The sequence below is a fragment of the Mesorhizobium delmotii genome, from assembly GCF_900149755.1.
Lineage (GTDB): Bacteria > Pseudomonadota > Alphaproteobacteria > Rhizobiales > Rhizobiaceae > Mesorhizobium > Mesorhizobium delmotii.
Genome location: NZ_FUIG01000049.1, coordinates 1 through 57,671, shown reverse-complemented (window position 1 = coordinate 57,671; position 57,671 = coordinate 1). Strand labels below are relative to the sequence as shown.

Here is a 57,671-nt window from a genome sequence, read left to right as displayed (position 1 = left end):
GCGCTCGTCGCCGGTATTGCCGCTGTGCGAATGATCGGCTCTTTTCCAGAGGAGCCAAGACAGGCATTGGTTATTGTTGCAGGCAAAATCCGACGGAGCGATTGTCCTGGAACGCGCTAGCGTGGCCGTCCTTTGCACGCAGTTCTCCAATTCGCGGACGTTACCAGGGAAGTAGCATTGCGAGATAAACTCGAGCGCCGACGGCGCGAAGGCGAGTTCGAGATGGTTGTCCTTGTTGAATCGTTCGAGGAAGGCGTTCGCAAGGCGAGGAATATCCCCCGGTCGCTCTCTGAGCGGAGGCAGGATGATTGGCACCACATTGATGCGATAATAAAGGTCGGCCCTGAAATCCCCGTTTACGACAGCCGTCTCGAGGTCCCTGTTGGTGGCGCATATAAGTCGCACGTCGACCTGCAGCGTCTTGGTACCGCCAACACGCTCCAGTTCGCCTTCCTGCAAGACGCGTAACAGCTTGGCTTGAAAAGCAGGCGAAATCTCGCCGATTTCGTCGAGTAGCAGCGTTCCCCCGTTTGCCAGTTCAAAACGGCCGGCGCGCTGGGAAATTGCCCCTGTGAAGGCACCTTTTTCATGCCCGAACAGCTCCGACTCCAGAACGCTTTCCGACAGGGCGGCGCAGTTCAATTTGACGAAAGACTTCCTCCTCCGGCGTGAAAGCTTATGGATGAGCTGCGCGAAAAATTCCTTGCCGGTTCCGCTTTCGCCACGCAGAAGCACGGTGGAATTCGTCCTTGCTATTATGGAGACGGTTTCGAGCACCTGCTTAAGAGCGGGACTTTCCCCGATGATCCCGTCCATTTTGACAGGCGGGTGGGGGACGGGGTCGGTCCTGTCCTCATCGCGCGAATTCTCCGGTATCCATTGCTCATCGACGCGCCGCTCACGATCCGTAGTCCGGGCGCGATGGAGGCGAATAGTTCGGCCGACCAGGTTGGCGACCATCGTCAGGAATCCTATGTCCTCATCGTAGCGGGAGCCGGTGGCGCTGTCTCTTACGCGGTCGATCGACAACATGCCAAGGATCTTATGCTCAGCCTTCACCGGGACGCCAATGAAGGCAATTGGGAGGGAATTGCCGCTTGGATAAGTTTCAAGGTCATCCTGAAATAGCTCGGATGTGCCGAGGTCAGGTATAACGAGCCGCGTCCCCGTAGCGACGATCTCGTCCACTACGGCCTGTGGTATGGTGGGGTGAGTGCCTGATCGGGCGGTATCGGGGTTGCCAGCACTCGCAACAATCTCCGGCTCACCTTCAGCGTCCAGTACAACGATTGCTCCGTGACGCATCTGCACAAAAGATGGGAGTATATTCGCGACATTGGCAAGCGTAATGTCCAGCCGGGCGGGAGCGGTCAGGGCCTTCGATATCTCGTAGATTCCCCTGAGCCAGACATCAGCTTGGGACATCGCATCGCTGGACGGCTCGCGGAGGGTGTCTCGAGATCCTACTCCGTTGACCCGATCATCCGGCCGTATGTGAGCCATGGAAACACCTCAGCGGTTGTGGTCCAGGGTGCTCCTCCCAAGCGCCTTTTCCTTTTCAATTCTGGAAGCACAGTGTTCACCCGATCCTCCCTTTTGCGATATGGTGCAAGCAAAGGTTGGCGCTCGGTCGTAACCTCAGGAGTACACTGGTGCACACCCATCAACGGTTCGAACGCCGATCATCCGAACTTGAAGAGGACACCGAAGCCACCGCGCGGATAGTTCCATTCGATCTCGCCACTGGTCTCGCACAAAATGCGGCAGGTGCCGCACTCCATGCAGCCATCGGCGGTGATTTCAACTTGACCTTTGTCGTTCAACTCATAGCATTTCGCTGGACAGACGCGGGTCAGCGCGAGCAGATTCGCGCTTGGCTGCTTGTGCGGTCGCACCTTTATATGCGGACGGCCGGAGTCCACCAGATAGCGGTTCTGGTAAAGCTTGTCCTCGACACGTAATTTTGTCCCTGGGTTCGTCATGTCGTCAGTGCCTCACCGCCACGCCAATGCCAGGCGGATCGCGTCGCTGACCAGCCCCAACCGCGAGCGCGCCTTGATGATGGCTGCCGTGGTCGCCTTTTCCTTTTCGATCTTTGGCGTGCCGTCGACACGCATGAAGTTCTGCGCGGCTTGCGACATCAACCGCGGGTAGGTCGTGAAGAAATTGCGGGCGTTAGTGTGGAGTAAAGCTGGCATGTCTTTGTATTTCCGCAGGTCTTTGACTACGAAGGATTTATCCAGCATCGTCTTGTAAAGGGCGAGGTTCCGTTTGGTCATCGGATCGTTGCGTCTCTTCACCTGGATGATAGCCTCAGCCGCAATGCGACCGGAGGTCATGGCGAGGTTCGAACCCTCACGGTGAACGGCGTTGTTCAATTGCGCGGCATCGCCGACAACGACCCAACCGTCGCCAAAGAGCTGCGGAATAGCCTTGTAGCCACCTTCGGGAATGAGATGCGCCGCGTATTCTTTCACCTCCGAACCGGCGATCAGCGGCCGGATCGAAGGATGGTTTTTCAGCGCATCGAGAAGGGCGTAAGGGCTCTCCATCTTTGCGGCGAAATCCGAGACGAGGCAGCCGATGCCCAGTGAGACCGATTCCTTGTTGGTGTAGAGGAACCCGAGCCCGGCCATGCCGTGGGATATCGTGCCGACTGCCTCGATCACGCAGCCTTCACTCCCTTTGACCCCGAACCGCTGCTCAATGACCTCTTCGGGCAGGAAATGCATCTCCTTGACTGCGAGCGCCACGGCTTCCGGCTTCAGCATCTTGCGCAGGCCGCCCCGCGTGCCAAGCAGCCCGCAGACACCTTCTGCAAGAACAACTACGTCCGCGTAGATCGCTCCGCCGGCCCGATCCGTGCGGACGCCGATCACCTTGCCCTTGGCGTCGCGGACGAGTTCCGTCACCGTCGTCTCGCACAGAACCGTCGCGCCGGCCCCGCGCACCCTGCGTGAAAACCATTTATCGAACTGGGCACGAATGATCGTATAGCGGTTGGGCTTCACCTCGTTGAAGTCGTCCGACCGATAGTGAATCCCGGTGTGGGAGGTCTCGTCCATCACCCAGAGCCGCTGTTCAACCAGATGCCGCTCGAGCGGTGCATCATCCCGGAAATCCGGGACGATCTTCTCCAGCATGTTCGCGTACATGATGGCGCCCTGGACGTTCTTGGAGCCCGGATATTCACCCCGCTCCAACTGGAGTACCTTCAAGCCGTCGCTTGCCATAGTGTAGGCAGCTGCGTTCCCGGACATGCCGGCGCCGATGACAATGGCGTCGAACTCTTCCTTGATCATCTCCAACTCCCTTAGCTCGCAAGCTTGTCGCGACTGTGCGGCGAAAGCCGCCGGGTGAAGGCCTCGATCAGTGCGGGCAGAAAGCGAACCGCATCGGTGACGATACCGAGGTGAGCGAAATCGAAAATCGGCGCGTTCGGGTCGGTGTTGATGGCTACGATAAGATCGGCTCCCTCAACTCCCACGCGGTGCTGGATGGCGCCGGAAATACCGGCCGCTATGTAAAGCTTGGGCCGGATTGTCTTGCCAGTTTGGCCGATCTGTCGATCGGCCGGCATCCAGCCCTTTTGGACCAGCGGCCGCGAACAGCCAAATTCGGCGCCGATCGCTCGCGCGAGACTCTTCACAAGCTGCAGGTTCTCCGCCCCGCCGAGACCGAGTCCTCCCGCAACCACCACATCGGCATAGGCGAGATTGGCGGTCCCCGACTGGCTATCCGGAAGGAACCCAAGCACTTTCGTGACGATTTCATCCTCGGCTAGTGACAGCTCGTGCGCGATGACACGCCCCATCGCTCTGTCTGCCCGCTGCGGCATGGGCATGACCCTCGGTCGCACCGTCGCCATCTGCGGCCTGTAATTGAGCGTGTAGATCGTGCATAGCAAGGAACCCCCAAAAGTCGGACGGGTCGCGGCGAGTGAACCGTCGGCATCCACGTCGAGTTCGGTGCAGTCGGCCGTTAGCCCTGTCAGCAAGGTCGTCGCGACGGAACCGGCGAGATCCCTGCCGAGCGTGGTCGCACCGAGAAGCAGGATCTCGGGTTTGTAAGTATCAACCAGATCCGTCATTGCCTTGGTGAAAGGCTCATTGCGATAGTCGGCGAGCAGCGGCGCCTCAACGAAGTAGACAAGGTCGGCGCCATAGGCGAAGGCCTCGGCGACTGCGTTCTGGGTGGCTTCTCCAGGCGGTCCGAGCACAGCGCCCACGAGCTGGACGCCAAGTTTGTCCGCCAGCTTGCGGCCCTCACCAAGCAGTTCAAAGGATACGGGATGGACCTGGCCGCGTTCGAGCTCAATGAAAACCCAAACGTGCCGATAGTCCCTGAAACGCTCGGGCAGCTCCTTCTTCATCCCGGCACGGCCGGCGGGCGGGCGAGGGGTGTCTGGGTTCGCGCTCGACATATGGTCTGCTCCTTGCCGTCACGCGGCTTCGAAGGCGAGTTCCGGTTCCAGTGCCGGCTGGCGGGTGAAAATTGCACCAATCAGTTCGTCGGCGAGATCGCGTAGCGTCTTCTCGGCGGTGTCAATTTGCACCGCCTTTTCCGACCGCGGGGTAGGGGCGAAAACGCGTTTGACGACGGTCGGCGAGCCACGCAAGCCGCATTTGGTGAGGTCTTCAATGCCGGCCTCGGCCGCACTCCATTTCACAATCCGGCTGCGCGCGGCACACAGGGCGTCTTCGATCGAGCCCCGGCGCATCTCGTTTGTGCCTTCCAGCATCGTGATGAGGCAAGGCAGCCTGCTCTTGAGCTTCTGGGTGCCGCCCTCGCAACGGCGCTCGACCGTGATCTCGCGGGCAGCAAGATCGATGGAGGCGATTTTCGCGACATAGGTGAGTTGAAAGAGATCGAGACGCTTGGCGATGCCGGGCCCGACTTGGGCGGTGTCGCCGTCGATCGTCTGTTTGCCCGTGAAGACCACGTCCGGCGGGCCGAACGTCTCGCCAATCTTCGCGATTGCCTGGGAAAGAGCAAAGGAGGTCGCCAGTGTGTCGGAACCGGCAAAATAGCGGTCGGTCAAAAGCACCGCGCGATCAGCGCCGTAGCCGAGCGCCTTGCGCAGGCAGTCCTCTGCCATGGGTGGACCCATAGTGAGCACTGTGACCTCCCCACCATAAGCGTCGCGTAGCCTGAGTGCTTCTTCCAGGGCAAATAGGTCGTAAGGGTTGATGATGGTCGGCACACCTTGGCGCATGATGGTGTTCGTCACCGGGTGGACCCGTATCTGAGCCGAGTCCGGCACCTGCTTGATGCTGACGACGATGTGCATTGGCGTTCTCTACGCTGTTATCCCGATGCGGGGCTGGCGGTGCGAGTTCTTGGCTGCATCATTTGTGCCAAGTGTTTCGCGGCCTCTTTTCCCTGAAATTCGGCTGGTCATTTCTGAAGGCGCCGTTGCGATGCCCGAATTGTCGGCTTCTTGACATTGTCGCGTCGCAACAATGTCGCGCTTATTCCCTCCCGAACCGCTTCAGGACGGATTCGAACGGAACGAATGTCCGGCCCGGCGTGTGAGGTTTGTCCGGATCGTGGTCTTTGAGCACCTTGAAAATCCGATGCGTGAGCGGCGAGGAAACCGCGAAGTCCTCGTAGGCGCGTTCCAGCATGGCGCAGACGCGCGCGGCGATCACCTGGTCGGGCAGACCGGAGAAATCTTCCTCTGCAAGATATTGGCCCATACGCTTCATGATATGGAGCCGTGAAACATTGAGCACCTTCGGATCATACGAGACGCCAAGGACAGCGAAGAACTCCTCCGCGGACGACAGGCCTTTCAGTCGCGTGAGGATATTGGTGAAATCGATGGGACGTCTGTCAGCGAAACAACTCATTGCATTCTCCCTTGTTGCACTGTGGGATCAGATACGCTCTGTTTTGCAGTCGCGAAATCCGCGGTTGGTAAACGAAATGCGCTGAGCCAGCGAGGCAATCGCTTCGTCGACAGGACTGGGCATCCGGTGCCCAGGCCGGGCGTGGCGCACGGGCGCCAATGCCCGCAGCGCTGGGCGAGCGGGATGGGCTCGACTATCTCTGCATTGGCCCTCGACCTTGCGCTCGGCCCCGACCGAGGTCTTGCCGCCAGCACCAATGAGAAGACGGGCCGGCTGCGGCCGGATTGCGCGCCTTGATCTCCGCAAGGTTTTGGGCGTCATAGCCCATGGGACAGCGGAAGCTGGAGCGTTCTTGCCTGATCGAGGCCGAGCTTGGCGGCAAGTTGGATATCCGATGCGGGCAACGAAAGATTGACGGCGCGGACGCCGTTCTCGACCGCTGCATCGAGATCCTGTGAGATCATCCGGCACCAGGCCGTGAGCCGCACCGGGAGACTCCGCGCGACCACGGCGCGAATTGCGTCGCTCTCGTCGGCGCCCATGACCGGCGTGCCGATCTCGATCTCAGGCACGCCGGCTGCCGCAAGCGACTCGGCGATCGCAAGTTTTTCCGCCACCGTGAAGGCAACGCCGGGTGCCTGCTCGCCGTCGCGCAGGGTCGTATCGTTGAGAAAGACCTGACTGATCATGAATGGTGGCCGGTTCTTCTGCCGCTTAGACCTGGAACGCAATGAAGGTCTTCGGCACCCCGGCTATCCGGCTCAGAAGTCGAAGCGTCGCGCAGCTTCTCCACTATTGAAGGCAAGACCTCGAGCACCCGGTCCACGTCTTCTTGGTCGTTGTCACGCGCGAAAGAGAAGCGGACCGCCCCATATGGCATTTTCATCGCGCTCAGGACATGGCTCGGCTCGGCACAGCCGGAGGTGCAGGCGGAGCCCGAGGAACAGACGATGCCCTTGCGGTCGAGGAGATGCAGGATTCCATGGCCTTCGATACGCTCGAAGCCGATGCTTGCGGTGTTCGGCAAGCGCTCCAGGGGATCGCCGTTGACGAAGGTGTTTGGGACACGCTGGACAAGCCCGTTCTCCAGCCGGTCGCGGAGCCACTTTATCCGTGGGGTCTCCTCATCCATGAATTTCAAGGCGAGTTCGGCTGCCATGCCGAGCCCGACTATGCCGGGCGTGTTTTCGGTGCCCGCACGCCGGTCGCTCTCTTGGTGACCCCCTTTGATCAGGGAGTGGAAGCGCACAGCGCGCTTGACGAAAAGTGCACCGGCCCCTTTTGGTCCATGAAATTTATGGCTGGAGAGCGACAGCATGTCGATAGCGGTCGATTTCAGGTCCATCGGGAGCTTGCCGACTGCCTGCACGGCATCAGTGTGGAAAAGGGCGCCGACTTCCTTGGCCAATTCGGCGAGCTTGGCGACGGGGAAGATCGTACCAGTCTCGTTATTGGCCCACATGATCGAGACGATTGCCACGTTCGGGTTGAGCGCGGCCCGGTAAGCGTCAATGTCAAGCCGGCCCTGGCAATCCACCGGGATCCTGTGCACCTTGACGCGGCGCGTCTCCTCGAGATGCGCGCAGAGCGTCAGAACGGCCGGATGTTCGACGGCGGAAGTCACAATCTCTGTTCGGTCAAGCATCACCTGGAGCGCCGAAAGAATGGCAGCATTGTCGCTTTCCGTTCCACCCGAAGTGAAGGTGATCTCGTCGTCGAACTCCGCGCCGATCAGCGCCTGCAGCTGGCGCCGCGCGTTTCTCAGCGCGGCACCGGCAAGGGCGCCAAAACCGTGCGCCGACGAAGGGTTGCCGAATTGATCCGTAAGCAACGGCAACATCGCTTCAAAGACTTCAGGATCGACCCGTGTCGTTGCGTTGTTGTCGAGATAGACAACTTTCATGGGCTGTGGTCCTCAATGGTGCGGAAGGGAGGCGCAACCCGGTTGCATCGAGCCTTGCGCATGCCGTTGCTGGCGGAGACGATCCAGAAGCGGTGCAGGCGCCCCGCAGATTGGGCCGCCATCGCACCGACAAGCTCACCTCAGGCGCATTCTCTCCTTCTTCGGCAATCAACTACAGGACTTGCCGCAGGAGCACTTCCCGCTCGCATTCGGATTGTCGAAGACAAAGCCGGAGGTTTCGAGACGCGTGACGAAGTCGACGGCCATGCCGGCTACATGCGGCTGGGTGCCGGCGTCTACGAACACCTTGATCCCATCTGTCTCGATGATCGCGTCGCCCTCGCGCGGGACGCTCTCCAGGCCCATCGAGTATTTGAAGCCGGAGCAGCCGCCGGCCTCGACCATGATGCGAAAGCCTTCTGCCGGCTCACTAGCGGCGGAAAGAGCGGTCTTGACGGCGGCAACGGCCTTGTCGGTGAGCGTAATCATCGCTCGCTTCTCCTCGGTGCGTGACACTTCGCGGATCACCGTGCATAGACCGTGCCAATGGGAAAAATCGTTTCCGGACAGTGCGACATCGCCAACGCGGCGACGATTCTGGTTCGGCTGTTGCCGCGAAGGCGTTGGGCAACCGACACGTATTGTCGGATTTGTCGAGACCGCCACAGGGGGGTGGGCTCGAGTTCCCTCTGAACTGGCTCGTAAGCCGGGTTTCCGAGACGCTTTGAGCAATTGGCACGACTTTTGAGCTCGTTATGGCGAGGGCGAAGACGCCCGACCGATAGTATGCGCAAGCAGGGGTGAAGACATGCACCAGCGCGAGAAACCGTCGCCGGAGAGAATCCGGCGGGCACGCGAAGACAGCCCCAAAATCCGCGAACGCGATCTCGCCGCCCAAATGGGCATTTCGGAAGCGGAGCTTTTCGCGGCACATTGCGGTTTTGGCACGGTGCGCATCGAGCCCCGCGTTAATGATGTGCTAACCGGTCTCGAGGCGGTTGGCGAGGTGATGGCGCTGACCCGCAATGCCAGTGCCGTGCATGAGAAGATAGGCATCTACGATAAGGTGTTCACCGGCAAGCATCACGCCATGGTGCTCGGCAATGACATTGATTTGCGCATCTTCCCGAACCTGTGGGCACATGGCTTTGCCGTCGAGACCCGCGATGGCGGGGAGATCCACCGCAGCCTGCAATTCTTCGACGCCGCAGGCGAGGCAGTGCACAAGGTGCATCTGAGACCGTTCTCCAACCTCTATGCCTATCAAAAACTGACAGACGAGCTCCAATCCTCGAACCAGGAGCCGATCGTGTCGGTTAAGGGGAGGTCAGCCGAAAATGACGCAAGGATTCCGGACCAAGCCGCTACGGTCGATGACCTACGGGAGCACTGGAGTCGGCTGACCGACGTGCACCAGTTCTTCGGCATGCTGAAGGCCCTGAACCTCAGCCGCCGCCAGGCGGTGCGCATGGTCGGCCAGGATTACGCCTGGCTGCTCGACAATGCTGCCGTTGGCGCCATGTTCCATCGTGCGGCCGAGGACGAGATGCCGATCATGTGCTTCGTCGGCAATCGTGGCTGCATCCAGATTCATTCCGGCCCTATCAAGTCGGTCAAGCAGATCGGGCCTTGCATCAATGTGCTCGACGAGACTTTCCACCTGCATCTCAGGGCCCACCACATCCGTGAGGTTTGGGCCGTGCGCAAGCCGACCAGGGACGGTCACGTCACGTCACTCGAAGCCTATGGCGCCAACGGCAAGATGATCATCCAGTTCTTCGGGACGCGCAAGGAAGGCGAACCCGAGCGCCACGACTGGCGGCTACTGGCCGAGAACCTGCCGCGCATTCCCCGTTCAACCGCCGCTTGAGGCGAGGCGGATGCATATTGATTTCCGTTTCGGTCGGCGTCCGCGCCGCTACTCTAGATTCTGCTGACCACCAGCCTGCCTGCCGAGGCGGCCATTGAGGGCACAGCTGTCTTTTGCGGCCCGCCGCGGATCGCCTCGATCGGAGGCGCCATTCCCGAGGGCGCCATCGCGCCTGGCGAGGATCGCCATCATTGCTCCCGTTGCGATGAGCCACAACCGGAACTCCGCGGTAAAGCAGCCCAATGTAGGCAAATGCATCAGCTGCCCGCGGAAGGGCATATTGTCGGTCAATTGTCCAACATCCCAGCCCTGTACGGCAGCGGGCGGGAGGAATTGGTCGAAATGAAGTCGATTGGTCCCTCCGTCAAGTTTCCAGAGGACGGCCTCCACAAATGCATCCTCGAATTATCCTTCGCCGGCAAGGCCCTTCGCGTCTAATGCCAAGCCCGAAAAGCTAGCGTCCCAGACGGATGCAAAGCTGAACACGGCAGCCCGCATCATCAAAGAACGCTTAGCGCATCCTGTTCGCGCTACCGGCGAAGCGCGGCTAAGATTCTTGCCAAGAGCACCAACACAGCAGTCAACCGCTGGGTTGCCGGTGCGACCAGGGCGATCGAGGATTTCTCCGGCTACCAGGAGATGCCCGACAAGGCGATCGCCATCGGCAGGCCGATGTGATCCTGACGCAGAAGTATGTGGGGCTGCCGATCTCGGCAGTGAGCTATTTGCGGGCGCCCTGATGGCCGCGGCGCCGGCGGACGTGGACCTTCTTCTTGCCATAGGCGCGGCCGATCGCGGCCCGTCTCCGGCTCGCTCAGCCGCTCGACGGCAATCCAATCCATCTCGCGCAAGAGATCGGGATCCGGAGCCTTCTCCACGAGCGCGCCGGTTCACCATGTCGTCGGTCATCGATCGTCCTTCGAATTAGTTGGGTCAGCAACCCGACCTTACCGACGAAGTGTCGATGACGACCGCGAAGCCGCTCGCTCGCTACAGCGCTTGTGGAGGGCGCGCTCGCGAGCGGCTTCGCTACCGCCGAGCTACACCCTCTCTCGCAGGTGACCTCGTTCGATACTTAGCCTCTTTCACTCGGCTCCTCGTTAGCTTTCTATTCCGCAAACCTTGTCGTGTCTGGAACGGTCATGAATGTCGAAATCCCTACCAAGGGTAGCCTCAGAAGGGCCGCTACAACGCAGATATGAGCAGCGCCAATGGTGCGCTTATTCGGCACGCAATTTGCTCGATATTGTCATCGGAGGCGATGTCGGCAGTGCGTTGCGGAGCTCAGCGGTGACGAACAGCCTTGCGATCTCAGTCGAGCGCGTAAACGCCTGAACGCAGGAGAACCAGATGGCGACCAACCCGATTCCAGATCATGTCCCGCCGGAAATGGTGGGCGACTTCAACCTTTTTGCGTCGCCAGGCATGTCACCGACGCCCAACGGCGACCCGCACGCAGCCGTCGCTTGCGTGCATGCCGGACCGCGAATCTTTTATTCGCCCTGGAACACGCGTACCGGGCAGGGTGCTTGGGTCATCACTCGCGCCGCAGATCAGCGCCGGGTGCTGCAGGAGACCGAAAACTTTTCCAGTCATCGCAACATCTTCGCATCTGCGCTGGGCGAAGACTGGCCGACGATCCCGCTCGAACTCGATCCCCCTTCCCATGCAGTCTTTCGCTCATTGCTCAATCCGCTCTTTTCGCCGAAGCGTGTAACGGAACTGGAGCCCGCCATCCGCGAGCGAGCGATAACGCTTATCACGAGGATCGCCTCGTCGGGCACAAGCTGCGACGCGATGAAGGATTTCGCCTACCCTTTCGGAGTCAGCATCTTCCTTCGCTTCATCGGACTGCCGGAGCACCGTCTTGAGACGTTTGTTGCCTGGGCGAAAGATCTGCTCCACGGCGATGATGTGAGACGGCCGGCGGCGGCTCGGACGATTGTGGCGTTCGTGGACGAGCTGGCGGCGATGCGCCGCAAAAAGCCCGCCGACGATTTCATGAGCTTCATTGTGCAGGCGCAGGTCGAGGGCCGCGGGCTGACAGACGAGGAGATCCGTGGCATTGGCGTGCTCGTTTTGGTGGCGGGGCTCGACACGGTCGCTACAGCCATAGGCTTTGACTTGGCCTATCTCGCGCGAAACCTGGAAGATCAGGAATTGCTCCGAAAAGAACCGGACCGGATCGTGCGCGCAGCCGAAGAACTGCTGCGCGCCTTTCCGAGCGTCCATATGATCCGCGTGGCACGGAAAGATATCGACTTCGAAGGCGCGCCGATCCGCAAGGGGGACTTTGTTTCCTGCGCCACGATGATTGCAAATCGTGACCCGGCGGAATTCGAAGCCCCCAACACGGTCGATCTGACGCGAGAAGGCATCCGCCACGCCTCCTTTGGCTATGGTCCCCACCGTTGCCTTGGCTCACATCTCGCCCGGCGGGAAATTGTCATTGGCCTGGAGGAGTGGCTGGCGCGCCTGCCGCCCTTTCGGATCAAGGAGGGAACGGCACCCATCACCCATGGCGGCCAACTGTTCGGGATAGAAAATCTGATCCTGGACTGGGCCTAAACCTAGCCCGGCCTGAGCCGGGCACAGACGTTGGAGGTCGCCTTGCGCATCATCGTTCACCAAGCCAGATGTCAGGGTCATGCGCAATGCGCGGCGCGAGCGCCGGCAGTCTTCAAGCTGGATGAGGCGGGTTACATCCTCGCCGGTGACATTGAGGTTGCGGACGGGGAGCAACTGCTTGCGTCGGATGGAGTGCGATCCTGCCCCGAACTTGCGCTGGAAATCGACGATCCACCCGCTGCGCGAATCGCTTCGGAGGCCACCCCCAAACCGAAGACAGAGGTCCCGGAGCACGTCAGAACCGCCGAATTTGCGACAGACCCGACGGGCCAAGCGAAAATCGTCGAACTGCTCGACCGCGAGGCGATCCGCGACTGCCTCTATCGGTATTGCCGCGGGACAGACCGCGCCGATGAGGCGATGCTGCGAAGCGCGTACTGGCCCGACGCCCATGACAGCCACGGGCCCTATCGCGGCCCGGCCGAGGGCTTCATTCGGTTTGCGCTCGATGTCTTCAAGACCGGACCGCGCAACATCCATCAGATCACGAACATCCTGATCGAATTCATCAGCGCGGCAGAGGCCGCCGTCGAGAGCTATTTCACCGCGCTGCAACGCGGACCGGACCAAGACGGAGAAGTACGCCAGATGCTTCTATGCGGGCGCTACTGCGATCTGTTTCAAAAGAGGCAAGGGGAGTGGCGGATCGCCGAACGGACCGTTGTCTACGATTGGATCGAGGAGCAGATCCCACCGGCGGTGCTTGAGGCAGAACGGTTCGGCCCGCGACAGCCGACTGGAGCACCGTATCCGGACGATCCGGTCTACGCGCTCGGGAAGCGTCGCATTGCTTCTCGCGACAATGCCTTCCCAGCTTCGGAACGGGAGAGCCGCATCAGTGGGACGACGGACCATGACATCTTTGCAGCGGAAGAGCGACCATAGCGACCCCAGCGACACCCTGCAGGGGTGAAGATGCGGCCGGCGGGGTTGCCTTTCTGCCCTGCGACGGAGACGGGACCATGTCCGCCCATAACGATGCATGTGTCCGCGCAGGCCAATACCCCACCATTGAGCCGGAGAAGGGGTTCGACGAACATGTCCTTGCCTGCGTTCTCTCGTGTGCGCTCAAGGAGGTCGAGGATGGCGAAGCGACAGCGACGGAGTCAACAGGCCTTTCCCTTGCCGAGCTGCGCGAGGTCCTGCCCCGCAGTTTGTCCGCCACCGCTATGGCAATCTTCGCCTTGGAAGACGTCAGCGATCCTGAGCCGGGCATGGAGGAAGAACTTCTGCGCGGCCTGCTGCTGGCGCATGCCCGGCCGGGGGACCCGGCGAGCGCCCGCTTCGCTAAGATTGTCGCCCGGCGCGCCCTGCGCGACGACCATCTGTGGCAGGACCTTGGTCTTCTCAATCGGGCCGAGCTCAACCGCCTGCTTGCCATCCATTTTCCGATGCTGGCGGCTGGCAATACCCAAAACATGAAATGGAAGAAGTACTTTTACCGCAAACTCTGTGAGGCCGAGGGGTTTTCGCTATGCACTGCGCCCAATTGCCGGGAATGTAGCGATTTCGACAGTTGCTTCGGACCGGAGGACGGCGAATGTGAAGAACGCGTCACACTAATTCAAGGGCCGCTTTTCGTCACGAGTCCTTGAGGCTTTGATCGCCGTTGCGCCACAAGCGCTTTTCCCGGCGCCGCTGTATGGAGGAGGGGATATTCATCGCCTCGCGATATTTGGTGACGGTGCGGCGAGCGAGATCGATGCCGCATTCCTTGAGCCGGTCAGCGATGTCATCGTCCGAAAGCACGCTATCAAACGATTCTTCGGCGACCATCGCTTTGATCCGATGGCGAACAGCTTCGGCGGAGTGCGCGTCACCGCCTTCGCAGGAGGCGATCGCGACAGTGAAGAAATACTTGAGTTCGAACACCCCGCGTGGGGTAACCATGTACTTGTTCGACGTCACCCGGCTTACAGTCGACTCGTGCATGTTGATCGCGTCAGCGACCGTCCTGAGATTGAGGGGGCGTAGGTAGTCGACGCCATATTGCAGAAAGGCATCCTGCTGGCGCACGATTTCAGTTGCAACCTTCAGGATCGTCTTTGCGCGCTGATCGAGGCTGCGGATTAACCAGTTCGCGTTTTGCAAGCATTCGTTGAGAAATGTCATGTCTTTCGATTTTTTGGCGGCTCGGCATGAAACCTCCGTGACATAGCTCTGGTTGATCAGCACCTTGGGTAGCGTGTTCGGATCAAGTTCGATCTTCCATCCACCTCCGTGCGCAGGCATAACCCAGACGTCCGGTATGACGCATTCCGGCGTCCCCGATTGGAATGCGTTTCCGGGCTTGGGGTCGAGCGCACGGATTTCCTGCAGCATGTCGAGAAGATCTTCTTCATCGACGCCGCAACGCAGCTTCAGTGTCTGAAAATCGCGTCGCGCAAGCATTTCAAGGTTGGCAACCAAAACCGCCATCGCCGGGTCGAACCGGTTTCGTTCGCGCAACTGTATCTCGAGACATTCGCTGAGCGATCGTGCGAAAATTCCGGGTGGATCGAAGTGCTGCAAGATACCCAGAACCCGCTCCACATCGGCCTGCCCGACGTTTAGGTTCCCGGCCAGGTCCGAAGGACTTACCTGAACATAGCCAGTGTCATCCAGATGACCGGCAAGCTGATTAGCAATCAGCCGCTCGTGCGGTGTGAAGGCAGTGAGGGAGATCTGACGAGCGACATGGTCGTGCAACGTTTCGGCTAAGGCGACAAACTCCTCGAAGGCAGGACGATCACCCGGCGCGGTGTTGGTCGCGTTCGACTGGGATTTCCCTTGCCTGGGCAGGTCCGGGGACCCAGCCCAGCTAGGTCCTTCAACCTCGCCAGGCCCCTCGTCGTTTGGCGCAGGCTCCAGAAGCGGATTCTTCTCGAGCTCCTGGTCCACGAATTGATGCAGTTCGGCATGCGTCAGTTGCAGCAAGCGAATCGACTCGATGAGTTGAGGCGATGCTGCAAGAGACTGTTTCTGAAGTAAGCCAAACGATGATTTCATGGTCAGTTCATTGTCAACGAAGCTCTCGGCCGTGGCTAATTGGATCTCTCACAGGTCGAGGCTTCCACACGCCCATCACATTTGAACCACTCAAACGATGCGCCTTAGAGTTTCGCCTTTCGTGCACGGTCTCGCCAAAAAACGCCGCTGCACATGGTCGGTCGATCCTGCGCCAAATCATGCAGCGGCCCTCAATGTTTGAAGGACGTTCTGCGGGGATGAGACGCCATAGGGGTCGGTCTCGCAGTTGTCGGAGAAACCTTCCTCCTCAAACCACTGCTCCACCACACCATTATTGACCAGAGCCGCGTAGCGCCACGAACGCATACCGAAGCCCAGATTGTCCTTGGCAACCAGCATGCCCATTTTGCGCGTGAACTCGCCTGACCCATCCGGGATCAGCTCGACTTTCTGCAGCCCCAAGGACTTCCCCCATGCATTCATGACAAAGGCATCGTTGACGGAGAGGCAGTAGATCGCGTCAATCCCCTCCTTCTTAAATTCCTCATAGAGATCTTCGAAATTTGGCAGTTGGTAGGTCGAGCAGGTCGGGGTGAAAGCGCCAGGCAGCGAGAACAGGAGGACGCGCTTGCCGGCAAAGTAGTCGTCGGATGTCCTTTCTTCCCAGCGGAATGGATTTGGCCCCGGGACTGAATCATCGCGAACACGCGTTAGAAACGTGACGAAGGGCACCTTCTTTTGACCGGTCATTCAACTTGCTCCTTTAGAAAAAAACTGCCGCACTGGACTGGGCTGGCGCACTACCGCGCTGGGGTCCTGTGCCGGGCGCGAGATGATGCGGGGACGCGGCTCCCGATTCATGGGAACGGTCCAGCTCCAGATCTTTGTCACCCGAACGGCATCGACGTGAGGGATGATGGGACGCGGCACCCGATCCATGGGTACGGTGCGGCTCCAGATCTTTCTCACCCGAACAGTGTCGATGTGAGGGATGAGGGTACCTTCGAGCGGCTCGATCCGTCTTGCCGCGACTACGGCGCCGGAGCCGGCATGGATCACCCACTGCTCGTGCCCGGGGTGAAACTCTTGGCAACCGGAAATGGCCAGGAGCGGGAAGCGGGATAAGCATATGAGTCGCAAATGTGAGTCTCCACGCCGCAGACCGGCGTGGCTGAACTGGTTCAGCGTATTGGCTGGACTTGCCTATTTCCGGCCGACGTGGGCTCTGGCGAAACGTTGAGGAGCCTCTTGGCCATCGACATGCTGATGCGAACCGGTACACGGCAAATGCGCGAGCATCATCTGGCGTGTCCACATCGGACTCCCTCTGCAAAGCGGCTTCCGAGGACGAATCCTCAATCCGGACGATGTCCCGGTCTTCAGCGAGGACGACCAGCGCCGCATTTGTCGACCGTTTGGAGCTTCGCGTGCCAGCCATGGTGCGGTAGTCGCTTTCTTCGTGGTTCAATGCGCTCTAAGCACGAGTAGCAAGCGGCATGCCATTTCCGATGAAGCTGCTTCTGCACCAACCCTTTCGCTTCGGGGACGACGTCTTCGGCAAGCCGATGCGCGCTAATAGCCGTCACGTCATCACACTGAACAAATGTCCTGTGTAGCGCGGATATTCAGCGCTCCCCATCGCAATGGGAAAGTGCGAAGCAGGCAGGCCAAGCCGATGCACTGTCCGCATACCGGCGGCACGGCATAGCGCCTGCCGCTAGCGAATTGTTGCGTGCCGGGGCACAGCTATCGCGATCATACGACTCGCGCAGCGATCATCAGCGCGCGCGCTTTCAGCAAGCACCCTGATCGGGAATGGGTGAGCATCGAACTCGGCTCCGGTGGGACGATCACAAACTTGAGGCCCCATTTGCTCTTGCCAAGCGTCTCTATCGGGGACCTTCTTGTGTCCGAAATTTAACAAAAATGTCGAGACTCACCGAAAGTCGTCAAAGCGGGGTTCGGTTAACGGCAGGTGGGAAGCGGAACGGAGCGCCCGTCCGGCACGCGAATTGCTACGATCGTCTCGTCGTTGAGTGTCGGCAGGGCGTCGGCCAGGACCCGGAGAACCCAACGAGCCCGCGCTCGATGCTCGCCACCGCGAGAACCCAGCCATACCTGCGATCCAGGCCACTGCCCGCCCTGCCAGGGCGCCTCCCAGATCGCGCCTCTGTCTGCCAAGCTGGTTGGAGACCACAACATGCGGCGAGCAGGCCGGCCCATTTCGACCTCTAGGCCCGGTCGGTCAACAAGGACTTGCAGAACGCGGGAGTGAGCTTGCCCCGGTGGATTACGACGTTCTCGTGGCCGATCGCAGCGCGGGCGTCTTGCCACTGCCGATTATGCCCGCGCTGTTCATTGGACTTGACGTGGCAAGCAGCGAAGGCTGCGTCATCCAGCATTGCCAACTGCGTGGCATGTACCGGCCGGTTCGTATGGATGTGCACCCACATCGGACTCGGCATTGCACGATTACGCAGCACCTTGGGCTGCAGCCTGATCTCGAACAGCGAGCCTGGCTCCCCCTTCAACGCGCGTGGTCGATCCGCAGGCTCCAACTCCTCGGCTGCCCGCAAGTGTTCAAGGTAGTTCTGCGAGGGAAAGGGGTAGGTCTTCATGCAATCGATGGAACTAGCGGCCTTTCCGCTGTCCAAAGCCTTCGCCAGTCCCTGCGCCCCGGATAACATCAACTTGAGCTGGCCTATTTTGTCGTGCGCTTCTCGAATTTGCTCAGGCGTGAGTAGGACGCGCTGACGAGGCTCCCCCAACGCGGCAAGGCAGGCCTGCATCTCGGTGGCCTGCGTTTGCAGGCGCTTGATCACGGTGGTGACCGCGTGTTCGGCGTCCTCGGGCTTCATCTGGCGCGCTTGCGAGACGGTTCTTTGCTGACCAGGCAGATCGAACTGCAAAAGTTTGTCCGCCCGTGTGAGTTGTTGCTTCAGGGCCTCCACCGATACCGGCGTTTGCCGGATCTCCAAGTGTGCCGTCGCCGACGCACTCGCATGCGCCTCGCTCGCGCTCACGAGCTTCTTCGTGCCTAAATCCGAGCGCACGAGAACCTTGGCTTCTGGCGCAGGGTCGCTGACGGCCGCAACGACTTGCGTTTCCGGCCGCTGCGCGGCCAAACTACCGGCGCTAGCGGCCCGCTTGCTCTTGCCTTTTCCTTTTTTTCTGGGCGCTGTGGTGCTTTCGGCCACTGTAGTCTTGCCGGCAGTTTCGGCTGGTATCGCAGCACCAGCGTCGGCCGGCAGCGCAATGGCTGGCGGCTTCGGCTGCAGTTCCAGGAGATGGATCACCTCGTCCGCAGTGATCCAGGCGTCGTCTACGATCTGGCTCAACAGTTCCAATGGGAGGCCGGCACCTGTTTGGTGATCCCTAAGCTTGGCAACCACGGAGTGCGAGGCCGACGCAAATTCCGAAAGCCGCTCCACAACTCCTTCCAGAACGGCGCAGTGCTCTGCGTCGAGCGGGCGCCCTTTGTTGTGCATTACAGCGTCGCCCGTCGAGAGGAATGCCGGAAAAACGTCGCCGATGAAGTTATCCAGCAGACGCGTTTGCCCGTTCTCACCGACGAGGAGTTCCCTGATGGGTGCTTCGAACATGATCGCCTGGGGGGCCATGTTGACCTGTGCGAGATTGATCCGCGATTGCAGCTGCATTACCTTTGAATTGACAACCCAGCCGGAGTGCAGCCGCAGCGCGGCCTCTTCTTCCTGCCGCATCTCGGCTGTTGAGCTTGGTAAGTTGGCAGTCGCGGCGCAGACGGACCGCATCAATTCGTAGCGCTGTACTTTCTTGTCCCAATACTCCATGCGGGCCACGTGATACTTCGCCGCACTGGGAGCCGATCGGCTCAGCTGGTCGAGGGTGGCATTGGATTGGACCAAGTTGTGGAAAATGCCGGCCACCCGCTCCCGGTCCGCTTCCTCCTTCTTGAAGATCTTTTTGGCCACCATGTTGCCATTGTCCGCCCGACGGATCACGTCGCCGCGGAACTGACGCACCAGAGCGTCGGACAGAATGCTACGCGCCACATGCGGGGGCAGACTCGCGTAGTAGTGCAAAACTTTTGCGCCCGCATTGACGGTTCGATCGATCTGGTCTTGCGCGTTCTCCAACGATTTTGGGTTTCGCAGGCCCTCTTTCTCGGAAGTCTCGAGTTCCTCAACCAGCACGTCGATTCGTCGCTTTGCCTCGTTGATCTCTTCGCCTGACGAGGAAATAGGGACTGCCACAGCCGAAGTTGACGGCTGGCTGGCCACCGGCGCCAGGGCTTCACCCTCCGACATTGAGGGAACACTACGCCGCCGCGGACTGGCTGCACGTGGCCCGGCGGGCGCACGTGGCGCAGCAGCCGGGATTCGGTGTGGGGGAACGGAGGGGCCGGAGGATCTGCCGCCAAGCTCATCATGGGCACCGCGCGCAACGCCAGCCGAGGGTGAACCTTTACCTTGAGGCTCTGAGCGCATCCGCTCCAGGACGGAACCGAACGATTGGCTGCCTTCCCCCGAGGCAAGACTTGATTGCGAGCGCGAACTGCTCGATCCGGCTCCAGCATCCCCAATGCGCGATTTTCCAGATCGGCCAATGCCCGTCATTTATTCATCTCCGATATAGGCGAGAACGCGCTGCCTATGGATTGGGGCTGATGTCACTCAGCCGTAGTGCATCAGGGCTTTGGCGGGGTAAGTGCAATCGCCTAGATGACAGGTGGCATGACCTCTGAGAACCAGCGGCATGATTTCGTCAATCGTCACGGCCAGCCCGGACCGACGACGTGACCCAGTACTGCTCAGCAGAAATCGGTCGGGACTCGTACTCGATCGAATCACGCCGCACATGATGTTCTCAGTTTATGTATCAGCACTCCTATGGGTTCAGGCTGGTCAGGGGCGGCAGGTCTAATAGACCGCTTGGCTGACGACTAACTGACGAGGAACTTCTCCCTGATACACAAATGAAATCCGATTTGGCCCTAAGCGCTAGCGAATTACGACATCAGGCTGCGCCTACACGAGCCGGCGAAGGCCGCAGGTCAGGCCGGCTAGGCTTGCGTAGCGCTGTCACGTTAGCGCTGGGTGAACGGACGACCCCGAGGTGAGCCGTCTTGAATTCCGGTTTGCCTGTGCGAAACGCCTGCACTCAGGTCCGGAAGCGTGCCTCACCCTGCGCGACGCTCCACGCGGGACCTGCGGATCGCCCATGACGGTTGTTGCTCCCTCCAGACCTCTTTCTGCCGAGCTATCGCGGCCAGCTGGCGCCTCGGGCTCCAGCATCCGGCAGGCATGTTGGACGCAGCCGGGCCGCCAGATGCGCGAGTACAATACCGGCTCTATCGGGTCGCGTGCGATGCCTAGCAGGCCGCCCCCTTTCCTAGCTTTTTCTTAAATTCCGCTCATTCTGCGCTTGATGCCCTCGCGCGATGGTTCCGGTCGTGTTCAAAATCCATGCGCCGCTCTCTCCCAGAGAGACATCGATTCCCACATAGTTTCCGATGGCGAATGTTGCTCTCATGATGCTTGGGGCCGATCGCTCGGGACTCCGTTTTCAGCACCATCATTCCGATGGATAGCCACTCAAGCTAGCTATGTTCGCGAAGGCCGGCCCATTGCGTTTACTTGCCGAAAAAAAAGGGGGCCTTTCAGAGCCCGGACGCCTTGGTCAGATTGACCCGGAAGCGGTCACGCCGCCGCTGATATCTGCGGGTCATCTCGGCGCTCGTGTGGCCGAGTTGCTTCTGTACATAGCGCTCATCGACTTTGGCCGCCGAGGCGAGGGCGGCGAGCAGTGAATGGCCGGCAAAGAGCTTTTCCGCGTTCGCCTTACGGGAGATCGCCGCGTGCGCCAACGCAGTCCGCTTGAGGAGGCGGGCGACCTTCTGGTCTTGAGCCGAGCGACGCCAACCAGCTCGCCTTGGCAAGTAACGCGCCGGAAAGGGACCGTGCGCGATGCAGGCGAGCTTGAGCCGTTGCAAGGCTACAATCGGGCAGATGGCATCGGACAAGCCGCGCCCGAGTTCGACCTGCCGGCAGCCGGTCTTGCCGCGAAGGGAAACGAGCATGCCCTTGTCGAGCCTCGATCCAGCGGCGCCTCGCGCACGCATTGTTTTGCCTACTCATGAGAAGAGCCGCCGGCATGATGTTGCTCAGCGACGCCGTTCGCTGGGTCAGCATCCCACCTGGCTTCGGCGCCGGCAAGATGACGGCCCATGAAGTCGGCTGCACATCAACCGCGAAAAGGTGGCGCGGGCAGTCATCGGTGATGAGGATCATGGCAATGTCTTCAATACAGGTTGAGTTGATCTTTGACGGCGTTGTCAAACAGGCCGACATCGAATGGCTTGCGCCTCGACCGGTGCATCGGCGCGTCCGTCAGAAGCGCAAGGCGGTCGCTCAGTGATCACGCGCACTCATGCTGGCGGTCTCGGGGTCGCCTCGCCTGCGAAACCGGCATTGTTGCCGAGCAGCAACTCGGCGGCTTCGAGGCATGGCTGGCGGCGCGAAGACCTTGAGCTGTCGGTAGCTTTTCAAGTTGTCGCAAAACCGGCCATTCTCAGACGCCAACTGTCCGATTAAGTGCAAACTTCTACACTTCAGGCGAATAGTGCCGGGATATGTTCGATGCCCAACTGCCGCAGCCCCCGCCCGACCTGGGTCAGCCGGCTCTTGTCGACCGCCTCGCCGGCCTTGAGCGTCACGAAATAGTGACTGCCGCGATCGCTCTAGAGGCTCGACGGCAATCCCTTGGCCACGAATGTCTCCATAAGCCCCAGCAAGCTCGACGCCGTGCTTCCTCCTCGATCAGGAAGGCCGAATAGATCGTGCTCGTCGCATCGTCCATCGTCACGATCAGATCCAGCATCGGCTCACCCGCCAGCCATCGTGACGGCTGCCATCATGATGCAGCATCATCCCCTCGCACGGCTTCCTCTCCCGCTTTCGCCGGTGAGCACCGCGCCGCTTGGCCCGTTCCGCCAGCCCAGCCGCATGAAGCTGCGTCTTGATGAAGGTGTAGCCCCAGCTGAAATGGTGATCACGCAGCAGGTGCTCGTGGAAACGCTTCACGTTCCATCCAAGGTAGCGATGACGATAAAGCTCCAGCATCTCTTCAATCGCTTCCGCAGGCACCCGACGCGTCGAAATCTTGCCCAAACGCCGATCGAGCAACCCAGCTTCCCCAGCCTCTTCGTAACGGTCGCGGTAGCGGCGAAATTGCCGCTCCGACATGCCCAGCAACTCTCCAGCCTCCATCATCGAAAGATCGCCGCCTTCCAGCCGCGCAATACGTCTCGAAATTTCTGCATTCTCCGGTCCTGTAGCCATGCCGCCCGATTCATCCCCAGCCTCCATTGGCTGGCGATAAAACCGGACAACTCCTGTGCTACCTAATCCGGACAACTCGTGTGCTTATGACAGTCGGACGGCTTGAGCTTGACCCTCCGGAGCTAGAAGAATATACGCCGTTCCATGATCAACACCGCGCTTATCGCTGCTGTCTATTACGCGACGTTCCGATAGGAGCGGCGCGGTTCGATCATTGACTGGAACAAGCCGCCGCCCAGGCGGCTTTCGTTTTTTCGGCGGTCCTCCTGGCGGAACCCACCTCAGGAGATTTATAGATGACCACAGCTTCCGAACTGTCCCTCGACCAGACCGAGCCGCGCTCATCGATACTGAAAACGCTCATTAAGCGCGGCTATGTCAATCAGGCGACCAATCTCGCCGGGCTTGACGATGCCTTTTCGACAGGCATCGTGCCCGCCTATGCAGGGTTCGACGCCACTGCCGACAGCCTCCATGTTGGCCATCTTCTGGTCATCATGTCCCTTAGGCGGCTGCAGCAGGCCGGCCACAAGCCAGTCGTGCTGATCGGCGGCGGCACCACCCGCATCGGCGATCCGAGCTTTCGATCCGAAGCGCGCCCCATGTTGAGCGAAACGCAGATAGCGGCAAATGTCGAGGGCATCCGCAATGTTTTCAACCGCTTCCTCACCTTCGGAGACGGATCGACTGACGCGATCATGGTAAACAATGCCAACTGGCTAGGCGGGCTGCATTGGATCGACATGCTGCGCGACATCGGCCGCCATTTCTCAGTCAACCGCATGCTCTCCTTCGATAGCGTGAAGTCACGGCTAGAGAAGCTGGAAAACCTTAGCTTCCTCGAATTCAACTACATGATCCTGCAGGCGTATGACTTCCTGGAACTGTCACAACGGGTCAGATGCCGGTTACAGATGGGGGGCGCCGATCAATGGGGCAATATCGTCAGCGGCATCGATTTGGTACGTCGGATTGCGGCCGAGGAAGTCTTCGGCCTGACCACGCCACTACTCACCACCTCATCAGGTGCCAAGATGGGTAAGACGGCGGCGGGCGCGGTGTGGCTCAACGCCGACCGGCTCTCGCCTTATGATTACTGGCAGTTCTGGCGAAACACCGAGGACGCGGATGTCAGCCGTTTCCTGCGGCTTTTCACTGATTTGCCGCTCGATGAGATCGGCTCCTTCGATCGATCGAGGGGTGCGGAATTGAACGCGGCCAAGGAAAGGCTCGCCAACGAGGCTACCGCGCTCGCTCATGGCGAAGAGGCCGCAAGGCAGGCAGCGCAAACGGCTAGACAGGCGTTTGGACAAGGAACTGCCGCCGACGGCTTGCCCACGGTCGTGCTGACATCGGCTGAGATTGCTGAGGGCGTAATCTTGGCGGATCTTCTCGTCCGCGCGGGGTTGGCCGCATCAAAGAGCGAGGCCCGTCGCGCGATCGCTGGCCGTGGTACCCGACTTGACGGCGAGATCGTCGAGGATGCTGAGCGCCGCATCAACATGCTTTGCGTTCCTTCGCGGCTATCGCTGGGGCGTAAGCGTCACGTTGTGATCCGCATCGCTGACTAAGGCGACGTCGCTGACGTGGCCGGTGCTCCGTGGGAACATCGGCACAGCCTGTCCGCTGACCATCAGTTCTGCCCTACTCGGGTCGAATATGGCAGCGGCTTGCTGCGCATTATTCTCGGCATGAGACCCTCGGCTGTTCTTTAGACTCAGTCGAGGAAATTGCCATGTCACAGGGATATCGCGTCTTGGTCGAGCGACTCAAAGAGGCGTTCACGCAACAGCGATACAATCCGGAGGTGGTCCAAAACTACTGCCGAAACGCCGATTACTTCCTTTCCTATCTGGTCGAACAGAAGATTGCCCTCGAAGCCGTCACGCCGACGATCGTGTCGAATTGTCTGCGCCTTGCGCGGTTCGGCAGTTCCGTAAGCGCCATGGTCGCGCTCCCGCTCGCTACTGGATAAACATTCCCAGATCAGGGATCCACGGATTGCTCAAGCTCGCGCTGAAGCGCTGGCCACCCGAACTTGCGACCACCGATGCCGGGGTGTGCGACCAGTATCTGACTGGCTGCGGGAGGATCGCGCGCTGGCCCTGGCCTCGATCTACACTGTGATGTGGGAGGCTCGGCTTTTTTGTGCCTGGTACGTCGGGCACTCCGGCATGGCCAGCTTCATGGACCTGAACGTCCGCGACCTCGATGTCTACATGAACATGCGGGCGACCGGGCTGACGCGCAGATCTTTGAAAGATGTCGCCGAGCGACTTCGAGCGCTTCTGAAGCATCTGCTCAGGACGGGTCGGATGGCACCCCGACCTCGCCCGCACGTTATCGCCCCATTGCTCTATGCCTGTGAAGGCATTCCATCCGCTTGCGCTCGGATCAGATCGCGGCCGTCCTGGATTAGCCTGGAATGACGGGACGCCGATTGGTTTGCGGGACTATGCCATTCTCCAACTCCTGGCGACCTACGGGTTGCGTTCGGGGGAATAAGCCGCTTGCGATTGGACGACATCGACTGGCGGACTGACATCTTGAACATCCGCCACTCGAAGTGGGGCGCTCATTCTCAGTTGCCGTTGCTGGAGCCGGTTGGGAGCGTTGATCGACTACCTCCGGCATGGCCCGCCCGGAAACCGACATACGTGAGATCTTCGTCCGCACGCGTGCGCCATACGTTCCGATGATTCGCATTGACAGCGAAGTCCCCGGGCGAATGGAGGCGGCAGGTATCCTGCTGAACGGCAAACGCGGCCCGCATGTCTTCCGCCACCACGTGCGGTCAGCCTGCTACGGGCATCCGTCCCGCGTAAGGTGATCGGAGACGTGCTGGGCCATCGTTCAACGGAGTCAATCGTCCCCTAACTCGAACGAGCCGACAGCGAGTTGACGCTCCGCAAGTTCGTTGCGGCGGGCAACGCGCATTCTGCGTGCGCTTTTCTGTCAGGGCCTGCTCCAATTTCTGGACCTCGGCACTCGCGCAACATCGCGGGTTCGAATTGCGTTTCGGACCGTGCAGGCGTGCTGTCGGGAATGCCGCCGTCTCAGCGACTGTTGCGCACGACCATGGTGGTGGGCGCAACCGTCGATGCTGCCCGGCCCGGCGTTTTTCCTGGCGGGTTTTAAATCGAGACCAGAACGAGGCGACGCCTCAAGAACGGCACCTGTCACCCCATCAGCTGGCAAGCGCGACCGCGCTCGCCCGGGCTGCGTAACCTGACCAACTCCGCCCGGGCGAACGCTGATGCACTTCCTGTAGCCGCGAACGGTGAAGCCGCCGAGGCGAGGCGCCCGGCACTGGTCGGGTCCCAAGCGGCGGCAGTAGCCGCGAACTCCACGCGGCCTATCCGATAGGCGAGACGAAGCCCTGAACCGACAAAGTAGTCGTGGGCAGGATCGCTCCGCGCGGCTGGTGCGATTGCATCGAGCGCTGAGCTGAAGGTCTCTCCCGTTAGGAGGTGTAGGTTGCGCCTTTCGGGCCGAATAGGAACACTGTGAGGGCGGCGAGGAACGTGGCTACTGCGCTGTAGGCAAACACACTGGCGACGCCGGCATTATTCACAAGTAGTCCGCCGAAGATCGCGCCGGCGGCGATGGCAATTTGGAACGTTGAGGTCATCAGCACACCGGCGCTTTCGGCCTGCTCGGGAACGGCGCGCAGCACCATCCAAGTCTGTACCCCCACCGGCACCGCACCGAAGCCAAAGCTCCATACAGCAACCGCAATGGCCGAGGCGGAGGCCGATGCCCCAGGCATCAGCAACGAGACAGCGGCTATCGCCATGAGCAGGGGCGGCAGCGCCGCGACTGCCTTGAGGCTGTGTTTCGCCAGGAATGCGCCGGCTAAATTGCCGAAGAAGCCACATACGCCAGAAACGAGCAACAGCAGCGAGATCGTCTCGATATGGAGCGCGGGAATCTTCTCGAGGTAAACCCGGACATAGGTGAAGCTGGCGAAGTGCCCAGAAGCGACCAGCAGTACGACCAAAAGCGCGACCTTGATGGTCGGCTTCTTGATCACATTCAGCAGACCGCGGAATCCAGCCATTTCAACCGGCGGCAACGTCGGAATGGTTACGAGTTGCACCAGCAGTGTAACGGCATTGACGGCTGCGGCGATCATGAAGGTGGCTCGCCATCCCCAGATGTCGCCGACAAAGGCGCCGATTGGAGGCGTGCAAACGATAGCGACCGAAACGCCGGTGAGGATTATTGACATGGCGCGCGGCAGGAGATGATTTGGAACGAGCCGCATGGCCAGCGATGCCGAAATCGACCAGAAGCCTCCAAGCGCAATGCCGAGCACGACCCGTGCCGCCAGGAAAACCGGCAGCGACCACGCGAGCTCAGCCAGAAGGTTGGACAGGATCTGAAGCAGCATCATCGCCCACAGGACGATCCTACGGTCCAGGCGCTTTGTTATGAAGGCGACCGTCGGCGCAGAGATTGCCGCGGCAATCGCCGTCGCTGTCATCGTCTGTCCAGCCGCACCCTCTGTGACATGCAGATCATGCGCGAGCGGCGTCAGCACGCTGGCAGGCAAAAGCTCTGCCGCCACCAGCCCGAAGGTGCCCAGGGCAAGCGATATGACCGCGCCCCATGCGGGACGAGACCGTTGATCCGGCTTTTCTGGGCCGTGCAGAAAAGTCTCCATGAAGCCTGTCGCGGAGTCGGTCATGAATAAGCTCGCCAGCTCGGGTGCACTGCAACATGGGTTGGCTGCATTGACCCGCATTCATGCCAGGAGCACGCCGTTGCCGGCGGCGTCGCACGAAGGGAATGTTCATCGCTGCCCGACATGTTGTGAAAGCACCGCGTGCAATATCAGTGCCGGTTTGTCCCAGCCGGACGAGGATGTGATCGTCGGAAGGCGTCGCATCAGGCATGTTCCATGCCGACTTCGCGGGTCAGTCTCGAACCAGCCAGGCGCAACCAGCTACCAAGCACGGACATCTGATGTCCCGCAGCGGGCACGCAGCCGGTCGCTTTGCCGCCGCCTGTATGCAGCCAAAAGTCGGCTCTAGCTCGAAGGCCCACCTTCCTCCCTAGCGGTCTCGAAGCTGACGCCTTGTGTCGGGCATTGTCGGGTCCGCTACAGGGCTTGTTCCGACAATCACTTGTTTGGCAGCAAACACTTGTTGGAGCTCAGGCTAACTCGCGGGACACAAACGAAAAAATCCCTGTTGGTTATAAGCCAGTCTACTTGGCACGAGTCTTGAGACCCTTTGGGTGTGAGGCTGCAAAAGCTGCCCATCGGCATTCATATTGCGGGCAGCCGCGACGGATGAAAAAGGAAGGAAATCTATAATGTCAGGTCTGCGTCAGATCGCCTTTTACGGAAAGGGCGGCATCGGCAAGTCCACCACCTCCCAAAACACGCTCGCCGCCCTTGTCGACCTCGGACAGAGAATCCTCATCGTCGGCTGCGACCCCAAAGCCGACTCCACCCGCCTGATCCTGAACTCGAAGGCTCAGGATACTGTCCTGCATCTGGCGGCACAGGAAGGTTCGGTGGAAGATCTCGAGCTGCAGGACGTGCTCAAGATTGGCTACAGAGGCATCAAGTGCGTGGAGTCCGGCGGCCCGGAGCCGGGTGTTGGCTGCGCCGGCCGAGGCGTCATCACATCAATCAACTTCCTTGAAGAGAACGGCGCCTATGACGATGTCGACTATGTCTCCTATGACGTGCTCGGCGACGTGGTTTGCGGCGGCTTCGCGATGCCAATCCGCGAGGGCAAGGCGCAGGAAATCTACATCGTTATGTCTGGGGAGATGATGGCGCTCTATGCCGCCAACAACATCGCCAAGGGCATCCTGAAATATGCCCATTCGGGGGGCGTGCGGCTCGGAGGCCTGATCTGCAACGAACGTCAAACCGACCGTGAGCTCGACCTCGCTGAAGCCCTGGCTTCCAGGCTCAATTCCAAGCTCATCCACTTCGTGCCGCGCGACAACATCGTCCAGCACGCCGAGCTCAGGAAGATGTCAGTTATCCAGTATGCGCCGGATTCCAAGCAGGCCGGAGAGTACCGCGCGCTGGCCGAGAAGATCCATGCCAATTCTGGCCAGGGCACCATTCCGACGCCGATCACCATGGAGGAGCTCGAGGACATGCTGCTCGATTTCGGCATCATGAAGACCGACGAGCAGATGCTTGCCGAGCTTCAGGCCAAGGAAGCGGCCAAGGCGGCCGCCCAGTAACGACCGATATTGGTCGCCTCTCGAGTTGGGGCGCGCCCTGCAAAGAACGGCGCTTCATCGGTGAGGCGTCATCAGACACCTTGAAAGGGGTCCCATGAGCCTGGAATACGAGAATGATGGTGCTCTCCATGCGAAGCTTATCGAGGAGGTGCTATCGCAATATCCCGACAAGGCGGCGAAGCGCCGCAAAAAACACCTGAGCATCGCAAAGAGCGGGGATGAGGCTGGCGGGGAAAGTGAGATCATTTCCGAATGCGACGTCAAATCGAACATCAAGTCCATCCCCGGGGTCATGACAATCCGCGGCTGCGCCTATGCCGGCTCAAAGGGCGTGGTCTGGGGCCCAGTCAAGGATATGGTCCATATCTCGCACGGCCCCGTCGGTTGCGGCCAATATTCCTGGTCACAGCGCCGCAATTACTATGTGGGCACAACGGGCATCGACACGTTCGGGACAATGCAGTTCACCTCCGATTTCCAGGAGAAAGACATTGTCTTCGGGGGTGACAAGAAACTGGAGCAGATCATCGACGAGATCGAGCTACTGTTTCCGCTGAACAACGGCATCACCGTGCAGTCCGAATGCCCGATCGGTCTCATTGGCGATGACACCGAGGCAGTTTCTCGTAAGAAGGCCAAGGAATACGAAAAGACTATCGTGCCGGTGCGCTGCGAGGGCTTCCGCGGCGTCTCCCAATCACTCGGCCACCACATCGCCAATGACTCGATCCGCGACTGGGTCTTCGACAAAAAGGAGGTCGAGTTCGAGGCCGGAGCTTACGACGTCAATGTGATCGGCGACTATAATATTGGCGGCGACGCCTGGGCCTCGCGCATCTTGCTCGAGGAGATAGGATTGCGCGTGGTCGGCAACTGGTCGGGCGACGCAACACTCGCCGAGATTGAGCGCGCGCCAAAGGCCAAGCTCAATCTCATCCACTGCTACCGCTCGATGAACTACATCTGCCGGCATATGGAGGAAAAGTACGGCGTCGCCTGGATGGAGTACAACTTCTTCGGACCGTCCCAGATCGAAACCTCCCTGCGTAAGATAGCCAAGCATTTCGGGCCGGAAATCGAGGAGAAAACCGAGAAGGTGATCGCCAAGTACAGGCCGCTTGTTGACGCCGTCATCTCCAAGTACCGGCCGCGTCTCGAAGGCAATACCGTCATGCTATACGTCGGTGGCCTGCGCCCCCGCCACGTCATCACAGCTTACGAGGACCTCGGCATGGTGATCGTCGGCACCGGCTACGAGTTCGGCCACAACGATGACTATCAGCGCACCGGTCACTACGTAAAGAACGGCACGCTGATCTATGACGACGTTACCGGCTACGAGTTGGAGAAGTTCATCGAGGGAGTTCGCCCCAACCTCGTGGGCTCCGGCATCAAGGAAAAATACCCGGTGCAGAAGATGGGCATTCCGTTCCGTCAGATGCACTCCTGGGACTATTCGGGACCTTATCACGGCTATGACGGCTTTGCCATTTTCGCACGTGACGTGGATCTTGCCATCAACAATCCGGTCTGGGATCTCTACCAGGCCCCTTGGAAAGAACGCCCGCCCAGTGGGCGGGCGATAGCTGCCGAATAGACGCCCTGTCCTGGCCTAGTCTCCCCAGAGAGATCATGAACCCCGCGAGCTTGTGAGCCTCGGGATTACCGGAAACGTCTCGACCTATCTGAGCTGCCGAATGGCGCGGCCAGATTAAAAAGAGGAATACCAATGCCGCAGTCGGCCGAAAAGATCCTCGACCACGCTCCCCTGTTCCGCGAGCCGGAATACAGGCAAATGCTCGCCGAGAAGAAGCTGCATTTCGAATGTCCGCACCCGGATCAGATCGTTACCGATCAAGGCGAATTTACCAAGACCTGGGAATACCGCGAAAAGAACCTCGCCCGGGAAGCGCTGGTAATAAATCCCGCCAAGGCCTGCCAGCCGCTCGGCGCGGTGTTCGCGGCCGCGGGCTTCGAGCGGACTATGTCCTTCGTTCACGGCAGCCAGGGCTGCGTGGCCTATTACCGCTCGCACCTGTCGCGCCATTTCAAGGAACCTGCTTCGGCGGTTTCCTCCTCGATGACCGAGGACGCGGCAGTGTTCGGAGGCCTGAAGAACCTGGTCGACGGGCTCGCCAACACCTACCAGCTTTACGACCCCAAGATGATCGCAGTCTCGACGACTTGTATGGCGGAGGTCATAGGGGACGACCTGCACAGCTTCATCGAGAACGCCAAAGACGAAAACTCAGTCCCGCGCGACTTTGACGTGCCCTTTGCCCACACGCCCGCCTTCGTTGGTAGCCATGTCGACGGCTATGATGGCATGCTGAAGGGCATTCTGGAGCACTTCTGGAAGGGCCAGCAGCGCACTGAAACCAAGGGAAGCATCAACGTCATTCCGGGCTTCGACGGTTTCTGCGTTGGCAACAACAGGGAACTCAAACGTCTGCTCGATTTGATGGGTGTGTCCTACACCTTCATCCAGGACGCGTCTGACCAGTTCGACACGCCATCGGACGGGGAATACCGCATGTATGACGGCGGCACGAAGATCGAAGAGGTAAAGGGAGCACTCGACGCAGAGGCGACGGTTTCACTGCAGTACTACAACACCCGAAAAACCCTCGACTACTGCGGGCAAGTCGGGCAGGCCACGGCTTCGTTCCATTATCCGCTCGGCGTCCAGGCGACTGACGAATTCCTGATGAAGATCTCGGCGCTTTCCGGGAAGGAAATCCCCGAGGCAATCCGGCTGGAGCGCGGCCGACTGATTGATGCCATGGCGGACAGCCAGTCCTGGCTGCACGGCAAGAAATACGCGATCTACGGCGACCCGGACTTCGTGTACGCCATGGCCCGCTTCGTCATGGAAACGGGCGGCGAGCCGACACATTGCCTCGCCACCAACGGCACCTCGGCGTGGGAAGCCGAGTTGAAGGAACTGCTTGCATCCTCGCCCTTCGGCAAGGACGCTCAGGTCTGGGCGGGCAAAGACCTTTGGGCTATGCGGTCGCTGCTCTTCACGGAGCCAGTGGACCTGCTGATCGGCAATTCCTATGGCAAGTATCTGGAGCGCGACACCGGCACGCCGCTGGTCCGGCTGACGTTTCCGATCTTCGACCGGCACCACCACCATCGCTTTGCGCTCATGGGCTACCAGGGCGGGTTACGCGTGCTGACCACGATCCTCGACAAGATCTTCGACAAGCTCGATCGCGAGACGAGCCAGACCGGCGTGACGGACTATTCCTATGACCTCACCCGCTAAAAGACACGGCCGGCTTTTCGCCCAGGCCGTTCATTGCCGAATGGACTTTGGAGACTGACGCAATGACCTCGCTCAGTGCCAAGATCCAGGACGTTTTCGACGAGCCTGCCTGCGACAAGAACCGTGGCAAGAACGCCAAGGCGCGCAAGGAGGGCTGCGCAAAGCTGCTGACGCCAGGAGCGGCAGCCGGCGGTTGCGCCTTTGACGGGGCCAAGATTGTCCTGCAGCCGATCACTGACGTTGCGCACCTGGTCCACGCGCCGCTCGCCTGCGAGGGCAATTCCTGGGACAACCGCGGTGCAGCTTCGTCTGGGCCAACCTTGTGGCGCACAAGCTTCACGACCGACCTTACCGAACTCGATGTGGTGATGGGGCAGGGCGAGCGGAAGCTCTTCAAGGCGATCCGCGAAATCAAGGAAGCGTATGCGCCGCCGGCAGTCTTTGTCTATTCGACCTGCGTGACGGCGCTCATCGGCGATGATATCGAGGCAGTCTGTAAACGCGCCGCCGAAAAATTCGGCTTGGCCGTAGTCCCGATCAATGCGCCGGGCTTGGTCGGCTCCAAGAACCTTGGCAACAAGCTCGCCGCCGAGGCGTTGCTCGACCATGTCATCGGCACGGTGGAACCCGACGACGCCGGTCCGTACGACATCAACATCCTTGGTGAATTCAACCTTTCCGGCGAATTCTGGCTGATAAAGCCGCTCCTTGATCGGCTCGGGATCCGGGTACGCGCCTGCATTCCGGGCGACGCGCGCTATCTCGACGTTGCTTCCGCGCACCGCGCCCGGGCGGCTATGGTGGTGTGCTCGACGGCCCTCATCAATCTAGCCCGCAAGATGGACGAGCGCTGGGACATCCCTTTCTTCGAGGGCTCCTTCTACGGCATCTCCGACACGTCGGAAGCACTCCGCAATATCGCTGAGTTGCTGGTGAGGAAGGGCGCCGATCCGGAGATCCTGGACCGCACAGAGACGCTGATCGCCGAGCAGGAGGCGGGTGCATCGAAGAAGCTCAAGGCCTACCGGCGGCGGCTCCAAGGCAAGCGTGTGCTGCTCAACACGGGTGGTGTGAAGTCCTGGTCGGTCGTCCATGCACTGATGGAGATCGGCATGGAGATCGTCGGCACCTCGGTCAAGAAATCCACAGTTGAAGACAAGGAGCGCATCAAACAGATCCTCAAGGACGACAACCACATGTTCGAGCAGATGGCAGCGCGCGACCTTTACGCCATGCTCTCAGAAGGCAAGGCCGATATCATGCTGTCGGGTGGGCGCACGCAATTCGTCGCGCTCAAGGCCAAGACGCCCTGGCTCGACATCAACCAGGAGCGCCAACACCCATACGCCGGTTATGACGGCATGGTGGAACTCGTACGCCAGATCGACCTCGCCATTCACAACCCGATCTGGTCCCAGGTGCGGGAGCGGGCCCCGTGGGATTGCCAGCCTGGTGTGAAGGACGAACAGCCGAGCACGAAGAACGAGACCGCGACGGTGCACGCTGCCCAGGAATTCGCCGGCACGACGCCGACGATTTCGGCGAGTGTTGAGAAAATCCGATGACCCGAATCCTTGCCCAGACCAAATCAGCCTCGGTCAATCCACTGAAATCGTCACAGCCGCTGGGTGCCGCCTTGGCCTTTTTAGGGATCGACGGCGCAGTGCCGCTGTTCCACGGCACCCAGGGCTGCACCAGCTTCGCGCTCGTGCTCTTCGTCCGGCATTTCAAGGAAACGATCCCCCTACAGACCACCGCCATGGATGAAGTGACAACCATCCTCGGCGGGTCGGACAATCTGGAAGAGGCGATCCTCAATCTTAAGACTCGCACGAAGCCAAAGCTGATCGGGGTCTGCACGACGGCCCTGGTGGAAACCCGTGGCGAAGATTCCGCAGGCGACATCGCCGACATCAGGCTGAAACGGGCGGAAGAACTCGCGGGTACGGAGATCGTGCTGGCCAACACGCCGGATTTCAGCGGCGCCCTCGAAGAGGGCTGGGCCAAGGCTGTCACCGCGATGATTGAAGGCATTACGCGGCCTGGCGAGCGGGCGCGCCAGTCAAAGAAGATCGCAATCCTGCCCGGCTGGAACCTCACTGTGGCTGACATCGAGCATTTGCGCGAGATGGTTGAAAGCTTTGGGCTGCACCCGGTGATTTTGCCGGACCTCTCAGGCTCGCTTGACGGTACTGTACCAGACCACTGGGTCCCGACCACCTATGGCGGTACTAGCGTCGAGGACATCCGCGAGCTCGGCGCGGCCGAGCACTGCATTGCCATCGGCGAGCATATGCGCCGGCCGGCCAAGGTGCTGCACAAGGTGACCGGCGTCCCTTACGTGCTGTTCGAGTCACTGACCGGATTGAAGGACGCCGATCAGTTTGCTTCCCTGCTGTCCACGATTTCTGGCGAGCCTGTGCCGGCAGGCGTGTGCCGTCGGCGGGCGCAATTGCAGGATGCGTTGCTCGACGGACATTTCCATTTCGGAGGCAAGAAAATTGCGATCGCTGCTGAACCAGACCAACTCTACCAATACGCAACCTTCTTCGTGGACATGGGCTCCGAAATCGCGGCGGCGGTCACGACGACCGATATGTCGGAAATTCTGGAAAAGGTACCGGCGGAGTCGATTCAGATCGGCGATCTCGGCGATTTGGAAACGCTTGCCGGCGGCGCTGATCTTCTGGTCACCCATTCACATGGACGCCAGGCGTCGCAGCGCCTTGGCATTCCGCTCATGCGCGTCGGCTTCCCCGTCTTCGACCGGCTCGGCAGCCAGCACAAGCTCTCAATCCTCTATCAAGGGACCCGTGATCTGGTTTTCGAGGTTGCCAACATGTTCCAAGCCGACCGGCATGCGCCGACGCCTGAGGAACTTGATCCATTCCGCAAGCGGGAAACGCCAGGTGGGCCCCGTTCGTCGCCTCTCACTCGTCACTGACGAGGTTCAAGGTCCGATGCGTAAACGACAAGCAGGCGCTTTGCGCGTGGCAATCGCAACCCAAGACATGAAGGAGCTCAATGCACATTTCGGGTCCGCCAGGCGCTTTGTCATCTACGATGTGACGCGCGAGGAATGGAACCTCGTGGAAGCCGTTGCCTTCGACGACGTCTCCGACGAAAGGGGGAAACATCGGACCGAGGGGGATGACCGCATCGCACCGAAGGTGGAAGCGCTGAAGGGCTGCCACCTCCTGTTTTGTCTGGCGATCGGCGGACCTTCGGCAGCCAAGCTTGTTTCGGCAAAGATCCATCCGATCAAGGTGCGGCAGCCTCAGAGTATCCAGGAGGTGCTGTTGCGCACGCAGATGATGCTCAGGACGTGTCCTCCCCCGTGGCTGCGCAAGGTGCTGGCTGAGGCAGGTGTCGCGGAAAAGAAACCGTCCTTCGAGGAAGACGACTGAAATGAGGAGAAGGCGAAATGTCCGACCCTGCCGTTAGCCCTGCTGTCGCCGAGGACGAGATGGCGCCTGCCTCTCCGTTTCTCAAATGCCTCGTGCGGCTAATCCGTGCTCAGGACTCCTACGGGGCTTGGGAAGGCAAAGCGGACACCGAGCTGCTGGCCGCCTTCATCATCACTAAGGAACAGCGCCGTGCAATCCCGATCATCGGCGATCCCGATCCGGACGTGCTGTGGAGGCTTGACATGTTTTACACCGCCGTTGGGCTTGCGATCGAGGAGCGCTGCGGCCTGATGGCATCGCCGATGATGGAGCTGAGCCATGAAGGCTTTGGGCGCGTGCTTTTCACGGCCGGGCGGTTGGTCGCTCTCTCGAAGTCGCTGCGCGACGTCCACCGGTTCGGCTTCGAGACGTTCCGGAAGCTCGCCGAGGCCGGCACGAAACTGGTCGGCGACGCAATCGCAGCCATCGAAACCTATCCCGAGGTAGCGCGCGCGTGATGGGAGCAGGTGTCGAGCAAAGGGGCCATGCCAGGTCTTGAGCAGCTGCGATGGCTAGCCTGCGCAGCCGACGCGGTCCACGCCGATGGGGCTCTTGAGGTAGTGCCGATGAAGCCACTTGTCCTGATCTGTTCGCATGATACCGAGTTCTATCTGTTCCTGAGCCACATACTGGAGGTGGACGGCTTCGCCAGTGAGCCGGCAGGCGGCGCCAAGGAAGCGCTTGCATTGGCCGACGAACGGGAATTCAAGGCCGTGGTGCTGGACTGCGGGCCAGCCCGCATAACCGGGTCTGCAATTTGCGCCCGGCTCAAGCGGGAGCCCCGGACCGGCGGGCTGCCGATTATTGCCCTGATCGCGCCCGGCGCCGAGAACCAGCACCTCGATCTCCTGAAGGCTGGCATTGACGAGAGCTTTGTGCGGCCGATCGCCCCGGCCAAGCTGCTCGACTGTCTACGCGCGAGGCTGGCGCTGACCAAGCGGGGTGCGAATGGTCTTGAAAACGGCGGTTGGCTCTCCTGTGGCGGCCTCGAGATCAAGCTCGACGCCCACCGGGTTCGCGGCAATGGCCACGACATCCACCTCGGACCCATCGAGTTCAACGTGCTGCGGCTTATGATTGAAGCTCCCGGGAAGGTCTTCAGCCGGGACGAACTTATCGGCGCGGCCTGGCCGTCCAACATCCATGTCGGTCCACGCACCGTCGATGTCCATATCAGCCGGATCAGAAAAGCCCTGAAGACAGCTTCGCCCGGCAGCGTGATTCGCACCGTCCGGTCGGCCGGCTACTCGCTCGAGAAGCCGGACGACTGAATCAATTGCCGGGTGTGGTGCCCCCCTTTTCCTCGCGCTGTGAGCCGGTCTTGCGGCCTGAAACGCCCCTAAACGAATACTCAGGAAGAAGCAGGCAAATGGGTTTTAAAAGCGTACTCTGTGTGACCGGCGCTGACCATTCCGATCGGGACGTCAGAACTGCTGCCGGCTTAAGTGCCGAAGTCGGCGCGCACCTTTCCGTACTGATTATACCGCCTCCGATGCTCCTTATGTCGTATCCGTCGATCGGAGATGGTGTCCCCGAGTGGCCTGGAGGACGTGGACAGGCAATTGCCAGATTGAATGACCGGTTTCGGCAAATCGATCGATTTACACAGGACGTGGCCAGACTGGAAAAACGCTCCAAAGATATCCAGAAACTGCTGAGAGCTATGTCGCTCGCCTATGACGTTGAAACCGACAATTGCGATCCGGGAAGCCTCGGCGAAGTGGTACGACAGCGGGCGCTCTGCGCCGACCTCACGATCATCGGACCGTGTCTCCTCAATGACGAGAATCTCGGACCTCCTGTTGTCAATGGCTGCTTGTTCGATACGGGAAGGCCGGTACTCGTTGTGCCGAAGGGCACTGAGGCGACCCTGTGGCCACGGCGCGTCCTGGTCGGTTGGGATTCGCGTGTCGAGGCGTCCCGTGCGGTTCGGGAAGCGTTGGGTATGTTATGCGCTGCTGACGAAGTTCGTGTTGCCCTGGTCGATCCGAAGGCGAACTACAACGGGAACGGTGCGGAGCCTGGAGCCGACATCGCTGCCCATCTCACTCGGCACGGTGCTCGGGTGTCGATTGACCTGTTGCCAAGTGCCGGCAAATCGGCGGCTACGGTGCTTGCGCATCACGCAATCGAGATTTCTGCCGACATGATAGTCATGGGCGCTTATGGCAGCCGTCGGCTGCGTGAGCGGCTCTTTGGCGGTGTGACGAGATGGATTTTTGAAAAGCCGACATTGCCGCTGTTTTTGGCGCGCTGACTGGTTCCCATGGGGTCTGGGGTCGGTTCTTAATCGCATTTGATGAAAGGCATTCATACCGCAGATGCGCTTCATCGAAACAATTGATTTTGCGGCGAATAACAAACATGAAAGAGCGTTGCTCGGGAGGCGACGCCCACCGGAAATCTCTCCAGTCATGCGCAAGGCGGAAGGTGGAACGGAGTCCTCCCAGTTCTAATGCTCTCGGTACCACCACTCAATTCAATCGCTCGTTCCTGGCGCATCCTGCAGCACCACGAGCTGACGATGCTCGCGACCGGCGAGACGCATTCGGTCCGCAGCTTTGTCGAGGCTGCCTTCAGGTGTGTCGGGAAGGAGATCGTCTGGAAGGGGGAAGGCATTGGCGCGCTAGGCCGCGAACGCAGGAGTAGTCAGCGCTGATCCGGATAGACAAGCGATTATTTCCGTCCGACCGAGGTGGACCTGCCGATTGGCGACGAGTCTCAGGCGGCCACCAAACGCGTCTGTCTCCGGCCACCCCGGCATAGTTGGGGTGCGCAGGGTGCGCCGGCGGTCCGGCGCCCGAGGCAAAGGTCCTCATGGCGGACAGTCGTAATCGGAACTATTCCCGGTAGCGTTGAGTCGCCAGCGCACTTTCGCGAGTGAGTCTATGGAAATCAGACGCTATTGCCCCCATAGCGCCGGATGAGCAGGAAGGTGTGGGGATCGATGGTCTCGAAAAAGCTAATTGCCAATGCCGAATCAGCGGCTGCGTTTCTGACGCTGATGGGCAACGAGAAACGACTGTTGATCATGAACTATCTGGCCGACGGTGAAATGTCGGTCGGTGCTATCGCCGAGAAGGTTCTGCTCAGCCAATCCGCCCTGTCACAGCATCTGGCCAAACTGCGGGCGCTCGATCTCGTCGAGACTCGGCGCGACCGGCAGATGATCTACTATTCGTGTAAATCCGATGCCGTGCGCGAACTTCTCAACACGCTGGACGGGATTTTCGGCGAAGGTGAGTTGTCGCAGATTGCGTACCTCCTGCGTCGCTCCGGGACGTGACCGGCGAATGCATGTCGCCCAAAGCCTGCCCTTGGGCTTGACCCTGGGCTTGACCCGAGGGTGCGAAGCGGTTTTGGGATAATGAGACGCATGCACGAACTGGCCGCGCCCCCGTTATCTCGCTGACGATTCTTAATTTGATTAATCGCGCAGCGACGACTGTCTGGTCCGGGCACAACGTCCCGACCTGGTGGCCGGGCGCTCCTTGCCGTCATTTCGCGCGTGTTGGCGCCTTCAATGCAATGCTGCTCGATCGCTTCGAGCCGCTTTCGGTTCCACCGTGATCGACGCCGGCTACGCCGGCGAAGTTGTAAGCTTCGAGTTGGCGCAGACGGTCGGACTAATGTCCGCGTCGTCGGCATCGACTTCGACGAAAGCGAGCTTGTGCGGGCGCGCGAAGAAGCCGCCCTGGGCGCCGTTTAGTAGCGTGCTAATGGGAGCGTCATGCGCTGTAAGAACACCGTGCAATCAGACGAGGAGATCCGCGGGCGCTGCAAAGCTTACCCCTTCAATGTCGGACACCCGACAGGATCACAAACCTTCTGCCCATTGTTTTGCTTATAGTTTCCTTGTGGCCACGTTCGAATGCGGAGGACCTTCCGAACACATCAGCGGATGTCCTCCCATGATCAGGCTAAGGGAACAAGCGTGCCCTACGTAAGAGTATTTTTCGGGTGCGGAGCTGCCCTATTAGTCCACCGACAAGAGGACGGCGACGTGCAGCCAGCGCAAGGTTTCCCTCAATGTCGGATACCCGACAGGATCACAAACCCGCTCCCCATTGCTTTCATGAGAATTTCCTTCTGGCACGTTAGATGCAGGGGTTCTTCCGAATCATCAAAGGATGTCCTCCTATGATCAGGCTCACGGAAGAATGCTGTCGCCGCATTCGAGACCGCGCCCTCGTGGATCCCCAAGCCGGTCAAAAGTCGGCGCGTCATGTTGGAGGTGGCGACTGCGCCTGATTAAAACCCGGGATAAGCTTGGAAAGCATCTCGCTGACCGAGACGCGATCATTCGAAGCGGGCGGAGATATGTCGATCGCGCCTACGCCCCACGCCTCGCCGACATGAGTGTCGATCTCATCACTATTCTGGGATCCATGGGCTTCACAGCCGACCACACGAATAAGCCCAGTGGCCGATATTCGCCGCGAACATCGCCTGATTGGGAAACACCTGTAGGAGCAGGACAAGTGGAGCTCTCTTGCATTGGAGTGGGTGCCGGGCCGTCCAATTTGAGCCTTGCGTGTCAGATACACGAGCAAATTGGGCAAGGGGCGCTGTTCTTAGATCGGCAAGTCGACTTCCGCTGGCACCCAGGCAGCGCATTCGATTCCTCGGAGCTCCAGGTCAGCCACTTTAAGGATCTGGTCACGCTGGTGAATCCGCGGTCAGCCTACACTTTCATAAACTACCTGCACGAGAACGGGCGTCTGTACCACTTCCTGAATGCACAGTTCGAGGCCGTGCTCAGAGCTGAGTTCGAGCAATATCTGAACTGGGCCTTCCACAGGAACCCACTTGTCCGCGGCGGCGAGACGGTGCGCGAAATTCGCTTTGACGGCGAATTTCGGGTGCGGACGGATAATGCGGTTCTCGGCGCCAGAAACGTCGTGGTCGGCATTGGCAAGCAGGCGCAAATTCCGCCTCAGCTTCAGGGCTGGACTGGACGCAACCTGTTCCACTCATCTGAATTGCTGCACATCCACCCTGAGGTGCACAAAAAGCATGTCTGCGTGGTCGGCGGGGGACAGTCGGGAGCCGAGGTGCTGTTGCATCTTGTCGGCCGGCCGGAAGAAGGGCGGCCTGCCTCGATCACTTGGGCCTCGCAACGCGAAAACTACCTGCCCCTCGACAACAGCCCGTTCACAAACGAGTTGTTCATGCCCTGTTTTTCGGATCGTTTCGCGGCGATGAGCGAGTCGCACCGCATGCTGTTCCTGCGGCGTTTTATGCTTGCTTCTGACGGCATTTCGGAAAGCACGTTGCGCGCTGTTTATCAGGCGCTGTACCGCCACGCATTTCTCGAGCCAAACCAATGCGAAATCACACTGCGGCCGGGCTGCACCGTCTTGCACTGCATCAATGCCGGCGCGGGTCACAGGCTGACCCTGCAGCACGGCATGGACGAGTTCGAAGAAGTCACGGCCGACATCGTCATCCTGGCCACCGGTTACGAGAACGCGGTACCAGCCTTCTTGGAACCGATGGCGGACCGGCTGGAACAGATCGACAATGAATTGGCCATTGGCGACGATTTTTCGGTGTGCTGGGACGGACCGCGTGACAGACGCATCTTCGTACAGAACGCGAGCCTCGGGCAGCGCGGGCTGGCTGATCCGAATCTAAGCCTGCTGGCCTGGCGAGCGCGTCGGATCCTCGACAGCCTTCTGGGGCGCACGCCGCGCGCCAACTCTGAGCATCCCGGCTTCATCAGCCCTTACAGCTGGTCCGACCCCATTGCAGAAGAAATGGGCAGCGGGATATGACCCGCCGACTACTGATCATCGGCGGTGGCATCCAAGGAACAATGTCGGCCTTGGCCGCAGCGAAAGCCGGAGCCTTCTCCGAAATCATCGCGACTGAACAACCCATTGGACTAAGCGGCGCATCGCATTATTCCGCGGGCGTGCATTTCCCCTTCGGTCGTAAAGACCCTAGCAGGTCGCTCACTCGAAAGTGCGCAGTGGCCTTGGTGGCCATGGCTGGGTCGGCGGTCAGCGCAGGGTTCCGGCCCGTGGCGATGCGTGTCGTGGCTGGATCGGGTGAGGTAAGTGATCGGGACCAGTTTAGGGAACCTTGGGATCCGGGTCGGCCTGGGATAAGGAGTCAACCGCCGAACTTCTCTGGACAATACCCGTTTTGGGAGCATCGGTGGAGCTCATGTCGCCGATGTGCCCGCCCTGATCGCCCAACCCGAATGGGACGGTGTCACAAAGATCCGCGTGGCGCACGGCTTGCGCTGCGTCAGGCTGCGCGAAAGGTCGCCTACCGAGCAGCCGCATCATCAATAGCATGCTGGGCCCGTGACCACCGTGCAGACGTACCGGATCTACAGATCTTTACGGCCTGGACGATCTCTCCAGTGAGGAGGGACAACAAAGCCCTGCAACACACCCGGAGCGGAACGCACTTAGCATCGCCGTCCACATGCCGTGCAGTAGCGTCTCCTTGGACCCACAACCTGACAGCGCCCGACTGCCCTAACCGGAATGTTCGACCAGCCAATCTATCCAACAGGAGGCTTTTCGCATGTTGACTGATGCACAAAGAGAAAAGTGGCAGAAAGACGGATATGTCAAGCTCGAAAGGTTCTTCGATCCCACGGCTGTGGAACGTATTTCAAGCTTTGTTGAAGACGTATCACGCTGGGATGTTAGCGATGACAAATGGCTAATGTGGTTCGAGAAGACGACGGATAATCGAAAGATCATCTCTAAGGCCGAGAATTTTCTCGACTTCCATGATCCATTGCGTCATCTGCTCCTCGACGATCAGCGCATAAGGTCTGCGGTCGAGGAGCTGCTTGACGAAGGGTCGCGTAGGCTCAAGGAGTTGCTGATTTTCCACTATCCCGACAGCGGCGGCTATCGCCCGCATCAGGACATCTATCACATTCCACACAGACTCCCCGACCGGATGGTCCATGCGGTCGTTGCCATAGGCATCGACGACTCCGACCCGGGCAACGGCGGGCTTTTTTTCAGCCCCGGCAACCACAAGAAGGGGATATTTCCCATGGATGCTGGCGGGGTGATTGATCCTGAGATCGCCGAAACATTCTCGTGGGAACCCGTAGTATGGAAGGCTGGCGACATCTTCATCTTCGACGATTACGCACCGCATTACTCACAGCCGAACAAAAGCAATCGTTCGCGGCGGACGCTCTACTTGGTGTTCCAGCGTGCTTCAACCGGTGGACCGACCCGCGCTGAATATAACGTGCTAAAGCGCGCCCTTAATCCGCCAGAGGGCAAAGTGGCCGATCTCGACAATCTCAAGCCGCCAAACGGCATTTTCTATCGCGATTGAGCTCACACGGCTAGGCGAGGCATGCACACGAACCTGATCGACCGCTCAAAAAATGCGGAGAGTATGTCTGATTTGCGGGCTGCTGGAGCATCGCCGCAGCCCGTTACGACGCTTCGGCACGTCGATTGTGGAGGTGGTCGCCGGGCGGTCTTCTGTGACGCCTAAAGCCCTGCCGGCGTGCCCGTCGTCGCCCGCCTGGGGGCCCAGAGCCGGATTATTCTGCCGGGCCACCAACGGGTCCGGGCTACCGCCTCTCTTCGCAACTTGCAGCAGAGGCTGTCGCGTTGGCAGCCGAAAATACCGGTGCTTCAGCAGCTGAGGTTCGTCATGCGCAAATCCACGTTTTCTCGAACGGAGCTGTCGCGGGCCTTCGGTATCGACATGGCCACGCTTAGAACGGGAAGCGCTGGCACGGGGTTTTCATTCGGCAAGGTGGCACCGGGCGTCACATGCGAGCCCCATCGGCACGACGAAATCGAGGCCTTCGTCGTCCTGTCTGGCGCGGGCAAGGTCAGGACCGACCTTGGGGAAATCCCGGTCGCGGCCGGCGATGTCGTTCTGTTCCACCCTTTTGAAGCGCATGTGCTGTGCAACGATGGGGACGAAGACCTAAATTTCGTCGATGTCTACTGGCGTGACGGCAAGGCCGCCCTCGATGCCGCTGCAAAGGTCGCGGCTCCCCGCCGGCCGATCTTCGTCTTCTCCACGCCGCCGACGCCTAATGGCGATCTGCATCTAGGGCATCTTTCTGGCCCTTATTTTGGCGCCGATGTCTACACGCGTTTCCTGCGTATGAAAGGGCTCGAAGCCTATCACCTGACTGGAAGCGACGATTACCAGAGCTACGTCGCCACGCGTGCCGACGCCGATGAATCGACGCCTGCAAAGGTGGCGCGCCACTACGCGGACGAGATTCGCACCACGCTTGCACTTCTTGACTGCGAGATCCACAGCTTCCTACCGACGTCGGGCGATGACGCTTATGCAGAGTTTCAAGCCGCGTGTTTCCGTAGTCTTCTGAGCAGCACGGCGGTAGATCTGCGCCAGAACCCTGCGCTCTTCGATGCTGTGACAGGCGACTACCTTTACGAACCGGATGTAAGCGGCCTCTGCCCCGATTGCGGCGGCTCCGCTGGTGGCAACATCTGCGAGGAATGCGGCGCGCCGAACCTATGCCACGACCTAGGTGCAGTCCGGTCGCGGCACTCGGCCGAGGCGCCGGTGGTCGGCTCCGTGCGCCGTCCCGAACTTGCGCTGGAACGGTGCTACGTCAATATCGACCGGCATTTAAGGGCGTCGGGCGCCCCCGTTCGGATCATGGACCTCTTCGCGCGTCTACGCCAACGTGGCGACTTTTCCGTGCCCATCACCCACCCGTCGGACTGGGGGCTACCGGCCGAGGGGTTCCTGGGGCAGGTGACCTGGGTCTGGCCAGAGATGGCGTTTGGTTTTCTTTACAACATCCAGACGCTAGCTAGCTCGCTCGGTCGAGACTGGAATGCGGCGCTGCCCAGCAATGACTGGCAGATTGTCCATTTCTTCGGCTTCGATAATTCCTTCTACCACGCCCTACTTTATCCGGCGCTTTATGCTGAGGTCTTCCCGCACTGGACGCCGCGCATCCGGTATCATGTGAACGAGTTCTACCTGCTCGACGGCCAGAAGTTCTCGACCAGCCGCGGCCATGCGGTCTGGGGCAAAGAGGTTCTGGGTCCAAAGACAGTCGATGTCGTCCGTCTCCATTTGGGCCTGACACGCCCGGAAGGTGAGCGGACGAACTTCACGCTGGACGCGCTACGCCGCACCGAGAACGAGGTGTTCCAAGGGATTTGGCTGAATTGGCTTGATGCGCTGCACGGGGAAATCAAACAGGACTTTGTCGGCTGCGTGCCCGACGCAGGCGACTGGGGTCCCGCCGATCGCGCTTTCTTTGCTCGGATAGAAATCCATCGCGCGGCGATGGAACGCGCCTATTCGGACGATGGCTTCTCGGTCCGGCGCGCGGCCGCGCAGGCGTGCGATTTCGTGCGCGATTGCGTGACCTACCGTCAGGCACAAGACTATGCAGCGGCGCGATGTCTCTATCCCGCCCGTATCCGGACTTCGCTCGCGCTTCAGACTACAGCCGCTGCGATCCTGGCGCAGACACTCGCACCGCTGATGCCCCGATTTGCCGGCACGCTGGCGCGAGGCGCCGGCGGCGTGTCAACCGAAACATGGCCCACGTCCGTCCGCCGGCTTGCGCCAGGAACGATCTTTGACATCGGACTCTTGCTAAGGTTCTACGCCAGATCCGGCGATCCTATTCTCAATCACCAGGAAGTATGAGACACGCTGCTCTCGACCAGATCTGCGCGACAATAAACGCCGTGACGCCGAACGTCTCTACTCGTTGCCACTGGCGCCCGAAGGCAGCTAATAAACCAGCCTGGCCGACGTGAACTAAGCCGCATCGCGGACGAGTTGGCCCGCGCCTTCGAGGATCGCTCGGCCGACAGCTTTCCAGCACTTGCTGTTTCGTGGGGCAAATGCCGCGTCGGCTCTACGGTGCTGACCAACCTCTTCGCTATTGTGGGATTGCCGTCCTATTACCAGCCGGCAAGACAGTCATACGGTTCAAGGCGCTGGGTCAGCGTCGCGCGCGCTGGACGTGCCCAATGGCGCGACAAGCCTCTCGTCCGCTGCAAGGAAATGACCGGCCCCTATTTGCTGGCCGAATGTCTGTTCGACCCAATCGAGCTCCTAGTGGCGGGAGGCTCTTCCTGCGGCCGAGATTACTATGATTGCGCTCGATTGCCATCAAGCCCGGCTTCTGACCACCGGCACCTGCTTCTTGCGAGCCGCGCACCTGTCGAGTCTTAATCACATAGGTCGAAAGCTTGAATGCTTAGCTTTGCAATCATTTCTGCGAGGCAGTGTTGTCATGGATTTGATAGGCTTCGACTTAGCGCAGCCCCCATCTCAGGGAAGGCATACTCCAGTGTGGCTTCGCCACGTCCAGTTTCGTAGGCGCGCCCTAAGTCGGTCGTCCCAACCAAAGGCGGAACTCGCCAGCCAGCCTATGCCCGATCCTCAATTGCCTAGATCGGCCGCCCCCAGGGCGGTTCGCTCGATGCATCAAATGCCCGACATCTCCTGGGGCGCAGGGCCGCGTGATGGGCATCAAATTGCGCAACCACCCAGCTGTGATCCGCCTTTCAATTGCGGGTAGCTGTCGATCCCGGTTTCGGTCTGTCATCGCGGGGGCATAGCCGTTTTCCGAATCGAATGTAGGCAGTGATGGGACGCCCTGGCAGAAGCGATAAGCCTTTTACGTCGTGACCCCGCGTCCTGCGCGATGTCACGTTCCACGGTGCCGGGTGAGATCGACGATCTGCTCGATGGCAACAGCGTAGGGAGAAGCACGCTGGGCGCATCAAATCATCGGGCTTACCCCTCGCGATGACGGAGTCCGCTTCGCATCTCGGCGGAGCAGACGCGAATGCCCGAGCAGCCCGGTGGTGTACCAGGAACCTGCAACGCTTCCCAACCTCCGTCACGCAAACGTGGGAGATGCATGCGGCATCCGGCGGCTTGCGAAACAGCATACGCAGCATCCGGCAGCTCGCACTCGACGCGCTGGGCCTCAACGACTCGGGCTCTATGAGAAAGATCAGCCATGAGCCGGCAGGCAGTCGCTGCACGCGGGAGCCAGTGTTGGAGATCACCCGCGCAGTTTCGGGGTTGGCCGCCGACGTGCTGCTGATCGACGAGACGATGGCAATGTTAGCGCAGCAAGACAGCCAAGCGGTTCTCTGTCCTCAAGCGTCTGACGCATGAGTGATGCGTGTCCCAAAGCTGACAGCGCAGAAAAAAATGTCGGGTTCAAAACAACCGGCCGTCTTGGGCTTGTGAGCTTTTCGTTGCCAAATCACGCATTTACTGCACGCCAAGCGCGCTGGCACGGCCTTTGCTGATTGAGATGCGGCAATACTGAGTGAGGGCTGACCGCATGAGAACACGCAATACGATTGATGGTCCCCTGACTGGTGTGTTCCGTTTCTGAGAGAAGAACCAGCTCGCGCATAAACGTCAGGAAAGGTGTGGGAATGGATTTGGAGAACAACATGGTGTTGCGTAGTGAGTCCCCGGCTCCTCCGATCAAAGTCGACGACTGGCTGCGTCGTGAGCCCCTCACGATCTTTGAGCCCGGCAAGGTGTACCTCGTAGAATTTTGGGCGACTTGGTGCGGACCCTGTGTGGCGGCGATGCCCCACCTGATGCAGTTGCAGGAGAAATATCAAGACAGCGGATTTGAGGTCGTCGGAGTCGCAGCTAGCGAAGAGGGCGCGACCGCGGAGGAGGCACGGACCAGCTTAGATGCTTGGCTGACCGAGCGGTTCCCGAATCTGAATTATCGGATCGCGTTCGATTACGCAGGCGAAATGAACAGACTATGGATGGAAGCCAGTTCTTCTCTCGGGATTCCCACCTCGTTCGTGGTCGACCGCGATGGCCACGTCGCTTTCATCGGACACCCGGCGGAACTCGACGACGTTTTGCCGAAGGTCCTCAACGGTAGCTGGCGAGGCTCCGATGAAGCGAAAGCCGCCGATCTAAGGCGAATCGCCAGCAACCAACGTACAACGCGCGAACTGTCGCTGAGCGAGCCGATATACGCCAAACTTCGGCCGGCGATGCAGGCCGAGGATTGGACGGCGGCACTTTCGGCCATCGAAGAAGGCCTCGCCTTGATGCCCGATTCTATCGGGTTCCGGGAAACTCATGCGGATCTCCTGCTTCACAAGCTACGCGACACTCAGACCGGCTTGCCAGCCATGCGCCAGCTAGTTGAGGACGCCATCGACAAAAAATTCGAGGCCGTCTCTTGGATGGTCATGGCCCTGAACCAACTCTTCGATCCCGCGATGGACAACTCTCATCTCCCCCGTGCTGAGTGCTTTGCGATGGGCAACAAGCTCTCGGAACAGATCCTGACACTGAATCCCCCGCAAGGCGACGGACCCCTTAAATTCCGTTGGTACGTCCCGGTCGCTCAGTATTATTACGAGAGCGGCAACAAAGATCGTGCGATCGAGTTGATCGAGGTGGCACTGGAATCTCTGGGCAATCCGGAGACGATGCCGGACCACATCAAACAGTACTACCTTACCCCATTGCTTCACGCCCTGGCCAACTACACGGGTGAGAACGCCTGCTACGCGGATCTTTGCGTGGTTCCGCAAAACAAGGCTCCTGAAAAGCAAAGCGCAGTCGCCTCATGAGCAAAGATCGCAAAGGGATGACAAGTGGAATGGAACCCTGGTCAATTCACCCATTTTCTGCGGCGCGCCCGCAGTAAGTATGGCCATGCAGCACAAGGGCCGATCGTTTGCTGCAGGTCAAGGCTCGGACCTTAATGACTTCCAACCGGATCGCCGCGGACGCGATGTTCGACGCGAATTTGGCCCGTCGTTACGTTACAGTCCAGGACTAGTTCCAGGTCGGCCAAAGGGACGGCATTTACGTGGAATCGGCCCGACCAGGCCGGACGTCGGCTGCGCAGGCGGGCCCGAAGCCGGCGTATCCGAAAGCAGAAATCGTCTTTTGAGGACGAGCACTGAAATTGAGGAAAACGAAATGTCCCACGCAGCGCCTGGTCCTGCCGGCAACAAGGACGGCGAGGTCCTTGCCCGCCCGTTCGTCAAATGCCTCCTGCGGCTGATCCGTGCTCAGGACTTCCACGGCTCATGCCAAGGGCAATCGGATACCCAACTGCTGGCCGAATTCATCATCACGAAGGACGATCGCCGCGATCCTCATGATCATCGATCCCAATCCGGACGTGCTGTCGAGGCTCGACACGTTTTACACGGCCGTGGGGGCTTACCATCGAGGAGCGCTCCGGCGTGATGAGATCGCCAACAAAGTGAAACCGATCGGGGCTTCGGGCGCGTGCCTTTCACGGTCGGGCAGTTGGTCGTTCTGTCGAGACGTCCACCGGTTCGGCTTCGAGACTTTCCGGAAACTCGCCCATGCCGGCACGAAACTGGTCGACGATGCGACTGCAGCCATTGCCTCTCCCGACGTGGCGCGGGCGTGAAGAAACCGTTTTCGAGGAGGGATCATGTCAGACCTGGATGAGATGGTGAAGAAAGTCCGAAAGCTTCAACTGCGCGCGGCAATTGCTAAGACGAACTTGCGCGACCTTGCCGAGGGTTTGCCGGTAAAGTGGACTGACATAGAGGAAGTCGCCGAGAAAACGCACGCCGTTTATGCCGAGTTGGGTTGTGCCAGGAGAGAGCTCGCTAAAATGAAGACTTTACGATGAGGAGCACATTCATCAGCCGCGACGGCTCCATGTGGGTGCCTGAATACCTGACCGCTATAGATGGCCAGATCTGTATCGGCTGCGGCCGCTGTTTCAAGGTCTGCTCGCGCGAGGTCATGCATCTTTATGGCGTCGATGACGCGGGTGAAATCCTCGGCGCCTGCGACGGCGGTGACGACGACTTCGATGGTGAGCTGAATCGCATGATCATGGTTCTCGACCATGCTGGCCGATGCATTGGCTGCGGAGCCTGCGGCCGTGTCTGCCCAAAGAACTGTCAGACTCATGTCGCGGCCGACCAGATCGCAGCATGAGCTGCATGATTTGACGGGACAAAATCAGGAGAACGGCATTGCGCTTAATTATCTTTTCTCGGCTCCTGGGGATGGTCCTGTGCGGCAACGCTGTGACGGTTTACTTAGCTTCGCATTCGATCCGTCTCGCGATCGTAACGACGCTGGCCTGCTCGTTGCTGCTCCAGGTGGTGTATTTCGCCAGCATCCTCTTTCTGATCTGGCGGTCCAGCGGAGCTCGCGATGCCGGGCAGAGGGTTCAGCTTTTCGGTAGTTGCAAGAAGGCTCGATACCAATCGCCAGACGATGATGAGGCAAGCAATCTTCGGATGCGCCCGGCGCAATCAATTGCTCGGCATATCGCTGCTCCTCCCTTGAGGCGCCGTAACAAGATCAGAGCTCTCATATCACTTTCGATCAACCATTGAATAGTGAGCTGATCGCTGGCTGGTATGGTCGCAGGCGACAGCATTCTAATCGTTCTAACGCCAGGGGATGCAGTTTCGGTCCATAGATATTGGTAGCCGATCGCTCAACACCGGCACGCGGGTTGCTTCGTCTCGCTGGCGAACGAGGCGGCTGGAAAGCATAAGAGTGGCGCTTTTGTAACGTCCGAATGCAGCCGGTCTCACAGTCAAACACGACTCTTAGAACGGCTCGTGCCTCGCTAGTTTCAGCTCAAATACGTGCCCCCAGAGAAAGCATGCTGAAAAACTTCGAACGCTATCCGCTCACCTTCGGACCCACGCCCATTGAGAAGCTCGACCGCCTCGGCAAGCATCTGGGCGGCAAGGTAGAAATCTTCGCCAAGCGCGAGGACTGCAACTCAGGTCTCGCATTCGGCGGAAACAAGCTGCGCAAGCTTGAATACATCATCCCTGATGCGATCGCGTCAGATGCCGATACGCTCGTCACCGTGGGCGGCGTGCAGTCCAACCACACCCGGATGGTCGCAGCGGTCGCCGCCAAGATCGGCATGAAATGCCTTCTGGTTCAGGAGAGCTGGGTTCCACATGAGGATGCCGTTTACGACCGGGTCGGCAATATTCTCCTGAGCCGCATCATGGGAGCGGAGCTGCGTCTGGTGGACGAGGGCTTTGACATCGGCATCCGCCAGAGTTGGGAAAAAGCGCTCTATGATGTCAAGGCAAGGGGCGGCAGACCTTATGCGATACCAGCCGGGGCTTCTCTCCACAAATACGGCGGCCTCGGCTATGTCGGGTTCGCCCAGGAGGTGCGCGCCCAGGAGAAACAGCTTGGGTTTGCCTTCGACTACATCGTCGTTTGCACGGTCACCGGTTCAACGCATGCCGGCATGCTCGTCGGGTTCGCTAAGGACGATCGACAGCGCAACGTGATTGGTATCGATGCCTCTGCCACTCCCGCAAAGACCAAGGCGCAGGTGCTTGGCATTGCCCAACATACAGTGAGGCTCGTCGTGCTCGGAACGGAACTCGTCGAGGAGGACGTGGTGTTGCTCGAGGACTACGCGTACCCGCGTTATGGCATTCCATCCGAGGAAACCAAGGAGGCGATCCGTCTGTGCGCGCGGCTCGAGGGCATGATTACCGATCCGGTCTACGAGGGCAAATCAATGCAAGGGATGATAGACCTCGTCCAGAAAGGCTTCTTTCCACAGGGGTCGAGGGTCCTCTATGCCCATCTCGGCGGCGCGCCGGCGATCAATGGTTACGGCTACACCTTTCGCAATGGCTGACGCGCGACAGCTCGCGTTGCGCCGCCCTGCCGTGCCGGCGATGCTCAAAGTTCGCTCGAGGCTGTTTAGCCGGCCCTCTGGCCCAGAGGCTGCCAGCATTCTGAGGCGGCCGCATGGCCGTCCCGTTCGTGGAGGCAGCTGCCCCTCAGGCTGGTCTCATTGCGGAAAATCTGTCAGCTACGATCCCTCAGGTTGTCGCGCTCTTGGTCGGTCGGAACTGAGCGCCCACAGGCCTTCGACCCCAAGCCTGGAAGATGCGTGGGCAAGACATTGTAGTATCAGGCCGCGCAGCAAAGGCCTCGAGCTCGGCTGTGATGCGGCCAACCTCGTCGCCGGTGGCGACGAAGCCATGCCGCGGGCCTAGTCAGTGGCGTATCGAACAAACATCATCCAAAAATAATGAAAAGACCGATGCGGCTAAGGATCGCGCTGGACCAACAGCTATCAGCGTGCGCAACGCAAGCATTCGGCCAGGGCCGCGTGCCATGATTTCCGGCTATGGTTTTCTGACCGCCAACCATGCGCCTATTGACCATATGCCGAAGGTTGCCGATGCGGTCTTTGATGGGGGTATTCGTCGTAGGCGCTCATGCAACCGTGTTCGAAGAGCATTTCGATCGAGGATCGTGCGCAGCGCCGTATTGCTCAGTCTGAAGGAGGCGCCCTTGAACATCGCACGTACCTAAATTCGTTGCGCCCCGACGACGCGCCGGCAACAAAAGTAGTGCAACAGACCCTACAAGTAAGATTCACAGAATCTTTGCGATCTGAATTCGCTGACAATGATAGGTTCACCCCAACCTTTAATGCCAGCTGACCTAGGCACCCCCAGGGAACTTGGCAGTATCCCAACTCAACGCGAGCACTGTTCGCATGCCGGGCCCGTCTCGCTTCAATGTACCTGATGGGGAAGTGATATGTCGATCCAAAACTCTGGCCATCATATTGAACGTTCAGCAACCGGGGCGAGCATCTCGACGAGAGACCTCCTCGAAGCGGCCGCCGATGAATTCTGGAAGCCCTACATAGACCACCAGACGTTCGACGAAGGAGATGCGGCTGAGATTGTTGTCGAGGACGGGGAGCGGCCAAGGGTTCATTCAAGTGGGGCTCTTTGTTGCGGCACATTCGGCGAGTTGCTGCAAGGCCAGTTGCCGGTCGACTCCGCTCGTCAGGACCCGCATTTCTTGATCACGATGCCCATCGCGCTTTTTGCGCGTGCCCATTTCATGCCGACCGAGGGCACGCGATCCGTGACCGTTTATCCGCTCCATAAAGTCAAAGCTAAACGGCTAGCCGAGAATCTCGTGAATGCGCTCGGCACCTCAGGAGGTACCCTCCTTTTGCAATCTGAACTCTCCGAAGGCAAAGGGCTTGCCAGTTCATCAGCAGATCTTGTTGCGACCGCACGTTCAATCGCCTGCTGCTTTAAGCGTAGAATCAGGACTTCGCTGATCGAGAAGCTAATGGCCGAGATCGAGCCATCCGACGGAGTGATGTATCCCGGCGTGGTCGCGTATCGACAGCGAGCTTGTAGCCTGCTGTCCTTCCTTGGGCAAATGCCGCCGCTTGCAATCGTCGGAGTCGACGAAGGAGGGACTATCGAAACTATCGACTATGATCAGCGGCGAGGTGAAATCTCCGCCAGTCACAAAGCAGAATATCACCGACTACTCGATAGCGCACGGATAGCAATTCCGCGGGGTGACACGGCCACGATCGGCAGAATAGCTACGGCCAGTGCACTCCTGCATCAGGAGCGGGCTCCAAAGGAGCATCTGAACGCGATGCTAAAAGCATCGGAGGCCACTGAGGCTCTCGGGGTAATAGTCGCGCACAGCGGCACCATGATTGGAATCCTGCTTGATCGAAGGGCGGCTGACTTCCCACAGAAGCTTCAGTCCGTGCTCGCAGATGTATCGCCTTTCGACACCTCGCCAAAAATATACCTGACCATGACTGGCTGCCGCTGAGGTAAACAATATGAACGCTGTCAACAAACGCCTGCCATTCTCCGGATATTCTGAGGCCTATGCTCTGCCGACCGTTATTAGGTGTGAGACAAATCTCTATCTTGCACAGTTTGCTTTTATGAAGCTTCTCCCTGCGAAGTATATCATTGAGCAAGCGCTGGCTCGAGGGGCCTTGAAGCACGGCATGAAAGTTCTCGAGACTTCAAGCGGAACCTTTGCACTGGGTTTGGCCGTTGTTTGCCGGGAACGTGGATTCCAGCTCGAAATCTTCACAGACCCAGTGATGGACAAAGGTCTGGAAAACAGGTTGAGCTCCTTGGGAGCCGAAGTCGTCATAGTAACCGAAAAAGCCAAGCAGGGCGGCTATCAAAGAAGCCGGCTGGACGCATTACATGCTAAGATGAGACTGTTGGGCGATTCCTGTTTCTGGCCCCGGCAATACGAAACACCGGACAACCCCGCAGCCTATAGGCTATTCGCCGATCAAATATCGGAGATGCTAGGCGCCAACATAACCTTGGTCGGTTCTGTGGGGTCAGGAGGCTCTACTTGCGGAACGATAGAGCGCCTCCGCCAAACAGCCCCTGGTGCGCGTCTGATCGGAGTGGACACCTTCAATAGCGTCATTTTTGGCCAACCGGATGGCGAACGGAAACTGCGGGGGTTGGGGAACAGTCTTGTTCCCAAGAACGTGAAGCATGAACTGTACGACGATGTGCATCTCATGTCGGCTTCGCTGGCATTTGCTGCAACGCATGCCCTCCACGAGCGGCATGCCGTTTTCGCTGGTCCGACCTCCGGGGCGAGCTACATCGTTGGGCGTTGGCACGCTCGGCAGTATCCAAGAGAAACCGTAGTCGTCATATGTCCCGATGAAGGCCACCGCTACGCCGAAGCTGTTTATGACCACGAGTGGCTCAAGCAGAACGGATATCTACATGAAGGTATTCTTCTGGATGCTCCGTTCAGCGAAGAGCATCCCTCGACCGCTCTCCCGCCATGGAACCGATATAATTGGAATCGGAGAAGTCGGGAAGATGTCTTAAACGTGCTGGAGAATGCTTCATGATGAACCGAGGTAGCTTCCTTTTCGTCGAAAGCAACACGACGGGCACTGGCGAACTATTGATCCAGCGCGCCAGTGCGCTAGGCTTTGAGCCGTATCTCGTGACCCGCAATCCTGCCCGATATGGCTTTCTGAATGACTCCGTCGCTCAAGTGATCGAAGCTGAAACGCGTAGTCCTGATGAACTCGTCGGGGTCGCCGCCAAATTGAGAAGGCTGGCAGGAATATACTCGTCGTCGGAATATTTTGTGGAAGCAGCCTCAAGTGCTGCGATGGCGATCGGGCTACCAACGGCAAATACTGAGGCCATAGCTGCTTGCCGAAACAAATGGAAACAAGCGGCCGAGCTACAGCGGCAATCAATCGCGATCCCTGAAACTCGGCTGGCCACTTCCGTCATAGACGTGGAGAAGATTGTACAACAAGCTAGTCTGCCCTTGGTCGTGAAGCCAGTTTCCGGAAGCGGTAGCAGCGGCGTGAGGTTATGCAATAGTGCGGCGGCCGCTATCAAGGCGTTTGAGAGCGCAAGGGGCGCATTACTCGATCAGATAGGTCTGCGCAGCCCTGACGTCCTCATCCAGCAATATGTAGAGGGCAAGGAATATTCTGCAGAGATAATTGCGCATCATGGGAGGCTGCATTGCCTTGGAATTCTTGCCAAGCACAAAGGCCCGCCTCCCTGCTTCGTTGAGGTAGGACACGACTTCCCGGCCCCGCTCCCGGAGCGCTCACTGCAGGAATTGGCATCTTTTGCCGTGAGCGCGGTATCGGCGCTCGGCCTGGAATTCGGACCGGCTCATGTGGAGTTTGTGATAGCCGCGTCGGGCCCGGTCATCATTGAGGTCAATCCCAGATTGGCTGGAGGAATGATCCCAGTCATGCTGTCGCACGCTTTGGGCACGTCAATCCTGGACATGGTTATCAAACTTTACGCGGGAGAAGGGTTCACGCCCCCGCGCGCTGGCGCAAGAGCGGGAGCCATCCGCTTCGCACTTGCGCAGAAATCCGGGAAGCTCAAACGCCTGAGCTTTTCACGAAATCCAGAGCCAACAGTGCCCGAAGCGGGGCTTCTGAAATCTGAGGGAGAGCAAGTTCAAATTAACGGCGACTTCAGAGACCGTGTAGCCTACGCTTTAGGCGTCGCCAATGACCTCAATGCCGCTGCAGGGGCAGCTAAGGGCATGATCGATTCCCTTGTGATCGATATCGAAATGGCTGCTGGCGAATCGGACAGTAAGCAGGACGATGGGTCAAGCGAGGGCAGGTGGACTCTCCATCCCGAGGCGATGAAGTTGCTAGCGCCCGCTATCGAAATCTCGCGTGACGGTCGGCTTCTGCAAGCCCAAGCGACCATAGACGAAGCACATTTGGTGATGCTTGCCGACCAGCGCTTGATCAGCCAGACAGTCGCTGCCGATCTCCTAAAGCACATTTGGGACCTCCAGGATGAGGGCTTTCAGTCTTTGGAGGGCCGCGATGCTCCGCGTGGCCTCTACCTTGCTTACGAGACGGAACTTGCCGCCAGAGCTGGCCCGGAGAAGGCCGGCTGGCTGCACCTTGCGAGATCCCGCAACGACTTGAACGCAACCATCGCACTTCTAGCCCTGCGGGAAGCTGCTTGTTCCACGTCGCAACAAATAGGAATTCTACAGGATGCACTGCTTCAGCGAACGGAAGAGGCATCGAAACTTATGGCTCCGCTGTACAGTCAGTACCAGATCGCACTCCCTGGGTCGCCAGGGCACTACCTGCTTGGCGTCTTCTTCGCTTTGGCGCGCGAGCGCCAGCGCCTGCACTGCCTGCTGGAAGACATCAGGAATTGCCCGATGGGGGCGGGCGCGGGCGGGGGCACCAGTATTCCTATAGATCCCTTGAAAACCGCAAGTCTTCTGGGGTTCGAACTGCCGTCGTTCAACTCACTTGATGCGGTCGCGAGCCGAGACCATTACCTGCAGGCGCTTTCAGTCTTCGCTGGCGTTTCAGTCTTGCTTAGTCGCGTGGCCCAGGACCTGCAGGTTTGGACAACGCGCGAGTTCGCACTCATCGACATTCCTAACAATCTTGCTGGCGGCTCTTCCATGCTGCCTCAAAAGAAGAACCCATTCCTGCTTGAACACATTAAGGGATCAGCAAGCACTGTGATCGGCGCATACGTTTCCGCTGCAACGGCAACCTGCAAAGCGCCTTTCAGCAACTCGATCGAAATAGGCAACTACGGTTGCTCTCCGCTACGCCTCGCAGAAGATGCCCTGAAGCGGGCGGTAATCCTTACATCGCTAACCCTGAAGTTCATGTCTTTCAACGTAAACTCGATGCGTGAGAATCTGGAAGACGGCTCAGCGATGACGACCGTCGCCGCCGAACGGATGGCGTCGCGAGGCGTTCCTTTCAGGAAGGCCCACACACTAGTTGGCGAGATCGCCATGCGCCTGTCTGTGGATAGCTCCGCCGCGGACCGCCGAAGCGAGTTGGCCAGCAATCTCGCCGGCGTGTTGCCGGAGAGCCTTGAAGAATGCAGAGACGCTCTGCAATTCGGAGGAGGACCCGGAAAAAGCTCAACCGACGATCAGATTTCTGTAGCAACAACGCTCCTTCGGGACATGCAGTTGAAATGCGCCGACCTATGCGATCGCTGGGCGCGCGCCGAGATGCTTCGCAAAGAGAGGGTGCAAGAACTCATCGAGCGGCACCAAGCCGCCTGAATGGGTGGATATATGGACAACGTCCAATGGTACTGGCGCCTTGGCAATGGGTCGTGTCCCGGCGAGTAGATGCTATGGGGCGAGCGGCGAGGGTGTGGCGTTCTTCGGCTCTGACAAATCCACTATCACAAGGAGGTCGTATGTCGCAGTTTTTTGAACGCGAGCTGGTCCCTTACCGCTCTCGAACAGGATAACACGATCGTCGCGGTCTTCGAAATGTGGGCGCGCGACATCGAGGCCTTTGCTATCCCCGCCAGCGTTGCCGGCTCACGTGAGCACCGGCGCGCCAAGACCGATCGTCTCGACACCGAGCTTTTGATGCGCGCCTTTCTCGGCTGGCTGCGCGGTGAGAATTGTAGTATGGCGGCGATCCCGACGCTCGAAGAGGGGGACGAGCGGCAGCCGGATCGCGAACGACAACCCTTGGCCGGTGGGCAGTCGCAGCTCGTCAACCGCGTCAAGGCGATTCTTGCCCGTTTCGCCATTCGGAGCTTCCATTTAGGCCTGTGGAACGGCCGACAGGCTCATGGCCTTCCGCACCGCGGAGGAAACGCGGCTGCCGGTCAAGATCCGCGCCGGGCTCTACCGCTTGCTTTAGCGGCTCGATCTCGTATGTGCGCAGATCCACAGCATCGAGGGCGACCGCCTTCTCGTCGCGGGCTCTAGCGCGTGGCGCACGCCGTCTGGGCAATCCTCAACTCGCTTGAGGCCAGGGACTGGCCTCACCGTCATGAAGATCGTCTCAAGCGCGGGAACGAAGAACCGACAAAGTAGAACGGATTTGGTTTTGGAAGTCAGCCTATGGAGCAAAACTATGGAAAGAGATTCGCAGGAGA

The 57,671-nt window shown here is 59.6% G+C and carries 45 protein-coding genes and 3 pseudogenes (1 of these 48 running past the window's edge); 31 read left to right on the top strand and 17 right to left on the bottom strand.

Annotated features, from left to right (window positions below; translation table 11 throughout):
- The 9 genes and pseudogenes from nifA to BQ8482_RS29815 all read right to left on the bottom strand — a co-directional run.
- Window positions 1–1,425, bottom strand: partial view of a nif-specific transcriptional activator NifA gene (nifA, locus tag BQ8482_RS29855; protein ID WP_244603036.1) — the 5' portion only. The gene continues 270 nt to the left of window position 1, outside the view; the window shows 1,425 of its 1,695 coding nt (coding positions 1–1,425); the start codon lies at window positions 1,423–1,425; the stop codon falls past the left edge of the window.
- A gap of 257 nt (window positions 1,426–1,682) precedes the next feature.
- On the bottom strand, window positions 1,683–1,982 hold the full coding sequence (locus BQ8482_RS29850; protein ID WP_008878188.1) for a ferredoxin family protein: 300 nt from the start codon (window positions 1,980–1,982) through the stop codon (window positions 1,683–1,685).
- A 12-nt stretch (window positions 1,983–1,994) separates the two neighbouring features.
- Entirely contained in the window at window positions 1,995–3,302 is a 1,308-nt protein-coding gene (locus tag BQ8482_RS29845) for an FAD-dependent oxidoreductase (RefSeq protein ID WP_123150877.1), read from the bottom strand.
- A gap of 11 nt (window positions 3,303–3,313) precedes the next feature.
- On the bottom strand, window positions 3,314–4,423 hold the full coding sequence (locus tag BQ8482_RS29840) for an electron transfer flavoprotein subunit alpha/FixB family protein (protein ID WP_123150876.1): 1,110 nt from the start codon (window positions 4,421–4,423) through the stop codon (window positions 3,314–3,316).
- A gap of 18 nt (window positions 4,424–4,441) precedes the next feature.
- A complete protein-coding gene (locus BQ8482_RS29835; RefSeq protein WP_123150875.1) occupies window positions 4,442–5,290 on the bottom strand; it encodes an electron transfer flavoprotein subunit beta/FixA family protein in 849 nt (282 codons plus the stop codon).
- A gap of 181 nt (window positions 5,291–5,471) precedes the next feature.
- The gene (gene nifW / locus BQ8482_RS29830; protein ID WP_123150874.1) at window positions 5,472–5,852 is read right to left on the bottom strand and encodes a nitrogenase stabilizing/protective protein NifW; all 381 of its coding nucleotides are present in this window, start codon (window positions 5,850–5,852) and stop codon (window positions 5,472–5,474) included.
- 338 nt (window positions 5,853–6,190) lie between these two features.
- A pseudogene (locus BQ8482_RS39685) lies at window positions 6,191–6,541 on the bottom strand (beta/alpha barrel domain-containing protein); the annotation flags it as partial.
- Window positions 6,538–7,755, bottom strand: coding sequence for a cysteine desulfurase NifS (gene nifS, locus BQ8482_RS29820; RefSeq protein ID WP_123150873.1), 1,218 nt, complete (start codon window positions 7,753–7,755; stop codon window positions 6,538–6,540). The pseudogene BQ8482_RS39685 and the gene nifS, both read right to left, overlap by 4 nt.
- 168 nt (window positions 7,756–7,923) lie before the next feature.
- Window positions 7,924–8,244: a HesB/IscA family protein gene (locus BQ8482_RS29815; RefSeq protein ID WP_123150887.1), complete on the bottom strand. Its 321-nt coding sequence runs from the start codon at window positions 8,242–8,244 to the stop codon at window positions 7,924–7,926.
- Between the two features lie 319 nt (window positions 8,245–8,563).
- On the opposite strand from BQ8482_RS29815, the gene BQ8482_RS29810 reads away from it, so the two are divergent.
- Window positions 8,564–9,625, top strand: a complete 1,062-nt coding sequence (locus BQ8482_RS29810) for a hemin-degrading factor (RefSeq protein WP_123150872.1) — start codon at window positions 8,564–8,566, stop codon at window positions 9,623–9,625.
- Between the two features lie 48 nt (window positions 9,626–9,673).
- Here the strand turns inward: BQ8482_RS29810 and BQ8482_RS38415 are convergent, their stop codons facing one another.
- Window positions 9,674–9,916: a hypothetical protein gene (locus BQ8482_RS38415; RefSeq protein WP_165848765.1), complete on the bottom strand. Its 243-nt coding sequence runs from the start codon at window positions 9,914–9,916 to the stop codon at window positions 9,674–9,676.
- Between the two features lie 1,059 nt (window positions 9,917–10,975).
- On the opposite strand from BQ8482_RS38415, the gene BQ8482_RS29800 reads away from it, so the two are divergent.
- From BQ8482_RS29800 to BQ8482_RS29790, 4 genes and pseudogenes are all read left to right on the top strand, one after another.
- The gene (locus BQ8482_RS29800) at window positions 10,976–12,193 is read left to right on the top strand and encodes a cytochrome P450 (RefSeq protein ID WP_077378936.1); all 1,218 of its coding nucleotides are present in this window, start codon (window positions 10,976–10,978) and stop codon (window positions 12,191–12,193) included.
- 30 nt (window positions 12,194–12,223) lie between these two features.
- Window positions 12,224–12,358 (top strand): annotated as a pseudogene (locus BQ8482_RS39680) (ferredoxin); the annotation flags it as partial.
- Window positions 12,359–12,532: 174 nt separating this feature from the next.
- Window positions 12,533–13,138 (top strand): nuclear transport factor 2 family protein, encoded by a 606-nt coding sequence (locus BQ8482_RS29795; RefSeq protein ID WP_244603037.1) that lies wholly within the window; start codon window positions 12,533–12,535, stop codon window positions 13,136–13,138.
- Window positions 13,139–13,215: 77 nt separating this feature from the next.
- Window positions 13,216–13,848, top strand: a complete 633-nt coding sequence (locus BQ8482_RS29790) for a nitrogen fixation protein NifQ (protein WP_123150870.1) — start codon at window positions 13,216–13,218, stop codon at window positions 13,846–13,848.
- Here BQ8482_RS29790 and rpoN read toward each other — a convergent pair.
- The 5 genes from rpoN to BQ8482_RS29755 all read right to left on the bottom strand — a co-directional run bounded on the left by rpoN (window position 13,835) and on the right by BQ8482_RS29755 (window position 22,551).
- Window positions 13,835–15,241 (bottom strand): RNA polymerase factor sigma-54, encoded by a 1,407-nt coding sequence (rpoN, locus tag BQ8482_RS29785; RefSeq protein WP_123150869.1) that lies wholly within the window; start codon window positions 15,239–15,241, stop codon window positions 13,835–13,837. The two genes, BQ8482_RS29790 and rpoN, sit on opposite strands and share 14 nt — an antisense overlap.
- 177 nt (window positions 15,242–15,418) lie before the next feature.
- Window positions 15,419–15,952 carry a peroxiredoxin gene (locus BQ8482_RS29780; protein WP_123150868.1) on the bottom strand — a complete coding sequence of 178 codons (534 nt, stop codon included), beginning with the start codon at window positions 15,950–15,952 and terminating at the stop codon, window positions 15,419–15,421.
- Between the two features lie 1,481 nt (window positions 15,953–17,433).
- Complete coding sequence (locus BQ8482_RS29770; RefSeq protein ID WP_123150867.1) at window positions 17,434–19,491, bottom strand: hypothetical protein; 2,058 nt, start codon at window positions 19,489–19,491, stop codon at window positions 17,434–17,436.
- 1,352 nt (window positions 19,492–20,843) lie between these two features.
- On the bottom strand, window positions 20,844–21,305 hold the full coding sequence (locus BQ8482_RS29765; RefSeq protein WP_342210992.1) for a site-specific integrase: 462 nt from the start codon (window positions 21,303–21,305) through the stop codon (window positions 20,844–20,846).
- 745 nt (window positions 21,306–22,050) lie between these two features.
- Entirely contained in the window at window positions 22,051–22,551 is a 501-nt protein-coding gene (locus BQ8482_RS29755; protein WP_123150865.1) for a helix-turn-helix domain-containing protein, read from the bottom strand.
- 269 nt (window positions 22,552–22,820) lie between these two features.
- On the opposite strand from BQ8482_RS29755, the gene tyrS reads away from it, so the two are divergent.
- Together tyrS and BQ8482_RS38755 are read left to right on the top strand one after the other, a co-directional pair.
- Window positions 22,821–24,095, top strand: a complete 1,275-nt coding sequence (gene tyrS, locus BQ8482_RS29750; RefSeq protein ID WP_123150864.1) for a tyrosine--tRNA ligase — start codon at window positions 22,821–22,823, stop codon at window positions 24,093–24,095.
- 164 nt (window positions 24,096–24,259) lie between these two features.
- The gene (locus BQ8482_RS38755) at window positions 24,260–24,499 is read left to right on the top strand and encodes a hypothetical protein (RefSeq protein ID WP_208867878.1); all 240 of its coding nucleotides are present in this window, start codon (window positions 24,260–24,262) and stop codon (window positions 24,497–24,499) included.
- Window positions 24,500–25,987: 1,488 nt separating this feature from the next.
- Here the strand turns inward: BQ8482_RS38755 and BQ8482_RS29740 are convergent.
- A complete protein-coding gene (locus BQ8482_RS29740; RefSeq protein WP_123150863.1) occupies window positions 25,988–27,214 on the bottom strand; it encodes an MFS transporter in 1,227 nt (408 codons plus the stop codon).
- Between the two features lie 629 nt (window positions 27,215–27,843).
- Between BQ8482_RS29740 and nifH the strand changes: the two genes are divergently transcribed.
- The 24 genes and pseudogenes from nifH to BQ8482_RS29610 all read left to right on the top strand — a co-directional run bounded on the left by nifH (window position 27,844) and on the right by BQ8482_RS29610 (window position 56,835).
- The gene (nifH, locus tag BQ8482_RS29735) at window positions 27,844–28,737 is read left to right on the top strand and encodes a nitrogenase iron protein (RefSeq protein WP_065010720.1); all 894 of its coding nucleotides are present in this window, start codon (window positions 27,844–27,846) and stop codon (window positions 28,735–28,737) included.
- Window positions 28,738–28,831: 94 nt separating this feature from the next.
- On the top strand, window positions 28,832–30,334 hold the full coding sequence (nifD, locus tag BQ8482_RS29730; RefSeq protein WP_123150862.1) for a nitrogenase molybdenum-iron protein alpha chain: 1,503 nt from the start codon (window positions 28,832–28,834) through the stop codon (window positions 30,332–30,334).
- Window positions 30,335–30,466: 132 nt separating this feature from the next.
- Window positions 30,467–32,008 carry a nitrogenase molybdenum-iron protein subunit beta gene (gene nifK, locus BQ8482_RS29725; protein WP_123150861.1) on the top strand — a complete coding sequence of 514 codons (1,542 nt, stop codon included), beginning with the start codon at window positions 30,467–30,469 and terminating at the stop codon, window positions 32,006–32,008.
- A 62-nt stretch (window positions 32,009–32,070) separates the two neighbouring features.
- Window positions 32,071–33,573: a nitrogenase iron-molybdenum cofactor biosynthesis protein NifE gene (nifE, locus tag BQ8482_RS29720; protein ID WP_123150860.1), complete on the top strand. Its 1,503-nt coding sequence runs from the start codon at window positions 32,071–32,073 to the stop codon at window positions 33,571–33,573.
- Complete coding sequence (gene nifN / locus BQ8482_RS29715) at window positions 33,570–34,952, top strand: nitrogenase iron-molybdenum cofactor biosynthesis protein NifN (RefSeq protein ID WP_123150859.1); 1,383 nt, start codon at window positions 33,570–33,572, stop codon at window positions 34,950–34,952. The genes nifE and nifN overlap by 4 nt, the downstream gene beginning before the upstream one ends.
- Window positions 34,918–35,415, top strand: a complete 498-nt coding sequence (gene nifX / locus BQ8482_RS29710; protein WP_165848764.1) for a nitrogen fixation protein NifX — start codon at window positions 34,918–34,920, stop codon at window positions 35,413–35,415. The genes nifN and nifX overlap by 35 nt, the downstream gene beginning before the upstream one ends.
- Before the next feature lie 17 nt (window positions 35,416–35,432).
- A complete protein-coding gene (locus BQ8482_RS29705; protein ID WP_123150857.1) occupies window positions 35,433–35,912 on the top strand; it encodes a NifX-associated nitrogen fixation protein in 480 nt (159 codons plus the stop codon).
- A 108-nt stretch (window positions 35,913–36,020) separates the two neighbouring features.
- Window positions 36,021–36,725, top strand: coding sequence for a response regulator transcription factor (locus tag BQ8482_RS29700; protein WP_244603035.1), 705 nt, complete (start codon window positions 36,021–36,023; stop codon window positions 36,723–36,725).
- Between the two features lie 98 nt (window positions 36,726–36,823).
- Complete coding sequence (locus tag BQ8482_RS29695; protein WP_123150855.1) at window positions 36,824–37,711, top strand: universal stress protein; 888 nt, start codon at window positions 36,824–36,826, stop codon at window positions 37,709–37,711.
- Between the two features lie 198 nt (window positions 37,712–37,909).
- On the top strand, window positions 37,910–38,113 hold the full coding sequence (locus BQ8482_RS40745; protein WP_123150854.1) for a GDP-mannose 4,6-dehydratase: 204 nt from the start codon (window positions 37,910–37,912) through the stop codon (window positions 38,111–38,113).
- A 288-nt stretch (window positions 38,114–38,401) separates the two neighbouring features.
- Window positions 38,402–38,740, top strand: coding sequence for an ArsR/SmtB family transcription factor (locus tag BQ8482_RS29685; RefSeq protein WP_123150886.1), 339 nt, complete (start codon window positions 38,402–38,404; stop codon window positions 38,738–38,740).
- A 1,195-nt stretch (window positions 38,741–39,935) separates the two neighbouring features.
- Entirely contained in the window at window positions 39,936–41,231 is a 1,296-nt protein-coding gene (locus BQ8482_RS29675) for a lysine N(6)-hydroxylase/L-ornithine N(5)-oxygenase family protein (RefSeq protein WP_123150852.1), read from the top strand.
- Between the two features lie 763 nt (window positions 41,232–41,994).
- On the top strand, window positions 41,995–42,774 hold the full coding sequence (locus BQ8482_RS29665; protein WP_123150850.1) for a phytanoyl-CoA dioxygenase family protein: 780 nt from the start codon (window positions 41,995–41,997) through the stop codon (window positions 42,772–42,774).
- A 177-nt stretch (window positions 42,775–42,951) separates the two neighbouring features.
- On the top strand, window positions 42,952–45,102 hold the full coding sequence (locus BQ8482_RS29660; RefSeq protein ID WP_244603033.1) for a class I tRNA ligase family protein: 2,151 nt from the start codon (window positions 42,952–42,954) through the stop codon (window positions 45,100–45,102).
- A gap of 1,224 nt (window positions 45,103–46,326) precedes the next feature.
- A complete protein-coding gene (locus BQ8482_RS29655) occupies window positions 46,327–46,593 on the top strand; it encodes a hypothetical protein (protein WP_133254861.1) in 267 nt (88 codons plus the stop codon).
- Between the two features lie 269 nt (window positions 46,594–46,862).
- Window positions 46,863–48,038 (top strand): TlpA disulfide reductase family protein, encoded by a 1,176-nt coding sequence (locus BQ8482_RS29650; protein ID WP_425294149.1) that lies wholly within the window; start codon window positions 46,863–46,865, stop codon window positions 48,036–48,038.
- 355 nt (window positions 48,039–48,393) lie between these two features.
- Window positions 48,394–48,856 (top strand): annotated as a pseudogene (locus tag BQ8482_RS29645) (NifX-associated nitrogen fixation protein).
- A 24-nt stretch (window positions 48,857–48,880) separates the two neighbouring features.
- Window positions 48,881–49,084, top strand: a complete 204-nt coding sequence (locus tag BQ8482_RS29640; protein ID WP_123150847.1) for a CCE_0567 family metalloprotein — start codon at window positions 48,881–48,883, stop codon at window positions 49,082–49,084.
- Window positions 49,081–49,398 (top strand): ferredoxin III, nif-specific, encoded by a 318-nt coding sequence (fdxB, locus tag BQ8482_RS29635; RefSeq protein WP_123150846.1) that lies wholly within the window; start codon window positions 49,081–49,083, stop codon window positions 49,396–49,398. Before BQ8482_RS29640 ends, fdxB begins: the two co-directional genes overlap by 4 nt.
- Before the next feature lie 38 nt (window positions 49,399–49,436).
- Window positions 49,437–49,805: an exopolysaccharide production repressor protein gene (locus BQ8482_RS29630; protein ID WP_123150845.1), complete on the top strand. Its 369-nt coding sequence runs from the start codon at window positions 49,437–49,439 to the stop codon at window positions 49,803–49,805.
- A gap of 275 nt (window positions 49,806–50,080) precedes the next feature.
- A complete protein-coding gene (locus BQ8482_RS29625) occupies window positions 50,081–51,094 on the top strand; it encodes a 1-aminocyclopropane-1-carboxylate deaminase (RefSeq protein WP_123150844.1) in 1,014 nt (337 codons plus the stop codon).
- 917 nt (window positions 51,095–52,011) lie between these two features.
- Window positions 52,012–53,067, top strand: a complete 1,056-nt coding sequence (locus BQ8482_RS29620; protein WP_123150843.1) for a GHMP family kinase ATP-binding protein — start codon at window positions 52,012–52,014, stop codon at window positions 53,065–53,067.
- Between the two features lie 10 nt (window positions 53,068–53,077).
- On the top strand, window positions 53,078–54,136 hold the full coding sequence (locus BQ8482_RS29615; RefSeq protein WP_123150842.1) for a cysteine synthase family protein: 1,059 nt from the start codon (window positions 53,078–53,080) through the stop codon (window positions 54,134–54,136).
- A complete protein-coding gene (locus BQ8482_RS29610; RefSeq protein ID WP_123150841.1) occupies window positions 54,133–56,835 on the top strand; it encodes a lyase family protein in 2,703 nt (900 codons plus the stop codon). The genes BQ8482_RS29615 and BQ8482_RS29610 overlap by 4 nt, the downstream gene beginning before the upstream one ends.
- A gap of 267 nt (window positions 56,836–57,102) precedes the next feature.
- On the opposite strand, the gene BQ8482_RS29605 is transcribed toward BQ8482_RS29610, so the two are convergent.
- Window positions 57,103–57,333, bottom strand: a complete 231-nt coding sequence (locus tag BQ8482_RS29605) for a hypothetical protein (protein WP_123150840.1) — start codon at window positions 57,331–57,333, stop codon at window positions 57,103–57,105.
- Window positions 57,334–57,671 lie beyond the last annotated feature (338 nt).

What these genes read in the sequence shown, in the direction of transcription:
- BQ8482_RS29850 (WP_008878188.1), bottom strand. Translation starts at nt 1,982, where the DNA reads ATGACGAACCCAGGGACAAAATTACGTGTCGAGGACAAGCTTTACCAG.
- BQ8482_RS29845 (WP_123150877.1), bottom strand. Translation starts at nt 3,302, where the DNA reads ATGATCAAGGAAGAGTTCGACGCCATTGTCATCGGCGCCGGCATGTCC.
- BQ8482_RS29840 (WP_123150876.1), bottom strand. Translation starts at nt 4,423, where the DNA reads ATGTCGAGCGCGAACCCAGACACCCCTCGCCCGCCCGCCGGCCGTGCC.
- BQ8482_RS29835 (WP_123150875.1), bottom strand. Translation starts at nt 5,290, where the DNA reads ATGCACATCGTCGTCAGCATCAAGCAGGTGCCGGACTCGGCTCAGATA.
- nifW (WP_123150874.1), bottom strand. Translation starts at nt 5,852, where the DNA reads ATGAGTTGTTTCGCTGACAGACGTCCCATCGATTTCACCAATATCCTC.
- nifS (WP_123150873.1), bottom strand. Translation starts at nt 7,755, where the DNA reads ATGAAAGTTGTCTATCTCGACAACAACGCAACGACACGGGTCGATCCT.
- BQ8482_RS29815 (WP_123150887.1), bottom strand. Translation starts at nt 8,244, where the DNA reads ATGATTACGCTCACCGACAAGGCCGTTGCCGCCGTCAAGACCGCTCTT.
- BQ8482_RS29810 (WP_123150872.1), top strand. Translation starts at nt 8,564, where the DNA reads ATGCACCAGCGCGAGAAACCGTCGCCGGAGAGAATCCGGCGGGCACGC.
- BQ8482_RS29800 (WP_077378936.1), top strand. Translation starts at nt 10,976, where the DNA reads ATGGCGACCAACCCGATTCCAGATCATGTCCCGCCGGAAATGGTGGGC.
- BQ8482_RS29790 (WP_123150870.1), top strand. Translation starts at nt 13,216, where the DNA reads ATGTCCGCCCATAACGATGCATGTGTCCGCGCAGGCCAATACCCCACC.
- rpoN (WP_123150869.1), bottom strand. Translation starts at nt 15,241, where the DNA reads ATGAAATCATCGTTTGGCTTACTTCAGAAACAGTCTCTTGCAGCATCG.
- BQ8482_RS29780 (WP_123150868.1), bottom strand. Translation starts at nt 15,952, where the DNA reads ATGACCGGTCAAAAGAAGGTGCCCTTCGTCACGTTTCTAACGCGTGTT.
- BQ8482_RS29770 (WP_123150867.1), bottom strand. Translation starts at nt 19,491, where the DNA reads ATGTCGGAGGGTGAAGCCCTGGCGCCGGTGGCCAGCCAGCCGTCAACT.
- BQ8482_RS29765 (WP_342210992.1), bottom strand. Translation starts at nt 21,305, where the DNA reads ATGCGTGCGCGAGGCGCCGCTGGATCGAGGCTCGACAAGGGCATGCTC.
- BQ8482_RS29755 (WP_123150865.1), bottom strand. Translation starts at nt 22,551, where the DNA reads ATGGAGGCTGGGGATGAATCGGGCGGCATGGCTACAGGACCGGAGAAT.
- tyrS (WP_123150864.1), top strand. Translation starts at nt 22,821, where the DNA reads ATGACCACAGCTTCCGAACTGTCCCTCGACCAGACCGAGCCGCGCTCA.
- BQ8482_RS38755 (WP_208867878.1), top strand. Translation starts at nt 24,260, where the DNA reads ATGTCACAGGGATATCGCGTCTTGGTCGAGCGACTCAAAGAGGCGTTC.
- BQ8482_RS29740 (WP_123150863.1), bottom strand. Translation starts at nt 27,214, where the DNA reads ATGACCGACTCCGCGACAGGCTTCATGGAGACTTTTCTGCACGGCCCA.
- nifH (WP_065010720.1), top strand. Translation starts at nt 27,844, where the DNA reads ATGTCAGGTCTGCGTCAGATCGCCTTTTACGGAAAGGGCGGCATCGGC.
- nifD (WP_123150862.1), top strand. Translation starts at nt 28,832, where the DNA reads ATGAGCCTGGAATACGAGAATGATGGTGCTCTCCATGCGAAGCTTATC.
- nifK (WP_123150861.1), top strand. Translation starts at nt 30,467, where the DNA reads ATGCCGCAGTCGGCCGAAAAGATCCTCGACCACGCTCCCCTGTTCCGC.
- nifE (WP_123150860.1), top strand. Translation starts at nt 32,071, where the DNA reads ATGACCTCGCTCAGTGCCAAGATCCAGGACGTTTTCGACGAGCCTGCC.
- nifN (WP_123150859.1), top strand. Translation starts at nt 33,570, where the DNA reads ATGACCCGAATCCTTGCCCAGACCAAATCAGCCTCGGTCAATCCACTG.
- BQ8482_RS29705 (WP_123150857.1), top strand. Translation starts at nt 35,433, where the DNA reads ATGTCCGACCCTGCCGTTAGCCCTGCTGTCGCCGAGGACGAGATGGCG.
- BQ8482_RS29700 (WP_244603035.1), top strand. Translation starts at nt 36,021, where the DNA reads ATGAAGCCACTTGTCCTGATCTGTTCGCATGATACCGAGTTCTATCTG.
- BQ8482_RS29695 (WP_123150855.1), top strand. Translation starts at nt 36,824, where the DNA reads ATGGGTTTTAAAAGCGTACTCTGTGTGACCGGCGCTGACCATTCCGAT.
- BQ8482_RS40745 (WP_123150854.1), top strand. Translation starts at nt 37,910, where the DNA reads ATGCTCTCGGTACCACCACTCAATTCAATCGCTCGTTCCTGGCGCATC.
- BQ8482_RS29685 (WP_123150886.1), top strand. Translation starts at nt 38,402, where the DNA reads ATGGTCTCGAAAAAGCTAATTGCCAATGCCGAATCAGCGGCTGCGTTT.
- BQ8482_RS29665 (WP_123150850.1), top strand. Translation starts at nt 41,995, where the DNA reads ATGTTGACTGATGCACAAAGAGAAAAGTGGCAGAAAGACGGATATGTC.
- BQ8482_RS29655 (WP_133254861.1), top strand. Translation starts at nt 46,327, where the DNA reads ATGCATGCGGCATCCGGCGGCTTGCGAAACAGCATACGCAGCATCCGG.
- BQ8482_RS29650 (WP_425294149.1), top strand. Translation starts at nt 46,863, where the DNA reads ATGGATTTGGAGAACAACATGGTGTTGCGTAGTGAGTCCCCGGCTCCT.
- BQ8482_RS29640 (WP_123150847.1), top strand. Translation starts at nt 48,881, where the DNA reads ATGTCAGACCTGGATGAGATGGTGAAGAAAGTCCGAAAGCTTCAACTG.
- fdxB (WP_123150846.1), top strand. Translation starts at nt 49,081, where the DNA reads ATGAGGAGCACATTCATCAGCCGCGACGGCTCCATGTGGGTGCCTGAA.
- BQ8482_RS29625 (WP_123150844.1), top strand. Translation starts at nt 50,081, where the DNA reads ATGCTGAAAAACTTCGAACGCTATCCGCTCACCTTCGGACCCACGCCC.
- BQ8482_RS29620 (WP_123150843.1), top strand. Translation starts at nt 52,012, where the DNA reads ATGTCGATCCAAAACTCTGGCCATCATATTGAACGTTCAGCAACCGGG.
- BQ8482_RS29615 (WP_123150842.1), top strand. Translation starts at nt 53,078, where the DNA reads ATGAACGCTGTCAACAAACGCCTGCCATTCTCCGGATATTCTGAGGCC.
- BQ8482_RS29610 (WP_123150841.1), top strand. Translation starts at nt 54,133, where the DNA reads ATGATGAACCGAGGTAGCTTCCTTTTCGTCGAAAGCAACACGACGGGC.
- BQ8482_RS29605 (WP_123150840.1), bottom strand. Translation starts at nt 57,333, where the DNA reads ATGGAAGCTCCGAATGGCGAAACGGGCAAGAATCGCCTTGACGCGGTT.